Annotated in this window: 56 protein-coding genes (2 of these 56 cut by a window edge); 30 read left to right on the plus strand and 26 right to left on the minus strand. The window is 68.1% G+C overall.

Translation table 11 applies throughout. The annotated features are described in order from the left end of the window. On the minus strand, positions 1-444 hold the 5' portion of the coding sequence (locus ACFWUU_RS24035; protein ID WP_380178396.1) for a GNAT family N-acetyltransferase. It extends 102 nt beyond the left edge of the window; 444 of the gene's 546 nt are visible here — the first part of the coding sequence; the start codon lies at positions 442-444; its stop codon lies beyond the left edge, outside the window. A gap of 64 nt (positions 445-508) precedes the next feature. On the opposite strand from ACFWUU_RS24035, the gene glgC reads away from it, so the two are divergent. Genes glgC through ACFWUU_RS24075 form a run of 8 tightly spaced genes read left to right on the plus strand, consistent with a single transcriptional unit; the run spans position 509 to position 8,445 of the window. Next, positions 509-1,771: a glucose-1-phosphate adenylyltransferase gene (glgC, locus tag ACFWUU_RS24040; protein ID WP_137258290.1), complete on the plus strand. Its 1,263-nt coding sequence runs from the start codon at positions 509-511 to the stop codon at positions 1,769-1,771. Then, entirely contained in the window at positions 1,768-3,009 is a 1,242-nt protein-coding gene (gene kynU, locus ACFWUU_RS24045; RefSeq protein ID WP_380178398.1) for a kynureninase, read from the plus strand. Before glgC ends, kynU begins: the two co-directional genes overlap by 4 nt. Next, positions 3,006-4,307 (plus strand): NAD(P)/FAD-dependent oxidoreductase, encoded by a 1,302-nt coding sequence (locus ACFWUU_RS24050; protein WP_137258288.1) that lies wholly within the window; start codon positions 3,006-3,008, stop codon positions 4,305-4,307. The genes kynU and ACFWUU_RS24050 overlap by 4 nt, the downstream gene beginning before the upstream one ends. Beyond that, positions 4,304-5,809 (plus strand): 2-hydroxymuconic semialdehyde dehydrogenase, encoded by a 1,506-nt coding sequence (locus ACFWUU_RS24055; protein WP_380178400.1) that lies wholly within the window; start codon positions 4,304-4,306, stop codon positions 5,807-5,809. Before ACFWUU_RS24050 ends, ACFWUU_RS24055 begins: the two co-directional genes overlap by 4 nt. Then, on the plus strand, positions 5,806-6,216 hold the full coding sequence (locus tag ACFWUU_RS24060; RefSeq protein ID WP_380178403.1) for a RidA family protein: 411 nt from the start codon (positions 5,806-5,808) through the stop codon (positions 6,214-6,216). The genes ACFWUU_RS24055 and ACFWUU_RS24060 overlap by 4 nt, the downstream gene beginning before the upstream one ends. 2 nt (positions 6,217-6,218) lie before the next feature. Continuing rightward, positions 6,219-6,734 carry a 3-hydroxyanthranilate 3,4-dioxygenase gene (locus tag ACFWUU_RS24065; RefSeq protein WP_137258285.1) on the plus strand — a complete coding sequence of 172 codons (516 nt, stop codon included), beginning with the start codon at positions 6,219-6,221 and terminating at the stop codon, positions 6,732-6,734. Beyond that, on the plus strand, positions 6,731-7,726 hold the full coding sequence (locus ACFWUU_RS24070; protein ID WP_380178406.1) for an amidohydrolase family protein: 996 nt from the start codon (positions 6,731-6,733) through the stop codon (positions 7,724-7,726). The genes ACFWUU_RS24065 and ACFWUU_RS24070 overlap by 4 nt, the downstream gene beginning before the upstream one ends. Continuing rightward, positions 7,723-8,445, plus strand: a complete 723-nt coding sequence (locus ACFWUU_RS24075; protein WP_380178408.1) for an alpha/beta hydrolase family protein — start codon at positions 7,723-7,725, stop codon at positions 8,443-8,445. The genes ACFWUU_RS24070 and ACFWUU_RS24075 overlap by 4 nt, the downstream gene beginning before the upstream one ends. A gap of 1 nt (position 8,446) precedes the next feature. Here ACFWUU_RS24075 and ACFWUU_RS24080 read toward each other — a convergent pair whose 3' ends face one another. Together ACFWUU_RS24080 and ACFWUU_RS24085 are read right to left on the minus strand one after the other, a co-directional pair. After that, a complete protein-coding gene (locus tag ACFWUU_RS24080; protein ID WP_137258282.1) occupies positions 8,447-9,136 on the minus strand; it encodes an O-methyltransferase in 690 nt (229 codons plus the stop codon). A gap of 139 nt (positions 9,137-9,275) precedes the next feature. Continuing rightward, complete coding sequence (locus ACFWUU_RS24085) at positions 9,276-10,058, minus strand: DeoR/GlpR family DNA-binding transcription regulator (RefSeq protein WP_134108530.1); 783 nt, start codon at positions 10,056-10,058, stop codon at positions 9,276-9,278. Positions 10,059-10,177: 119 nt separating this feature from the next. Here ACFWUU_RS24085 and ACFWUU_RS24090 point away from each other — a divergent pair, with 119 nt between their 5' ends. Then, positions 10,178-11,038 carry an SIS domain-containing protein gene (locus ACFWUU_RS24090; protein ID WP_380178410.1) on the plus strand — a complete coding sequence of 287 codons (861 nt, stop codon included), beginning with the start codon at positions 10,178-10,180 and terminating at the stop codon, positions 11,036-11,038. Between the two features lies 1 nt (position 11,039). Here ACFWUU_RS24090 and ACFWUU_RS24095 read toward each other — a convergent pair whose 3' ends face one another. Next, positions 11,040-12,206 carry an MFS transporter gene (locus tag ACFWUU_RS24095; RefSeq protein ID WP_380178412.1) on the minus strand — a complete coding sequence of 389 codons (1,167 nt, stop codon included), beginning with the start codon at positions 12,204-12,206 and terminating at the stop codon, positions 11,040-11,042. Positions 12,207-12,276: 70 nt separating this feature from the next. Between ACFWUU_RS24095 and ACFWUU_RS24100 the strand changes: the two genes are divergently transcribed. The 5 genes from ACFWUU_RS24100 (at position 12,277) to ACFWUU_RS24120 (ending at position 16,882) form a co-directional block, all read left to right on the plus strand. Continuing rightward, positions 12,277-12,798, plus strand: a complete 522-nt coding sequence (locus ACFWUU_RS24100; protein WP_380178414.1) for a CGNR zinc finger domain-containing protein — start codon at positions 12,277-12,279, stop codon at positions 12,796-12,798. A gap of 104 nt (positions 12,799-12,902) precedes the next feature. Further along, the gene (locus tag ACFWUU_RS24105; protein ID WP_380178416.1) at positions 12,903-14,264 is read left to right on the plus strand and encodes an extracellular solute-binding protein; all 1,362 of its coding nucleotides are present in this window, start codon (positions 12,903-12,905) and stop codon (positions 14,262-14,264) included. Positions 14,265-14,298: 34 nt separating this feature from the next. Further along, the gene (locus ACFWUU_RS24110) at positions 14,299-15,141 is read left to right on the plus strand and encodes a carbohydrate ABC transporter permease (protein ID WP_233715094.1); all 843 of its coding nucleotides are present in this window, start codon (positions 14,299-14,301) and stop codon (positions 15,139-15,141) included. Next, a complete protein-coding gene (locus tag ACFWUU_RS24115) occupies positions 15,138-16,022 on the plus strand; it encodes a carbohydrate ABC transporter permease (protein ID WP_202877970.1) in 885 nt (294 codons plus the stop codon). The genes ACFWUU_RS24110 and ACFWUU_RS24115 overlap by 4 nt, the downstream gene beginning before the upstream one ends. Further along, positions 16,019-16,882, plus strand: a complete 864-nt coding sequence (locus ACFWUU_RS24120; RefSeq protein WP_380178418.1) for an NAD-dependent epimerase/dehydratase family protein — start codon at positions 16,019-16,021, stop codon at positions 16,880-16,882. Before ACFWUU_RS24115 ends, ACFWUU_RS24120 begins: the two co-directional genes overlap by 4 nt. On the opposite strand, the gene ACFWUU_RS24125 is transcribed toward ACFWUU_RS24120, so the two are convergent. Then, positions 16,855-17,853 (minus strand): LacI family DNA-binding transcriptional regulator, encoded by a 999-nt coding sequence (locus tag ACFWUU_RS24125; RefSeq protein ID WP_380178420.1) that lies wholly within the window; start codon positions 17,851-17,853, stop codon positions 16,855-16,857. The two genes, ACFWUU_RS24120 and ACFWUU_RS24125, sit on opposite strands and share 28 nt — an antisense overlap. 100 nt (positions 17,854-17,953) lie before the next feature. Between ACFWUU_RS24125 and ACFWUU_RS24130 the strand changes: the two genes are divergently transcribed. From ACFWUU_RS24130 to ACFWUU_RS24160, 7 genes are all read left to right on the plus strand, one after another. Next, entirely contained in the window at positions 17,954-20,719 is a 2,766-nt protein-coding gene (locus ACFWUU_RS24130; protein WP_380178422.1) for a sugar-binding protein, read from the plus strand. 110 nt (positions 20,720-20,829) lie between these two features. Then, positions 20,830-21,051 carry a biotin/lipoyl-binding carrier protein gene (locus tag ACFWUU_RS24135; protein WP_380178425.1) on the plus strand — a complete coding sequence of 74 codons (222 nt, stop codon included), beginning with the start codon at positions 20,830-20,832 and terminating at the stop codon, positions 21,049-21,051. A gap of 150 nt (positions 21,052-21,201) precedes the next feature. Next, positions 21,202-21,870 (plus strand): RNA polymerase sigma factor SigE, encoded by a 669-nt coding sequence (sigE, locus tag ACFWUU_RS24140; RefSeq protein ID WP_380178427.1) that lies wholly within the window; start codon positions 21,202-21,204, stop codon positions 21,868-21,870. Next, positions 21,867-22,478 carry an anti-sigma factor gene (locus ACFWUU_RS24145; protein ID WP_137258271.1) on the plus strand — a complete coding sequence of 204 codons (612 nt, stop codon included), beginning with the start codon at positions 21,867-21,869 and terminating at the stop codon, positions 22,476-22,478. The genes sigE and ACFWUU_RS24145 overlap by 4 nt, the downstream gene beginning before the upstream one ends. Before the next feature lie 3 nt (positions 22,479-22,481). Beyond that, positions 22,482-23,537 (plus strand): sigma-E factor regulatory protein RseB domain-containing protein, encoded by a 1,056-nt coding sequence (locus ACFWUU_RS24150; protein WP_137258270.1) that lies wholly within the window; start codon positions 22,482-22,484, stop codon positions 23,535-23,537. Between the two features lie 78 nt (positions 23,538-23,615). Continuing rightward, positions 23,616-25,160, plus strand: coding sequence for a trypsin-like peptidase domain-containing protein (locus ACFWUU_RS24155; RefSeq protein ID WP_380178429.1), 1,545 nt, complete (start codon positions 23,616-23,618; stop codon positions 25,158-25,160). A 62-nt stretch (positions 25,161-25,222) separates the two neighbouring features. Next, positions 25,223-25,558: a sec-independent translocase gene (locus tag ACFWUU_RS24160; protein WP_137258269.1), complete on the plus strand. Its 336-nt coding sequence runs from the start codon at positions 25,223-25,225 to the stop codon at positions 25,556-25,558. A 3-nt stretch (positions 25,559-25,561) separates the two neighbouring features. On the opposite strand, the gene ACFWUU_RS24165 is transcribed toward ACFWUU_RS24160, so the two are convergent. Further along, complete coding sequence (locus ACFWUU_RS24165; protein ID WP_137258268.1) at positions 25,562-25,981, minus strand: hypothetical protein; 420 nt, start codon at positions 25,979-25,981, stop codon at positions 25,562-25,564. A gap of 51 nt (positions 25,982-26,032) precedes the next feature. Between ACFWUU_RS24165 and ACFWUU_RS24170 the strand changes: the two genes are divergently transcribed. Beyond that, positions 26,033-26,623 carry a TetR/AcrR family transcriptional regulator gene (locus ACFWUU_RS24170; RefSeq protein ID WP_380178431.1) on the plus strand — a complete coding sequence of 197 codons (591 nt, stop codon included), beginning with the start codon at positions 26,033-26,035 and terminating at the stop codon, positions 26,621-26,623. Here the strand turns inward: ACFWUU_RS24170 and ACFWUU_RS24175 are convergent. Next, positions 26,602-27,555, minus strand: a complete 954-nt coding sequence (locus ACFWUU_RS24175) for a YafY family protein (protein ID WP_137258266.1) — start codon at positions 27,553-27,555, stop codon at positions 26,602-26,604. The two genes, ACFWUU_RS24170 and ACFWUU_RS24175, sit on opposite strands and share 22 nt — an antisense overlap. A 62-nt stretch (positions 27,556-27,617) precedes the next feature. On the opposite strand from ACFWUU_RS24175, the gene ACFWUU_RS24180 reads away from it, so the two are divergent. Continuing rightward, entirely contained in the window at positions 27,618-28,799 is a 1,182-nt protein-coding gene (locus tag ACFWUU_RS24180; RefSeq protein ID WP_380178433.1) for an epoxide hydrolase family protein, read from the plus strand. On the opposite strand, the gene ACFWUU_RS24185 is transcribed toward ACFWUU_RS24180, so the two are convergent. The 6 genes from ACFWUU_RS24185 to ACFWUU_RS24210 all read right to left on the minus strand — a co-directional run bounded on the left by ACFWUU_RS24185 (position 28,790) and on the right by ACFWUU_RS24210 (position 34,502). After that, positions 28,790-29,875 carry a GNAT family N-acetyltransferase gene (locus tag ACFWUU_RS24185; protein WP_380178435.1) on the minus strand — a complete coding sequence of 362 codons (1,086 nt, stop codon included), beginning with the start codon at positions 29,873-29,875 and terminating at the stop codon, positions 28,790-28,792. The genes ACFWUU_RS24180 and ACFWUU_RS24185 overlap by 10 nt on opposite strands. Before the next feature lie 54 nt (positions 29,876-29,929). Continuing rightward, the gene (locus tag ACFWUU_RS24190; protein ID WP_380178437.1) at positions 29,930-31,075 is read right to left on the minus strand and encodes an Mrp/NBP35 family ATP-binding protein; all 1,146 of its coding nucleotides are present in this window, start codon (positions 31,073-31,075) and stop codon (positions 29,930-29,932) included. Between the two features lie 77 nt (positions 31,076-31,152). After that, on the minus strand, positions 31,153-31,716 hold the full coding sequence (locus tag ACFWUU_RS24195) for a hypothetical protein (protein ID WP_380178439.1): 564 nt from the start codon (positions 31,714-31,716) through the stop codon (positions 31,153-31,155). A 4-nt stretch (positions 31,717-31,720) separates the two neighbouring features. After that, on the minus strand, positions 31,721-32,623 hold the full coding sequence (htpX, locus tag ACFWUU_RS24200; RefSeq protein ID WP_137258262.1) for a zinc metalloprotease HtpX: 903 nt from the start codon (positions 32,621-32,623) through the stop codon (positions 31,721-31,723). 42 nt (positions 32,624-32,665) lie between these two features. Beyond that, a complete protein-coding gene (locus tag ACFWUU_RS24205; protein ID WP_137258261.1) occupies positions 32,666-33,235 on the minus strand; it encodes a DUF1003 domain-containing protein in 570 nt (189 codons plus the stop codon). Continuing rightward, positions 33,225-34,502, minus strand: a complete 1,278-nt coding sequence (locus ACFWUU_RS24210) for a magnesium transporter MgtE N-terminal domain-containing protein (protein ID WP_380178441.1) — start codon at positions 34,500-34,502, stop codon at positions 33,225-33,227. Before ACFWUU_RS24210 ends, ACFWUU_RS24205 begins: the two co-directional genes overlap by 11 nt. A gap of 88 nt (positions 34,503-34,590) precedes the next feature. Between ACFWUU_RS24210 and ACFWUU_RS24215 the strand changes: the two genes are divergently transcribed. Beyond that, positions 34,591-35,559: a helix-turn-helix domain-containing protein gene (locus ACFWUU_RS24215; RefSeq protein ID WP_380178443.1), complete on the plus strand. Its 969-nt coding sequence runs from the start codon at positions 34,591-34,593 to the stop codon at positions 35,557-35,559. On the opposite strand, the gene ACFWUU_RS24220 is transcribed toward ACFWUU_RS24215, so the two are convergent. Beyond that, complete coding sequence (locus ACFWUU_RS24220) at positions 35,560-36,087, minus strand: hypothetical protein (protein WP_137258258.1); 528 nt, start codon at positions 36,085-36,087, stop codon at positions 35,560-35,562. A gap of 96 nt (positions 36,088-36,183) precedes the next feature. On the opposite strand from ACFWUU_RS24220, the gene ACFWUU_RS24225 reads away from it, so the two are divergent. Next, positions 36,184-37,146 carry an HpcH/HpaI aldolase/citrate lyase family protein gene (locus tag ACFWUU_RS24225; RefSeq protein ID WP_380178445.1) on the plus strand — a complete coding sequence of 321 codons (963 nt, stop codon included), beginning with the start codon at positions 36,184-36,186 and terminating at the stop codon, positions 37,144-37,146. Here the strand turns inward: ACFWUU_RS24225 and ACFWUU_RS24230 are convergent. Both ACFWUU_RS24230 and ACFWUU_RS24235 read right to left on the minus strand, forming a co-directional pair. Next, positions 37,143-37,751: a VOC family protein gene (locus ACFWUU_RS24230; protein ID WP_137258256.1), complete on the minus strand. Its 609-nt coding sequence runs from the start codon at positions 37,749-37,751 to the stop codon at positions 37,143-37,145. The genes ACFWUU_RS24225 and ACFWUU_RS24230 overlap by 4 nt on opposite strands. A gap of 41 nt (positions 37,752-37,792) precedes the next feature. Continuing rightward, positions 37,793-38,449, minus strand: a complete 657-nt coding sequence (locus ACFWUU_RS24235; RefSeq protein ID WP_380178447.1) for a peptidylprolyl isomerase — start codon at positions 38,447-38,449, stop codon at positions 37,793-37,795. 131 nt (positions 38,450-38,580) lie between these two features. Between ACFWUU_RS24235 and ACFWUU_RS24240 the strand changes: the two genes are divergently transcribed. Together ACFWUU_RS24240 and ACFWUU_RS24245 are read left to right on the plus strand one after the other, a co-directional pair. Continuing rightward, positions 38,581-40,029: a serine/threonine-protein kinase gene (locus tag ACFWUU_RS24240; RefSeq protein ID WP_380178449.1), complete on the plus strand. Its 1,449-nt coding sequence runs from the start codon at positions 38,581-38,583 to the stop codon at positions 40,027-40,029. A gap of 106 nt (positions 40,030-40,135) precedes the next feature. Beyond that, positions 40,136-41,326, plus strand: coding sequence for an acyl-CoA dehydrogenase family protein (locus ACFWUU_RS24245; protein WP_380178451.1), 1,191 nt, complete (start codon positions 40,136-40,138; stop codon positions 41,324-41,326). Between the two features lie 79 nt (positions 41,327-41,405). Here ACFWUU_RS24245 and ACFWUU_RS24250 read toward each other — a convergent pair whose 3' ends face one another. Both ACFWUU_RS24250 and ACFWUU_RS24255 read right to left on the minus strand, forming a co-directional pair. Further along, positions 41,406-42,422, minus strand: coding sequence for an ArsR/SmtB family transcription factor (locus ACFWUU_RS24250; protein ID WP_380178453.1), 1,017 nt, complete (start codon positions 42,420-42,422; stop codon positions 41,406-41,408). A 175-nt stretch (positions 42,423-42,597) separates the two neighbouring features. Beyond that, positions 42,598-43,704 (minus strand): magnesium and cobalt transport protein CorA, encoded by a 1,107-nt coding sequence (locus ACFWUU_RS24255; RefSeq protein ID WP_233715090.1) that lies wholly within the window; start codon positions 43,702-43,704, stop codon positions 42,598-42,600. A gap of 75 nt (positions 43,705-43,779) precedes the next feature. On the opposite strand from ACFWUU_RS24255, the gene ACFWUU_RS24260 reads away from it, so the two are divergent. Both ACFWUU_RS24260 and ACFWUU_RS24265 read left to right on the plus strand, forming a co-directional pair. Further along, the gene (locus tag ACFWUU_RS24260) at positions 43,780-44,310 is read left to right on the plus strand and encodes a general stress protein (RefSeq protein ID WP_137258252.1); all 531 of its coding nucleotides are present in this window, start codon (positions 43,780-43,782) and stop codon (positions 44,308-44,310) included. Between the two features lie 57 nt (positions 44,311-44,367). Beyond that, positions 44,368-44,922: a MaoC family dehydratase gene (locus ACFWUU_RS24265; protein WP_325053128.1), complete on the plus strand. Its 555-nt coding sequence runs from the start codon at positions 44,368-44,370 to the stop codon at positions 44,920-44,922. Between the two features lie 146 nt (positions 44,923-45,068). Here ACFWUU_RS24265 and ACFWUU_RS24270 read toward each other — a convergent pair whose 3' ends face one another. Genes ACFWUU_RS24270 through ACFWUU_RS24285 form a run of 4 tightly spaced genes read right to left on the minus strand, consistent with a single transcriptional unit; the run spans position 45,069 to position 49,446 of the window. After that, positions 45,069-46,376 carry an alpha-L-fucosidase gene (locus tag ACFWUU_RS24270; RefSeq protein WP_380178455.1) on the minus strand — a complete coding sequence of 436 codons (1,308 nt, stop codon included), beginning with the start codon at positions 46,374-46,376 and terminating at the stop codon, positions 45,069-45,071. A gap of 16 nt (positions 46,377-46,392) precedes the next feature. Continuing rightward, positions 46,393-47,241 carry a carbohydrate ABC transporter permease gene (locus ACFWUU_RS24275; RefSeq protein WP_137258249.1) on the minus strand — a complete coding sequence of 283 codons (849 nt, stop codon included), beginning with the start codon at positions 47,239-47,241 and terminating at the stop codon, positions 46,393-46,395. Continuing rightward, positions 47,231-48,175 carry a carbohydrate ABC transporter permease gene (locus ACFWUU_RS24280; RefSeq protein ID WP_380178457.1) on the minus strand — a complete coding sequence of 315 codons (945 nt, stop codon included), beginning with the start codon at positions 48,173-48,175 and terminating at the stop codon, positions 47,231-47,233. Before ACFWUU_RS24280 ends, ACFWUU_RS24275 begins: the two co-directional genes overlap by 11 nt. Beyond that, on the minus strand, positions 48,175-49,446 hold the full coding sequence (locus ACFWUU_RS24285; protein ID WP_380178459.1) for an ABC transporter substrate-binding protein: 1,272 nt from the start codon (positions 49,444-49,446) through the stop codon (positions 48,175-48,177). Before ACFWUU_RS24285 ends, ACFWUU_RS24280 begins: the two co-directional genes overlap by 1 nt. Positions 49,447-49,614: 168 nt before the next feature. Here ACFWUU_RS24285 and ACFWUU_RS24290 point away from each other — a divergent pair, with 168 nt between their 5' ends. Continuing rightward, entirely contained in the window at positions 49,615-50,376 is a 762-nt protein-coding gene (locus ACFWUU_RS24290) for a FadR/GntR family transcriptional regulator (protein WP_380178461.1), read from the plus strand. Here ACFWUU_RS24290 and ACFWUU_RS24295 read toward each other — a convergent pair. The 4 genes in view from ACFWUU_RS24295 to ACFWUU_RS24310 are tightly spaced (at most 11 nt apart) and all read right to left on the minus strand, a layout consistent with a single transcriptional unit that may run on beyond the window. Then, positions 50,282-52,096 (minus strand): xylan 1,4-beta-xylosidase, encoded by a 1,815-nt coding sequence (locus tag ACFWUU_RS24295; RefSeq protein ID WP_380178463.1) that lies wholly within the window; start codon positions 52,094-52,096, stop codon positions 50,282-50,284. The two genes, ACFWUU_RS24290 and ACFWUU_RS24295, sit on opposite strands and share 95 nt — an antisense overlap. An 11-nt stretch (positions 52,097-52,107) precedes the next feature. After that, positions 52,108-53,682, minus strand: coding sequence for a glucoamylase family protein (locus tag ACFWUU_RS24300; RefSeq protein WP_380178465.1), 1,575 nt, complete (start codon positions 53,680-53,682; stop codon positions 52,108-52,110). 10 nt (positions 53,683-53,692) lie between these two features. Further along, a complete protein-coding gene (locus tag ACFWUU_RS24305; protein WP_380178467.1) occupies positions 53,693-54,505 on the minus strand; it encodes a carbohydrate ABC transporter permease in 813 nt (270 codons plus the stop codon). Continuing rightward, positions 54,505-55,422, minus strand: the 3' portion of a protein-coding gene (locus ACFWUU_RS24310) for a carbohydrate ABC transporter permease (RefSeq protein WP_233715088.1). It continues 81 nt past the right edge of the window; only the last 918 of its 999 coding nucleotides appear in the window; its start codon lies off the right edge, out of view; the stop codon is at positions 54,505-54,507. Before ACFWUU_RS24310 ends, ACFWUU_RS24305 begins: the two co-directional genes overlap by 1 nt.

Below are 55,422 nucleotides of genomic sequence, written 5' to 3' on the forward strand. Positions count from 1 at the left end.
GGTGTCGCAGGTGACCAGGGCCGGCTCGATGTCGAGGGCGGCCGCGATCGGGAGCGACTGGGTCAGCATCTGGGTCGCGTACCCGTGCCGGCGCGCGGACGGGCGGACGCAGTACCCGATGTGCCCGGCCACCTCGAGCAGGGCCGGGGTGAGCCAGTGCCGGATCGACAGCCGGCCGAGGAACTCGATCCCGTCGACGAACCACAGCACGGTCTGGTGCACGAGCCCCGGCGGCAGCTCGGTCGCGGGATCCGCCTCGGCCCTGATCGCCTCGACCAGCCGGTGGAACTCCGCCGGGTCGGCCGCCTGCTGCCGGCTCCACTCCTCGTCGTCGGCCGCGATCGACTTCGCACCCATCCAGCGCTCATGATCCGGACCGAGCTCGTCCCAGGCCGCGAGAAACGATCGGTGAACGGCAGTGGTCGGTACGACGAGGATCGGCATCTTTACAGTGTCGCGACACTCGCAAGCGCTTATGCCCTGGGGTATCCGGAGCTAAGGTGCGGACATGGCAAAGGCGCCCAGAGTTCTCGGAATCGTGCTGGCCGGTGGTGAGGGCAAGCGGTTGATGCCGCTGACGGCGGACCGGGCCAAACCGGCCGTGCCGTTCGGCGGGAGTTATCGCCTGATCGACTTCGTGCTTTCGAATTTGGTCAATGCCGGCTATCGAAATCTCTGTGTGCTCACCCAGTACAAATCGCATTCGCTCGACCGGCACGTCACGCTGACCTGGCGGATGTCGACGCTGCTCGGCAACTACGTGACCTGCGTCCCGGCCCAGCAGCGGCTCGGCCCGCAGTGGTACCAGGGCAGCGCGGACGCGATCTACCAGTCGATGAACCTGATCAAGGACGCGGACCCGGAGTACATCGTGGTCTTCGGCGCCGACCACGTGTACCGGATGGACGCGTCGCAGATGGTCGCCGCGCATATCGAGCGCGGGAACGGCGTGACCGTGGCCGGGATCCGGGTGCCGCGGGCCGAGGCCACCGAGTTCGGCGTGATCAAGACCGGTGCGGACGGGCACGCGATCGACGAGTTCCTGGAGAAGCCGGCCGATCCGCCCGGGCTGCCCGACTCGCCGGACGAGACCTTTGCCTCGATGGGCAACTACGTATTCAGCCGGGACGTCCTGGTCGAGGCGCTGCGCAAGGACGCCGCCAATCCGGCCTCCCGGCACGACATGGGCGGCGACATCGTCCCGATGCTCGTTGCCGAGGGCAAGGCAGGTGTGTACGACTTCCAGGAGAACGACGTACCGGGCGCCCTCGACCGCGACCGGTCGTACTGGCGCGACGTCGGGTCGCTGGACTCGTACCACGAGGCGCATATGGACCTGGTCTCGATCCAGCCGGTGTTCAACCTGTACAACTCCGACTGGCCGATCTTCACCTCGCACCCGCAGCTGCCGGGTGCGAAGTTCACCGACGACGCGACCGTCGGCGAGTCGATCGTCTGCCAGGGCTCGATCGTGTCCGGCGCGCATGTCGACCACTCGGTGCTCGGCTCGAACGTGATCGTCAGCTCGGGTGCGGATATCCAGCGCTGCGTGATCATGGACAACTGCAAGATCGGCAAGGACGTCGTCTTGAAGAACGTCATCCTGGACAAGAACATCGTGGTCCCGGACGGGGTCGAGATCGGCGTCGACCCGGACTACGACCGGGAGCGTGGGTTCATCGTGTCCAAGGGCGGCGTGACCGTGCTCGGCAAGGGCCAGGTGATCGAGGCGCCGAAGGCCGCCGCTGTCGACGAGGTTGCCGAGGGGTGACGGTCGAGACCGAGGCGCTTTCCCTCGATGCCACCGACGCAGGGCACCGGGACCTGTTCGACGTGCCACCGGCGCAGGGCGGTGACTACCCGGAGGTGGCGTACTTCGCCGGCAACTCGCTCGGCTTGCGGCCGAAGGCGACCCATGCCGAGCTGCTCGAGGATCTGGACGCGTGGGCCGCGCTCGGGGTCGAGGGCCATCTGGACGCGGCCAGACCATGGTTGCCGTACCACGAGCTGCTGACCGGTCCCGCGTCTCGTTTGGTCGGAGCGTTGCCGAGCGAGACCGTGGTGATGAACTCGCTGACGGTGAACCTGCATCTGCTGATGGTGTCGTTCTACCGGCCGACGCCTTCGCGGCACCGGATCGTGATCGAGGACGCAGCGTTTCCCTCGGACAGTTACGCCGTACGGTCGCAGGTCGCCTTCCACGGGTACGACGCCGAGGACGCGGTCATCCGGCTGCGTCCGCGACCGGGCGAGGACAGCCTGCGTACGGCGGATGTCGTCGAGCAGCTCGGCGGCGACGTCGCGCTCGTACTGCTCGGCGGCGTGAACTACCTGACCGGCGAGTTGATGGACATCCCCACGATCACCAAGGCCGGTCATGCGGCCGGTGCGGTCGTCGGGTGGGATCTCGCGCATGCGGCCGGGAATGTGCCGTTGGCCTTGCACGACTGGGATGTGGACTTCGCGGCGTGGTGCTCGTACAAGTACCTGAACTCGGGGCCGGGCGCGCTGGCCGGGGTGTTCGTCCATGAACGTCACCTCGGCACGGACCTGCCGCGGTTCGAGGGCTGGTGGAGCACGGAGGCGGCGACGCGGTTCGAGATGACACCGGAGTCGCGGCCGCCCGCGAGCGCCGACGCGTGGCAGGTGTCGAACCCACCGATCTTCTCGATGAGTCCGGTCCGGACGTCGCTGGAGATCTTCGACAAGATCGGCATCGAAGTACTGCGGGAGCGGAGTGTGCGATTGACGGCGTACCTGGAGAAGCTGCTGGCATCTGTGCCGTTGCAGGTGATCACGCCGGCGGATCCCGCGCGGCGGGGCGCCCAGTTGTCGTTGCGGGTCACGGGGATGCGGGCCGGTGAGCTGTCGCGGCGCCTGCGGTTCGAGTACGGCGTGATCGCGGACGCGCGGGAGCCCGACGTACTGCGGTTGGCGCCGGTGCCGCTGTACTCGACGTACCACGACTGCTGGCGGGCGGCGACGGCGTTGGCTGAGGTGATGGGATGAAGGTCGCGATCGTCGGCGCCGGGCTGACGGGGTCGTTGCTCGCGTGCTTCCTGGCGCGGCGTGGATTGACGGTGACGCTGTACGAGCGGCGGCCGGACCCGCGGGTTGCGCAGGTCGAGCGTGGGCGGTCGATCAACCTGGCGATCTCCGAGCGCGGGCTGAACGCGCTGCGGAAGATCGGGCTGGTCGACGAGGTGATGGCGGATGCGCTGCCGATGAAGGGCCGGATGATTCATCCGGTCACTGGGGCGCTGGACTTCCAGGCGTACTCGGCGTCGGGGGATCGGGCGATCAACTCGATCAGCCGGGGTGCGTTGAACAACGCGCTGCTGACGGCGGCGGTCGCTGCTGATGGTGTGTCGGTGGAGTTCGAACATCGGTTGGTGGAGCTGGATTCCGCCGTCGGGCGGATGGTGTTCGCTACGCCGGCCGGGAAGGTGTCGGTTGAGGCCGACGTCGTACTCGGGGCCGATGGCGCCGGGTCGGCGGTGCGGGAGCAGTTGCTTGCCGAGGGCATCGTTGCGGAGAACGTCGACTTCCTCGACTACGGCTACAAGGAGCTGTCGATCCCGGCGGTTGACGGCGAGTTCGCGCTGGATCCGGGTGCGTTGCACATCTGGCCGCGCGGTACGTCGATGATGATCGCGCTGCCGAACCCGGACAAGTCGTTCACCTGCACGTTGTTCTGGCCGGCCGGTTCGTTCGACGCGCTCACGTCGGCGTCGGGGATCGAGGACCATTTCCGGATCAACTACCCGGATCTGTTGCCGCTGGCACCGAACTTGGTCGACGACTATCTGAACAATCCCGTCGGCGTGCTCGGCACGGTCCACACGCTGCCGTGGCAGGCCCACGGTCGTACTGCGTTGCTCGGCGATGCGGCACACGCGATCGTGCCGTTCTACGGGCAGGGTGCGAACTGCGCGTTCGAGGACGTGGTCGAGCTGGACCGCTGCCTGGACGACACCGGCGGCTCGTGGGCCCGCGCGCTACCCCTCTTCGAAGCCCGCCGCCGCGAGAACACCGAAGCAATCGCCGAGATGGCGTTAGCCAACTTCGTCGAAATGCGGGACAAGGTCGCCTCCCCGGTCTTCCGCCTGCAAAAACAGATAGAACACACCCTCGAACGCCTCCTCCCCGGCACCTACGTCTCCCGCTACGAACTCGTCTCCTTCTCCACCACCCCGTACGCCGAAGTCCAACACCGAGTCCACCGCCAACACCAGCTGCTCGGCGCCGCAGCCGTGGCGGCCGCGGGCGTGCTGTTCGCTGTCACCCGATCACGAGCCCGCCGATGAACGACCTCTGGTCCTCCGAGTTGCTGACGGGACAGCCCTCGTTGGTGGGGTTGTTGCGGCACTTCGTTGGTGGGGAGTTCGTGGAGAGTGCATCGCGGTTTGCGAAGGTTTCGCCGGTGACGGGGGAGCAGATCTTCGACGTGTGTGAGGCGGATGAGCCCACGGTTGACGCGGCGGTTGCTGCTGCTCGGGCCGCGTTGCGGGGGCCGTGGGGGCGGATGAGTGAGCAGGAGCGGGCCGTCGTGCTGCGGCGGGTTGCGGACGAGTTGGAGCGGCGGTTCGAGGACCTGGTTGCAGCGGAGGTGGGCGACACCGGGAAGTCGATCAGCCAAGCCCGGACGCTCGACATCCCGCGCGGCGCGGCCAACTTCCGCGCCTTCGCCGACTTCGCGACGACGATCCCGACCGAGTCGTACACAACCGTCCTCCCCGACGGACGCCGAGCGCTGAACTACGCCGTACGCAAACCCGTCGGCGTCGTCGCGATCGTCGTGCCGTGGAACCTTCCGCTGCTCCTCCTGACCTGGAAGGTCGCACCGGCGCTTGCCTGTGGCAACGCCGTGGTCGTGAAACCGTCCGAGGAGACGCCCTCATCGGCGACCGTGCTGGCCGAGGTGATGGCCGACGCCGGCGTACCTCCCGGAGTCTTCAACCTGGTCCACGGCTTCGGCCCGTCATCCGCGGGGGAGTACCTGACCCGCCACCCCGGAGTGGACGCGATCACTTTCACCGGCGAGTCCGCCACCGGTACGTCGATTGCCAAGGTCGCCGCCGACCGGGTGAAGGCAGTGTCCTTCGAGCTCGGTGGGAAGAACGCCGGCCTGATCTTCGCCGACTGCGACCTCGACGCGGCCGTCGAGGGATCGGTCCGCTCGGTCTTCACCAACGGCGGCCAGGTGTGTCTCTGCACCGAACGCCTGTACGTCGAACGCCCGATCTTCAACGAGTTCACTGAGCGACTGGCTGCCCGCGCCGCCGAGCTGACCTACGGCTGGCCTGCCGACGAGGCCACGATGAACATGCCCCTCATCTCCAAACAACACCGCGACAAGGTCCTCTCGTACTACGCCCTCGCCCGGACCGAAGGCGCCGAGGTCCTCACCGGCGGCGGCGTACCCACCTTCGGCGACGCCCGCGACGGCGGTTGCTACGTACAACCAACCGTGGTCACCGGCCTCCCGCCTGACGCGCGCACCAATCGCGAGGAAATCTTCGGCCCGATCTGCCACGTCGCACCCTTCGACACCGACGAGGAAGCGTTCGCCCTCGCCAACGACAGCGACTACGGGCTCGCGGCAACCGTCTGGACCCGCGACGTGGGTCGCGCCCACCGCTCCGGCGCCGCCCTCGACGTGGGCCTGTGCTGGGTCAACACCTGGTTCCTCCGCGACCTCCGCACGCCCTTCGGCGGAGTCAAGTTGTCAGGCGTCGGCCGCGAGGGCGGCCGGCATTCGGTGGACTTCTACACCGAGACGACGAACGTCTGCGTGGAGCTGTCATGACCGTCGTCCCCGGGAAAGCCACGCCCCGCGGCCGCTTCCCGCACGTGAAGGTGTCCAACGGATTCGCGTTCGTGTCCGGTACGTCGAGCCGGCGGCCGGACAACTCGATCGCCGGGGCCTCGGTGGACCCGATGGGGACCGTCTCGTTGGACATCAAGGTGCAGACGCGGGCGGTGCTGGAGAACATCCGCGACGTGCTCGCCGCCGTCGGGGCCGGGCTCGAGGATCTGGTCAGCGTGACGACGTACCTGGTGTCGATGAACGACTTCGGCGGGTACAACGAGGTCTATGGTGAGTTCTTCGACGAGTCCGGGCCGGCTCGGACGACTGTCGCAGTACATCAGCTGCCGCATCCCCAGCTGCTGATCGAAATTCAGGCCGTAGCGGCGATCCCGCAAAGGAGCTAGTGATGGCGAACTTGGAGTCGACGAACTTTCCGGAGTGGATCGAGGAGAACAAGCATCTGCTGAAGCCGCCGGTCGGCAACAAGCAGATGTTCCCGACCGGGGACGACTTCATCACGATGGTCGTCGGCGGCCCGAACCAGCGCACCGACTTCCACGTCGACCCGTACGAGGAGTTCTTCTACCAGATCAAGGGCACGATGCACGTCGACGTGATGACGGACGACGGCCCGGGCCGAGTGGACATCAACGAAGGTGAGATGTGGGTGCTGCCGCGCAGCATGCCGCACTCGCCGCAGCGCGACGCGGATTCGATCGGCCTGGTGATCGAGCGGGTCCGGGAGCCCGGCACGCTGGAGAAGTTCCGCTGGTACTGCGCCAACTGCAACGGGGTCGTGCACGAGGTCGAGCTGCAGGTGACCGATATCGTCGCCGACCTGCCGCCGGTGTTCAAGGCGTTCTACGAGAGCGAGGACGCGCGCACCTGCCCGAACTGCGGCACGCTGCACCCCGGTAAATGACGGTCGACGTCCACACCCATCTGGTCCCGCACGGGTGGCCGGATCTCGCGGTGGCGTGTGGCGGCGACGGCTGGCCGTGGTTGCGGATCGATTCCGAGCGGGCCGCGATGATCATGATCGGCTCGTCGGAGTTCCGGCCGATCGGACCGCAGGCTTGGGATCCCGGCACACGCGCAGAGGATATGGATGCCGACGGCATCGATCTCCAGGTGGTCTCGCCGACGCCGGTGTTCTTCGGGTACGAGCGACCGGCCGCGCAGGCCGTCAAGCTGGCCGAGATCTTCAACGACCTCACTCTGGAGATGCTGGCGGGCGACGAGCGGTTCGTGCCGTTCTGCCAGGTGCCGTTGCAGGATCCGGACCTGGCGTGCGCCGAGCTGGACCGCGCCCGCGCGGCCGGTCACGTCGGGGTGGAGATCGGGAACCACGTCGGCGACAAGGACCTCGACGACGCCGGGATCGTTGCCTTTCTCAACCATTGCGCCGAGACCGGTACGCCGGTGCTGGTGCATCCGTGGGACATGCCGGGCGGCCCGCGGCTGGACCGGTGGATGGCGCGCTGGCTGACCGGGATGCCCGCCGAGACGCATCTGTCGTTGCTGGCGATGATCCTGGGCGGGGCGTTCGACCGGTTGCCGCCGTACCTGAAGATCTGTTTCGCCCACGGGGGTGGCAGTTTCGCGTTCTGGCTCGGTCGGTTGGAGAACGCCTGGCACCGGCGCGGCGACATCGTCCGTGGTTGCTCGGAGCATCCACCGTCGATGTATCTGGACCGCATCCTGGTCGACACGGTCGTGTTCGAATCAGCGCCTTTACGGCTACTTGTCGATACCTTGGGGGAAGACCGCGTTCTGGTCGGCAGTGACTATCCCTATCCACTGGGTGAACGGCCGGTCGGGGAGGTGGTACGGAAGTCCGGCTTCCTGACCGCGGAGCAGCAGCACAAGCTGCTGACGGCGAACGCCCATCGCTATCTCGGGAGGTCGGAATGACCGAGGACCGATCCGTACTGACTCGCGAAGCCCGCGAGCCGGACGAACAGCTGCGGTACGGCGACCACGCGGACCAGGTGATCGACTACTGGCACGCGAAGGAGTACCGCCCGCTGATCGTCTTCATCCACGGCGGTTTCTGGCGCCCCGACTACGACCGCAAACACGCGCGCCCCCTCGGTGAAGCCCTCTCCGACATGGGCTGGCCGGTCGTCTCACTCGAGTACCGCCGCGTCCCGGGGGACCCCGACGCGACCACCTCAGACATCCGTGCGGCGTTGGACGCCCTCCCGGACCTGGTCGACGTACACGCCGGCTACATCCTCATAGGCCACTCAGCCGGCGGCCAACTGGCACTCTGGCTGGCCGCCACCACCAACCCGGTCCGCCTCCGCGGCCTGATCGCTCTGGCCCCCGTAGCCGACCTCTTGATGGCAGACCGCCTCAACCTCGATGAGGGCGCCGTACAAGCCTTCATAGGCAGCGGCGTCCGTAACGACCTGGACCCGGTCCACCTCCCGGCCCCCATCGCCCCAGTAACCCTCATCCACGGCACAGACGACTCCCGAGTCCCCCTCAGCATCACCGAGTCCTACTTCGCCGCCCACCCCACCGCCCGCCTGGTCCGCGTCCAGCACTGCGGCCACTACGAACTGATAGACCCGCTCTCCACCGCCTGGCACGAAATAACCACCGAACTAACCCGCTTGAACGGCTAAGTCAGCTGATGCGTTTGGCGGCGGTGAGGAGGCCTTCGGAGGTGGGGAGGAGGGCTGAGACGAGGTCGTCGTCGTCGCGGACGGCTCGGATCAGGTCTCGGAGGGCCATGGTGTCGGGGTCGCGGTGGGCGGGGTCGGCTACCCGGCCGCCGGTGAGGACGCCCGCGAACGCGACGACGCCGCCGGGGCGGAGCAGGCGGAGGGCTTCGTGCAGGTACGCCGTGTTCTCGCGCCGGTCCGCGTCGCAGAAGACCAGGTCGTAGTGCCCGTCGGTGAGGCGGGTGACTACGTCCAGCCCGGCGCCGGCGATCAGCCGGAAACGGTTGGAGGCGACACCGGCGTCCAGGAAGGTCTTGCGGGCCAGCCGCTGGTTCTCCGCGTCGATGTCGACCGTGGTGAGCGTGCCGTCCGCGCGCATCCCGCGCAGCAGGGCGAGGCCGGAGACGCCGGTCCCAGTGCCGATCTCGACGACCGCCTTCGCACCCGCGCCGGCGGCGAGCATGCTGAGCGCGGCCGCGGCGCCAGGGCCGATCGGGGCGACACCGCTGTCCGCGGCGCTCGCCCGTGCACCGGTGACGACTTCGTCCTCGCCGGTGTAGTCCTCGGCGTACGCCCAGGACGTCGGGTCGATGCCGGTGGCGATGGCGTCCTCCCAGTGGTCGGCGGAGTGTTCTGCGGCTGCGGTACCCATGCTGAACCAGAGCCTAGCGGTTGGAAGTCCGCTTTCCGTGCTGCACGCGCGGAGGTTGCGCACTCTTGCTCATAACAACCGGCCCCCAATCAGATATGATCGTCCTCTGGAGACGTGAGGGAGGTGGTGAGGAGTGCGGTCAGGCGCGAATGACGTCGATACCGGCTTCCTTGAAGACGGTCAGCTGGCTCTCGTCGGCCTGGGCGTCGGTGACCAGGGTGTCGATCTCGCTCAGCTCGCAGATCCGGGCGAAGGCGCGCTGCCCGAGCTTGGACGAGTCGGCCACCACGACCACCTTCGCGGCCCGGCTGACGATCAGCTGGTTGATGTTCGCCTCACCCTCGTGATGAGCGGTGGCGCCGGTCTCGTCGATCCCGTCGACGCCGATGAAGGCGATGTCCAGCGACAGGTCGGACAGGATCCGGTGCGACAGCGGGCCGATCATCTCGTAGGACTGCGGCCGGGCCACACCGCCGGTCAGCACCATCTTCACGTGCGGCCGGACGATCAGCTCGTTGGCGATGTTCAGCGCGTTGGTGACGAGCGTGAACGCGGGCTCGCCGTGCTCCGCGGACAGCTCCGGCCGGGTCGCCAGCGTGCGCGCCACCTCGGAGATCGTCGTGCCGCCGTTCATCCCGATCACCATGCCGCGGCGCACCAATGTGGCCGCCGCTTGCGCGATCCGCTGCTTCTCGGACGCGAAACGCGCAGTCTTGTAGCGCAGCGGCAGGTCGTACGACACCGCGTTGGCCACCGCGCCGCCGCGGGTCCGGGTGAGGAGCTGCTGCTTGCCGAGATGGTCCAGGTCGCGCCTGATCGTGGCCGCCGAGACGTGCAACTGCTCGGCGAGCTCGTCGACGTCGATGGCGCCCTTCTCGGCGAGCGACTCGAGCAAGGTGTTCAGGCGTTCATAACGCTTCACCCGGGGCTCCTCCTTCACACAATCGGTCAGCCGGGTGGCGGCTGGTTGGCACCATTCGATCACGTTCGAGCAGTTTCGACCATGACAAGCGCGGAGACGACATGACGCAGACGCCTTTTGTGAGCACTGAGATCGCCACTCAGCCAGACCTCTGGCGACAGGTCGCGGACGGTTTCGCGCAGTACGGCGGTGCACTTCCGACGGCCGGTCAGCGGGTCGCCGCGGTCGGCTGCGGCACCTCCTGGTTCATGGCGATGGCGTACGCCGCGCTGCGCGAGGACCTCGGCCAGGGCGAGACCGACGCGTTCGCCGGCTCCGAGTTCCCGGCCGGCCGCGCGTACGACGCGGTCGTGGTGATCAGCCGCTCCGGTACGACGACCGAGGTGCTCGACCTGATCCGGGAGACCGACTTGCCGACGATCGCGATCACCGCGACGCCCGGCTCGCCGATCGTCGAGCTGGCCGATCACACGATCATGCTGGACTTCGCGGATGAGCAGTCCGTTGTGCAGACCCGGTTCGCCACCACGACGCTGGCGTTGCTGCGCGCATCGCTCGGTCAGGATCTGACCCAGGCCGCTGCGGACGCTCAGACCGCACTGACCATCGACGTGGACGACCTGGCCAAGCTCGAGCAGGTCACGTACCTCGGCACCCGCTGGACGGTCGGACTCGCGCACGAGGCCGCGCTCAAGCAGCGTGAGGCCGCCTCGGCGTGGACCGAGGCGTACCCGGCGATGGACTACCGGCACGGTCCGATCGCGATCGCGCAGCCCGGGCGTGGCGTGTGGATCTTCGGCCAGCCGCCGGCGGGTCTGCTCGACGACGTGGCCGCGACCGGCGCCACCGTCGTACACCACGACCTGGACCCGCTCGCTTCGCTGATCGTGGCCCAGCGGGTCGCAGTGGCCAAGTCCCTCGCCCTCGGCCTCAACCCCGACCAGCCTCGCAGCCTCTCCCGCTCGGTCATCCTCGGCTGACCTACGCCGCGCGGCCTGGGCGTGCGGTGAGGGCGAGGCGGCCGAGAGCGGCCGCTGCCAGCAGGCCCAGGGCGGTAGTGGTGAGGGCGGCGGCGGTGCCGAGGTGTGGGACGAGGATGCCGCCGGTGGCTTGGCCAACGGCGGAGGCGCCGACGCGGAGACTCGCGGCGCTGGTGCTCACCCGGCCCTGGAGCTCCGGCGGGCTGTACTGCTGCCGGGCCGCGAACATGGCCGGCAGCGCAGGTCCCTCGGCCAGCCCGGCCGCGACCGCCAGCAGCAGGAGTACGGCGAACGTCGCGGCCAGCGACCAGGTGGCCAGCATCAGGCCATAGGCGGCGACCGACACCATCACGACGTACTCCGGACGCCAGCGCGACTGCAGCCGGCTCAGTAGCAGTGCCGTGGTGACGCTGCCGATCTCGACTGCGGTCCACAGATAGCCCGCCGCGGACTTCGGCATGCCGAGTGAAGGCATGTGCAGCGGCAGGGCGATCAGCAGGATGCCGGTGAAGCCCATCAGCAGTGTTGTGGTGACAGTCGAAGCCCGCAGTCGCGGCGTACGTGCCAGGTGAACCAGGCCGCCGACGACCGAGCTGAAGAACGGCTCGCCGCCCGCGCCGACCGGTGGGAGCGCTGGAAGGCGGCTGATCGCCACGATGCTCAGCGCCGCCGCGATCACGATCACCACCGCAGCTGCATCGACAGAGACCACGGCTGCGACGGTTGCTGCGGTCGATGGTCCGGCGATGGTGGCACTGCTGAAGCTGACCGACTCGAACGCATTAGCCCGCGCCAGCCGCTCCGGCCGGAACAGACTCGGCAGCATGCTCGTGAACCCGCCACTCACCATCGGCAACGTCGCACCGGCGACCGCCGCGAGTACGGGCGGCACCCAGCTCGGACTGTGTCCGACGACGAGCAGCAGCCCGACCATGACCGCTCCGAGGGTCGCCTGGTTGATCGCGAGCGCGCTGCGCCGGTACGCCGTCCGGTCGAGCCACGCTCCGAGCAACGGGCCGGTGACGATGGCCGGGAGTGCGTAGGCGGCACCGGTGATGCCGGCGAGCGTCGGGCTGTCGGTCCGGTCCAGCACCAGCAGTACGAGCGTGAACGCCACCATCTCGTCGGCGAACCGCGCCAGCGTCGCCGCGAGGTAGTAGCTGGGCACGCCGGACCTCCTGTAACGCGATTTAGTCTGTTACGCGTTACGCTAACAAACGCGTTACGGGAGGAGTCCAGTGGAAATCCAGTCCCCGGATCGACTGATCCGGCTCGCGGTCGACCTGGTGAACACGCGAACGCGTGAGCCCGAGCAGTTGACCTCGCCGGCTGCGCTGCGCGAGTTCCTGCTCGAACATGGTGAGTCCGACCCGATCGAGCTGACCGATGACGACCTGGCCGCGGTCCGGGCTGTTCGCGAGCGGGTGCGGCCGGTCTTCCACGCCGGTGGGGCCGAGGTGATCAACGGGCTGCTCGCGGAGTACGCCGTCCGCCCGTATCTCTCGGACCACGATGGCTCGCCGTGGCATCTGCATGTCGCGGAGCCGGATGCGTCGTGGGCCGAGTGGCTGGCGGCGACGACCGCGCTGGGGCTGGCGACGTTCGCGGCCGGCCACGGCTTCGAGGCGCTGGGTGTCTGCGCCGCCGTGGACTGTGAGCGCGTCTTCGCGAACCCGGCGGAGCGGCGGCCGCGGCGATTCTGTACGCCGAAATGCTCGACCCGGACCCGCGTCGCGTCGTACCGGGCTCGGCAGAGCTAACAGCTGCGAAACCACTTTCGCTGAGGTCTAGTATTTGCGAAAGCGCTTGCGCTACTCTGCGGAACGGTCGGCTCGCCGATCGCCATCCCCGCAGAGGAGCTTCGATGAACAGATTCGCAATCCGTTGTGCGGCAGGGCTTTCAGTGCCGTTCTTGCTGGTGGCCTGCTCCAGTGCGCCGTCCGCGACCGGTGATTCCGGCTCCGGTGGACAGGTGACGATCACGGTCGGTGACCGTCCCACCAGCTCCGATCCCGCCAACCGGGCGTCGTACGACAAGCGGGTCGCCGACTTCGAGAAGGCGAACCCGGACATCAAGCTGAACCCGGTCGAGACGCTCTGGGACCCGACCACCTTCCAGGCGCAGGCGGCCGGCGGTCAGCTGCCGGACGTGCTCAACGTGCCTTTCACCGAGCCGCAGGGCCTGATCGCCCGCAAGCAGGTCGCCGACCTGACCAAGGTGCTCAAGGACGACGGCCTGATGAGCCAGCTGAACCCGAACGTGCTCAAGATCGCCCAGGACCAGTCCGGCAACGTGTTCGCGGTCCCGACCGCGGCGTACTCCGTCGGGCTCGTCTACAACCGTGAGCTGTTCACCAAGGCCGGGCTTGACCCGGACAAGCCGCCGACGACCTGGGACGAGCTCCGGCAGGACGCGAAGCAGATCGCGCAGAAGACCGGGCAGGCCGGCTACGCGCAGATGACCACGAACAACACCGGCGGCTGGATGTTCACCACCCAGAGCTACGCGTTCGGCGGTTCGATCGAGAACGAGGACGGCAGCCAGGCCTCGTTCGACGACGCGCCGTCCAAGGCCGCGCTGCAGCTGCTGCACGACATGAAGTGGGTCGACAAGTCCATGGGGCAGGCCGTGCTCTACGACATCGACGGCATCTCGAAGGCGTTCGCGGCCGGCAAGATCGGCATGTTCATGTCCGCGCCGGACGCGTACCGCACGCTGGTCAACGTCAACGGCCTGAAGTCGTCGGCCTTCGGTATCGGCCCGATGCCGCAGCAGGGCGGCGACCACGGCACGCTCAGCGGTGGCAGCGTCCAGATCGTCAGCCCGAACGCGACCGACGCCGAGAAGACGGCCGCGATCAAGTGGATCAAGTTCAACTACCTGAACAAGTACGTCAACCAGGACGCCGCGGTGACGGCCGCCAAGGCCGGCGTGGCCGGGAAGCTGCCGGTCGGAACCCCGGGTCTTCCGGTGGTCGCGGCGGACCAGTGGGCGACGTACCAGAGCTGGATCAAGCCGTACGTCAACGTGCCGCTGGACCAGTTCGCGCCGTACACCAAGGTGGCGGCGGACCAGAAGATCATCCCTGAGCCGCCGGTGAAGGCTCAGGAGGTGTACGCCGCGCTCGACCCGGTCGTGCAGACCGTGCTGGGTAACGCGAAGGCCGACATCCCGGCGCTGCTGACCAAGGCGGCCGGCACTGTGAATGCCAAGCTCGGGCGCTGACTTGCTCCGCCGCCTGCGCAACGGAGTACCGGCAGTGCTGTTCGCGCTGCCGGTGCTCCTGGTCTTCGTGGTGTTCTCGTGGGGCCCGATCGTCAAGGGCCTGGTGATGAGCGTCCAGCAGACCAACCTGATCGATCCGGTCAAGTGGGTCGGGCTGGAGAACTTCCGCTACGTGTTGTCCGACCCTGGTGTCGGGCAGGCGGCGCTGAACACGCTCTGGTTCACCTTGCTGGCTTTGCTGTTCGGCTTCCCCGTGCCGGTGCTGCTGGCGATGTTCCTGTCCGAGTTGCGGGGCAAGTCCTGGCTGTACTCGACACTGGCGTACCTGCCGGTGATCACGCCGCCGGTGGTCGCCATCCTGCTCTGGCGGTTCTTCTACGACCCGTCGCCGAGCGGGATGTTCAACACCATCCTCGGCACTGTTGGGCTCGGACCGTACCCCTGGCTGGACAGTCCGTCGTCCGCGATGCCGTCGATCGTGCTGGAGGCGACCTGGGCCGGTGCGGGCAACGCAGTGATCATCTATCTGGCCGCGCTGACCTCCGTACGCGCGGACCTGTACGAGGCGGCCGAGCTGGACGGCGCAGGCGTCGTACGGCGGGTGTGGCACGTGATGCTGCCGCACCTGCGCGGCGTACTGCTGCTGATGCTGCTTCTGCAGGTGATCGGCACGATGCAACTGTTCACCGAGCCGCTGCTGTTCACGGGCGGCGGACCGCAGGGGTCGACCATGACGATTCTGCTGCTCATCTACAACTACGCCTTCGTCAACGGTGACTACGGCGCTGCTACGGCGCTGAGCGTGCTGCTGGCGCTGGCCCTCGCCGTACTGTCGGCCGTCTTCCAGTTGGCGACGCGTGGCTGGAGTACGGAGTGAGCGGCGATCGGGGTGCGCTGTCGGATTCGGACCGGCAGCAGACCCGGGTTCGAGTGCCGTTCGTCATCGGACAGGTCGTCGTACTGATCGGACTGCTGATCGCCGGGCTCGGTCCGCTGCTTTGGTTGCTCAAGGCAGCGATCTCGCCGACGCAGGACAGCATCCGCTCACCACTGGCCTGGTTCCCGTCCGGCCAGGTGCAGTGGGGCAACCTCGCGACAGCCTGGCAACAGGGCCACATCGGCTACTACCTCGGCAACACCGCCATGATCGCGGCCGGTACGGCGTTTGCGTCACTGATCGTCTGTACGACGGCCGGCTACGTACTGAGCGTGCTCCGGCCGCGGTGGGGTGCAGTGCTGTCCGCAGGCATCCTGGCCACGCTGTTCGTGCCGCACATCGTCTCGCTGGTTCCGCTGTACCTGACCGTGCTGAAAGTGCCTGTGGTGCACGCGAATCTGACCAACACGTTCTGGGCGGTCTGGCTGCCACCTGCGGCCAGTGCGTTCAACGTGCTGATCGTGAAGCGGTTCTTCGACGGCATCCCACGCGAGTACTTCGAAGCGGCCCGTATCGACGGCGCCGGGTCGATCCGCGTGTTCACCTCGCTCGTGCTCCCGCTGTCGCGGCCGATCCTCGGTGTGGTCGTGCTGCTCAGCATCATCTCCTCCTGGAAGGACTACCTGTGGCCTCTGCTGGTGCTGACGAATCCGGATCTGCAGCCGGTCTCGGTGGCGTTGCCCAAGATCGCCAAGGTGACGGAGCTCAACATCCAGTTGGCGGGTCTGTTCCTGGCCCTGCTGATCCCGGTGCTGCTGTTCCTGGTTTTCCAGCGAGCATTTCTACGTGGTGTGGGCCTGTCTGGGGGAATCAAGGCGTGAAACGGGTTCTGGTCACCGGTGCGGACGGATCGATCGGCCGGGCCGCGGTCGACGGTCTGCAAGCCGCCGGGTACGACGTGACCGGTCTGTCGCTGCGCTACGACCACAGCAGTACGGCGGACCGTCCGATCGTCGGCGATGCGCGGTCGGCCGAGGACGTTACCGCAGCACTCGACGGCGTGGACGCCGTACTGCACCTGGCTGCGATCCCGCATCCCAGTCTGGGTACGCCGGAGGAGGTGTTCGAGAACAACGTTGCCGCGACGTTCAACGTGCTCGCGCAAGCCGGGCAGCAGCGGATCGAGCGGGTGGTGATTGCCAGCAGCATCAACGCGTTCGGCGTACCGATGAACGTGAACGACGTGGAGCCGGCGTACTACCCGCTGGACGAGGAGGTGGAGGCGGATATCGCCGATGCGTACTCGTTGTCCAAAAGTGTGGACGAGCAGAGCGCACGGATGGCCTGGCGTCGTTGGGGAATCAACGTGATCGCACTGCGCTTCCCGCTGGTGAAGAATCGCCAGGAGCTGTTCAAGTTCGCGGCGCGGGCGGAGAACGACCCGTCCGTGATGGCTCGCGAAGGTTGGGCGTACCTCGACCTGCGGGACGGTGTGCGGGCGATCATCGCTGCGCTCGAGTCAACGGCTGCTGGTGCGCACGTGCTCGGTCTTGCGGCCGATGACATCCTCATCGACCGGAAGACCGACGAACTGCTCCGCGAGTACGCGCCGACCGTCCCGCTGCGGCGAGCTGTCCAAGGACGTGACTCGTTGGTCGACACCACGCGGGCGCGAGAACTGCTGGGCTTCCGGCCGCGGTACTCGATCCACGATCAGGCGGTGTCGGCGATCACCACGTGAGGCTCGACGTACTCGACGCCGGGCCGGAGGTCGCCCTCGAGGAGGCGGTTGGCGACCACGCGACCGATCTCCTCGAGACCGACGTCGATCGTGGTCAAGTGCCGGGTGCCGCGCTGGTCGTGCATCAGGCTCTCCCAGTTGTCGACGCCGATCAGTGCGACGTCGCCGGGCACCTGCCGGCCGGTGGCCCGGACGACCCGCTCCACGCCACGGCCGATCGCGTCGCTGCCGCAGAAGATCGCGTCGATGTCGGGCGCCTCGGTGAGCAACTCGGTCGCGGCCTGCTCGCCCCACTCCTCGCGCCAGCGGCCGAAGCGGACCGGTGCCGCCCAATCGAGCCCGGCCTCGGCGAGGAGCTGACCGGCGCCCTCGGCCCGTCGTTGCGCTGCCATGTCGTGAGGCTCCGCGGTGAGGTGCGCGATCCGGCGCCGACCGATCGACAGCAGGTGGCTGATCGCGAGCCGCCCGATCGCGTAGTCGTCGGCGGTGATCGTGGTGTCCTCCGGATCCTCGGGGACCGTGAACGCATTGATCACCGGGACGTCGAACCGGCCGGTGAACGACGGGGTCCGGAACGACGTGCTGGTGCCGATCACGATCACGCCGTCGATCCGGCGGGCCCGGAGCTGCAGGACGCTCTCGGTCACGTCGTGCTGCTCGTCCATCCGGGCGTCGTAGAGCAGGATGGCCTGCTCCTTGGCGCCGAGCTCGGTGGCGGCGGTGGCCAGCACCACGCGGGTGAACGGGTTCGACGCGCGGTGCGTGAGTACGCCGATGGTCTGGCTGCGGCCGCGGGCGAACGAGCGGGCCAGTGCGTTGTGGCGGAAGCCCAGCCGGTCCGCCGTGACGCGGACGTGTTCCCGGGTGGCTTCGGAGATCCGGTCGGTGCCGTTCAGCGCCTTGGAGGCCGTCGAGAGCGACACCCCAGCCGCGGCGGCCACATCGGACAGGGTGATCACTGAATCGGCCATGTGCACATCGTAGTCAGCTTCGAGCCGTTGACAGTCGCGTCGCGGCGTATGAAGGTGTGATTTGCGAAACCGCTTTCGCTTCCCCTGGGAGGAGCACTCCATGACCCGTCGCCGCTCCGGCGCAGTCAGTCTTCTCACGGCCGGTTTGCTGCTGGCCGCCGTACTCCAGTCACCTGCGCACGCGGCGACCACCGCTGCGCCGACCCTGACCATCACGCCGACCACGGTCGGCAACACCTTCACCGTCGGGCAGCAGGTGAAGCTGGGCTTCAGTACCGACGCCACCACCGTCAACTGGACGGTCCGCGACGCCGGCGGCACCGAAGTCGCCAAGGGCTCCGCATCGGCCGCCTCGCTCAACGGGCAGCTCCCGCTGTCGATCAGTACGCCGGGCTGGTACCAGACGGACCTCACAGCGGTCGGATCCGACGGCACGACCACGCTGGGCGGCACGGACTTCGCCGTACTGACTCCGCATGACTTCTCCGCCTCCACGGACACCCGGATCGGCGTCGCGGGCGCACTGGGATTCAGCAGCGCGAGCAATCCGGGTCTGGAAGCCGTGCCGCTGATGGCTCAGGGCGGAATCTCCACCGATCGGGACGAGGCCTTCTGGGCCGCGGCGGAGACCACCAAGGGCGTCATCCAGTTCCCGCAGAAGGTCAAGGACTACAAGGCCGCGCTGGACGCCAACCACGTGGACTTCCTGAACATCCTCGACTACGGCAACACTCTGTACTACCCGGACGAGGCACCGTCGACCGACGAGCAGCGCGCAGCGTTCACGCGGTACGCCGTTGCGGCGGTCGACGAGTTCGGCACCGAGCACACGACGTACGAGCTGTGGAACGAGTGGAACCTGCGCGACCCGAACGGCGCCGCGAAGGCCAGCCCGGAGAACTACGTCGCACTGCTCAAGATGGTGAGCGCGGCGGTCCGGGCGAAGCACCCGGACGTGAAGCTGACCGGTCCGTCGCTGGCGGTCATCAACGACTGGCAGGGCTGGTTCACCAAGTTCGCCGACCTCGGCGGGCTGGACTACGTGGACGCGGTGACGATCCACCCGTACGTGCAGCCGTTGGACCCGGAGGCCTCGGTCACCTACGTCAACACCATCCGCAGCATCATGGCGGCGCACGGGTCGACCAAGCCGATCTACATCAGCGAGCAGGGCTGGGCCACCGGTACCAACCCCAGCGCGGTGTCGGAGCCGGCTCAGGCGCGGGACCTGGTGCGCGGCAACCTGCTTGCCTACGGCAACGGCGTGGCGCGGTACAGCTCGTACAACTTCATGGACTCGGGCACCGACCCGTCGAACGTCGAGAACCGGTTCGGCCTGGTGCGCAACCGGCTCGACACCCGCGGCGCGCTGGTACCCAAGCCGTCGTACGTCGCCACCGCCGTCCTGGCGCGCCAGATCGACCAGCTTCCGCTGACCGGCCAGACCCGCTTCGGCACCAACGGGTACGACGTCGCATTCGACGCCGGTGGTGGGCAATCGGTGCACGCGGTCTGGTCGACCACACCAGGAGTCGTCGCGGCTACCGCGCCTGCGGGGTCGACCGTCCAGGTCACGAACATGTACGGCGTTACGACCGACCTGACCGCGGATGCCGGCGGGCACGTGTGGGTGACTGCTGGGCCGGACCCGGTGTACCTGCGTGGTGCGATCGGTGGGGCGATGCTTCCGTCGAGCCGGTTCGCGCTGTCGGTGGCACCGGAGATCGCGGGCGACCCGGCTACGGGCACGCTGACATTCACGAACCCGGACGCGGTCAGTCACGCGTACACCGTGTCGGCAGGCGGTGCTGACACCACCGGCTCCGTGGCCGCGGGTGCTACCGCAACCACTGCGGTCAGCTACCCGGCGCAGGACTCGACTGGAGCGCGTACCTACTCGGCCAAGGTCACTGTGGACGGTCAAGCGATCGCACTCGTGTCAGCTACTGGCACCGCGACCCCACCGCTGTCCGTGACCGGCTCGCACGTGGTCAACGGAAGCGGGAAGGACCTGCTGCGCTTCCGCATCGCCAACGCGTCGTCGCACGCGCAGACCGTGGCGGGACTGGACTGGGTGTCTGGCAGCAAGTCCGGAACCCTCCTTGCAGGCTGCACCGTCGCCGCTCACTCCACACGTGAGGTGGACGTGCCTCTGACCCTCACAGCAGCTTCCACGTGGTCCGCGAGCCTTCGGAGAACGGGGGAGGCGAACATCACCGCCTCAGGCACGCTGGTGCCGGTTGCCGCGCCGACCATTGCCAAGCGGCACACGGTGAAGCTGGACGGCGTGATCGATCCGGTGGTGGCGAAGCAGCCGGCGATCGCGCTGGAAGGGACCGGTACGCCGCCGGTGACCGGGTGGGGTGGGCCGAGTGACCTGTCCGGTTCGCTGTGGCTCACGCACGACGACCAGAACCTGTATCTGTCTGCCAAGGTCACCGACGACGTGTTCTCGCAGCCGAACCGGGCCGGCAACATCTGGGGCGGTGACGGTCTGCAGCTCGGGATGACCGCAGGTGCGCCGGGCGAGACCACTCAGACGCAGGAGATCGGTGCTGCGCTGACCGATGCCGGTCCGGTGGACACCTGGCGCTGGACGCCGACGACCCAGGCCGGTGTGCCGCCGGGCGTACAGGCCAAGGTGGTGCGCGACGAGACGGCGCACACCACGACGTACGAGATCGCGATCCCGTGGAGCACGCTCGGGTTCAAGGCCTTGGACCGGCTGTTGTCAACGACTGTCGTGATCAACGAGAACGACGGCACCGGGCGGCGCGGCTGGCTGACCTGGGGCAAGGGCGTCGCGGAGACGAAGAACCCGGCGCTGTTCAACGCGGTCCGGCTCGCACCGGAGGCTGCGCACTAGCGGCCCACTGAGCGGCCCAGTAGCCGCTAACTGACTCGGCGTAGGTGCCCTGGTCTGCTGCCCGAGGGGCACCTACGCCGAACCCTTGCGCCCCGCCTAGGATCGGGGGCATGAGTCACACCGTGCTGGCCGAGCTGGTGGCCAACGTGCTGAAGGTCACTGCCAAGGCCGGGGACACGGTGGGTCCGGATGACACCCTGGTCATCCTGGAGTCGATGAAGATGGAGATCCCGGTGCTCGCCGAGGTGGCCGGGACCATCACCGAGCTGAAGGTCACCGAGGGCGAGGTCGTCCGCGACGGCGACCCGATCGCCGTGATCGAGGAGAACTGATTCAACCGAAATGGCCGTCTGCGCGTCTTTACCGGTGAGGGCACCGGCCGGGAACTTCCGGCCGGAGCGCCGCGTTGAGCCGTCGTACGAACAAACCAGGGTCCGGCCCGGGTTTTCCCGACGTGCGCAGAGGACGGTGACCGCGGCACCATGGCCTTCACGCTTATTGCCGAGAGGACCCAGGGAGGCGTCGCGGTGAAGCCCGCCGACACCAGGACCGCACCCGCGCCGGTGGCGCCCGAGGTGCTGCCCTCGTGGGACGAGATCGTGCGCACCCACTCCGCCCGCGTCTACCGGCTCGCCTACCGCCTGACCGGTAACAAGCACGACGCCGAGGACCTGACCCAGGAAGTGTTCGTCCGGGTCTTCCGCTCGCTGTCGTCGTACACGCCGGGCACCTTTGAGGGCTGGCTGTACCGGATCACCACGAACCTGTTCCTCGACGGCGCCCGCCGCAAGCAGCGGATCCGCTTCGACGGCCTGCCCGAGGACGCCCACGACCGGTTGCCGGCCAACGGCGAGGGCCCGGCCGAGAAGCTGGACTCCGACCTGTTCGACCACGACGTGCAGGACGCGCTCGACGCGCTGCCCGAGGACTTCCGCGCCGCCGTCGTGCTCTGCGACATCGAGGGCATGACGTACGACGAGATCGCGGACGTCCTGGACGTCAAGCTCGGCACCGTCCGCAGCCGCATCCACCGCGGCCGGTCGATGCTGCGCAAGCACCTGGAGCACCGGGCCCCGCGGTCCGGCCAGACCCGGGTCGGCGGTCCACCGGCAGACGGTGGCCTGTTCAGCGACGGAGGCGACCTCCGATGAGCCTGCAACACCCGCTCGACAAGCTGAGCGCCGTGGTCGACGGAGAGCTCGACCACGACTCCCGCGACAAGGTCCTGAGCCACCTGGTCGGCTGCGACACCTGCCGCGCCGAGGTGGACGCGCAGCGCCGGCTGAAGGCGCGGATGGCCGGCCTGGACTCGCAGGACCCGTCCACCGACCTCATGCAGCGCCTGATGGGCGTCTCGTCGTTCTCGACCGAGCCACGCGAAGAGGTCCGCCCGGTGCTCACGCCGGCCGTCAGCCTGTTCCCGCAGCGCTCTGCATTCCCGGCTGGCCGCACAGGTGGCACCCGTCCGGGCTCCGCCCGCGGCACCAGGTCCCGCCGCCGCACCGGCGTGCTGGGCGCAGCCGGCTCGGCCGCCGCCGTCGCCTCCCTGCTCGGTACTGCGTTCGTCGTCGGCGACCCGTCCCGGTCGGAGCAGCCGCCCGCGTTGCAGCCGCCGGTCGCGAGCTTCACGTCCGATCACGCGACCACGAGCGGCGGAGCGCCGTTCGCCGACCCGGTCGCCGTGCTCAACTCCTACAACGGTTCTGGGTACGCCGGGCTGACCTCGACGCTCCAGCCGGTGGCCCTGACCGGGCGCTGACCGGTGAGCCTGTCACGGCTCGCCGTCCTGGTCAGCACAGCACTGATCGGTTTCGGCCTGCCCACGTCCGCGGCCGCCGTACCGGCGCTCTCGAAGGCGGACTCGCCGACCGCGGTCAGCTGGCTGCAGCGCGCAGCCGCCGCACCGAACCGGGTCTCGTACCACGGCACGCAGATCATCACCGCCTGGGGACCGCAGGGCGCCAGTTCGGCGATGTTCGACATCACCCACGCGGCGTCGCAGGGCTCCGAGATCAGCGTGCTCGGTTCGTCGTCCGCTCCGGGCGCGAAGGCGTTCGTGCAGCGTGCCACGACCACGGACGCCGCGATCGACGGCGGACCGCTGTCGCTGCTGCAGGCGACGTACCAGCTGGTCGACAAGTGCTGCACGGACCTCATCGGACGGACCGCAGTGCTCGTGGAGGCGCTCCGGGACGACAAGACACTGGCTGCCCGATTCTGGATCGACAAGGCGACCGGACTGCTCCTGCAGCGTCAGCTGTTCAGCGAGGACGGCAAGACGATGGTCCGGGCCACAGTGTTCACCGAGCTGGAGATCGAGAACTCCGAGTTCCTCGGCCACCTGCCGCCGATGCTGCCCAGCGGTGTAGAAGCGGTCGGCATGGGCAAGGTCGACAACCTGCGCTCCCAAGGCTGGGTGTGCGCCCCGGAGCTGCCCGCGTCGCTCAAGCTGTACGACGTCCACCGGGACACCGCCAACGGCTCGCTGCAGTTCTCGTACTCCGACGGGCTGTTCAACGTCTCGGTGTTCGAGCAGCGCGGCACGCTGGACCCGGCCGCGGTCGCAGGCTTCAGCAGCACCGACAGCCCGGGCGTCTACCAGCGGTACGGAATGCCGTCGTACGTCGTCTGGTCGTCCGGCGGGATCGTCTACACGCTGATCGGGGACCTGCCCCCGGACCAGCTCGGACAGGTGGTCCGGGCGTTCGGGCACGACGTCCCGATCAAGCTGACGGCGATCGAGCGGCTCGGCACCGGGCTGGCCAAAATCGCGACCTGGCTCACTCCGATGGGTGCACTCTCGCCGAAGCTGGGATAATCGAATCTGGAAGGGCCTCCGGTTACCCCCGGAGGGGCTTCCGACCGACGACCACGACGACGACGTGAGGCGGGGACCGTGACAAGCGACGACGCCGAGCCGACAGTTCCGAATCCGGCGACCGCGGATCCCAGCGCGGCCACGCCCACCACCTCCGAGCCGTCCGCCGGTCCTCCTCCAGCCTCAGCTTCGCCCCAGCCGTCGCCCGTCGGTTCGTCGCCGTTGAGCGGGTTGACCCCGCCGCCGCTCGGCGCCGGGGCGATGCCGCTACGGACCCCCGGCTCCGACGCGGCCTACCGGCAGACGAACGGCGGCCGCCCGACCAACGGTGGCCCGCTGACCAACGGTGGCCCACCGACCAACGGCCGGTCCACCACCCAGCGCAGCTTCGGGCAGCCCGAGCCGCAGGATCCCCGGTTCAAGCCGCTGTACCCGGGCCAGGCCTGGCCGACCGAGCAGCCGCAGTACCGGCCGACGTACGTCCCGCCGCCACCGGCCGACTGGCATGTGCAGCAGGCCCGCTCGTACACGGCCGAGCCGCCGAAGGTGAACCGCATCGTCGCGATCGCGGGTCTGATCGCGCTGATCATCGGCGTCATCGCCGGAGCCGGGGCGGCCACGGCCGTGGTCGCGCTCGGCAACCGCGGCAGCGCCCCGATCGCCGATCAGCCCAACCCGCCGGTCGGCACCGGCACCGACCCGAAGATCCGCACCGGCTCGGTCTCGGCCGTTGCCGCGACCCTGCTGCCGAGTGTCGTCCAGCTGAAGGTCGACGGCTCGGACAACTCCGAGGCGACCGGATCCGGCTTCGTGATCGACAACGTCGGGCACATCCTGACCAACAACCACGTGGTGGCGGCCGCGGCCAACGGCGGCTCGATCCAGGTCTCGACGAACGGCAACAAGACCGCGACCGCGCGGCTCGTCGGCCGCTCCCCGGCGTACGACCTGGCTGTCGTGCAGGTGGTCGGTCTGGACGCGCCGTCGGTGCAGTTCGGCCAGTCGGACCAGGCGGTCGTCGGGCAGGACGTGGTCGCGATCGGCTCGCCGCTCGGCCTGGCCGGCACGGTCACCTCGGGCATCATCTCGGCCAAGAACCGGCCGGTGACGACGGGCGACGACACCGGCCAGGCGTCGTCGTACATCAGCGCGTTGCAGACCGACGCGGCGATCAACCCGGGCAACTCCGGCGGTCCGCTCGTCGACATGAACGCGCGGGTGATCGGCGTGAACTCCGCGATCGCGACCGTTCCGGGCTCCGGCGAGGGGCAGAGCGGGAGCATCGGGCTCGGGTTCGCGATCCCGATCGACCAGGCCCGGCGTACCGCCCAGCAGCTGATCGCGAACGGCAAGGCGTCGTACCCCGTGATCGGGGCGAGCGTGGACATGTCGTTCGAGGGCGGCGGCCGGGTCAGCGCGGTGACCGCCAACTCGCCGGCCGCGCGGGCCGGGTTGCGGGTCGGTGACGTGATCACCGCGATCAACAACGAGCCCGTGGACAGCGCCGAGGTGCTGATCGTCGCGATCCGCACCCACCAGCCGGGGGAGAGCGTGCTGCTCGCGTACGAGCGTGGCGGACGGTCCCGCACGGTCAACCTGAAGCTCGCCCAGCAGATCGGCTGACAACCCATGACCGGACCCGATATAGGCTGGTCGACGTCCGTGGACAGAAGTGAGGTGGGGACATGTTCGGCATCGGGCCACTCGAGCTGGTCGTGATCGCGATCGTCGCCGTGCTCGTCTTCGGACCGGATCGGTTGCCGGAGTTCGCGCGGACGGCGGGACGCCTGCTGCGGCAGGTCCGTCAGATGGTGAACAACGCGCAGAACGACCTGCGCAGCGAGCTCGGCCCGGAGTTCGCCGACCTCGAACTCCAGGACCTGAACCCGAAGAACTTCGTCCGCAAGCACCTGCTCGACCCGATGGACGAGGACGAGAAGCCGGTCACCGACTTCACCGACTCCGTCCCGGAGCGCCTCCCGGCCGGCCAGCGCCCGCCGTACGACCCCGAATCCACCTGAGGGTTACTTCCGCCGGAAGAGCAGGGCGGTCGCGACGGCTCCGGCTGCCGCCGGCAGTAGCGCGAGCACTCCCCAGAGCGGCGTGTACGGGTGTACGCCGTACTCCGACGCGAGCATGAGCGTCAGGCCGAGGGACGCCGTCAGCAGCGTGACGACGACGCCCAGGACGGCCGCGGCCAGGCGGTGTGAGCGGGCCAGGCCGGCGACCGCCAGCCAGAGCAGGACATCGAGGACGGCAACGCCGTACAGCAGGCCGTAGAGCGCCCCTTCGGACGCTTCCTTGCCGTGCGCGGCGTACGCCGACGTGGCGTGGTCGAACAGGCTGCGGCTGCCCGCCTGGTCGACGATCGCGATCACCGCGAGCAGGACCGAAAGTCCGACCGCGATCAGCGCTGTGCGTTTTTCAGAAAGTGACTGTCTCATGCGAGTGACTGTATCAGACAGTGACTTGCTGAAGCGTGTTACTGTCTCACCATGGCTACCGGTCTGCGGGAACGATGGCGCGTCAAGGCGCGACGGACGATCCAGGAGCGCGCGCTCGACCTGTTCGACGAGCGCGGGTTCGACGCGGTCACGATCGAGGAGATCGCCGCCGCGGCCGAGGTCTCGCCCTCGTCGGTCTATCGGTACTTCGGCACCAAGGAAGGGCTGATCGTCGCCGACGAGTTCGACACGATGAGCCAGGAGGCGCTGGAGGAGCTCCTCGATCTCGACGACCCGGTCGGCAGCATGGTCCAGATCGTCCGCAGCTACGAGACGGCGCCGGAGGGCTCCGAGCCGATCCCGTGGCGGCGGATCCGGTACTTCTTCAAAGAGCCGTCGGTCCGGACGGCGTTCTGCGCCTCACTCGACCGCGCCAGCCAGCGCATCGCCCCGATGATGGCCGGTGGACACCTCACCGAGACCCAGTCCCGCGTCGCCGCGAACGCCCTGGTCTTCGGCTACTTCTCCGCGCTCGAGCAGTGGTACCTCGACGGCGGCGAGCGCCCGATCGCGCAGTACGTCGAGGAAGGCCTCAAGCCGCTCCGCCCGATCTGGTCGACTCACTCCAGCGCGCGGGCGTAGCGGGCGGCCAGTTTGCGTACCTCGTCCACGAGTTCCGGCGCCTCGGCGACGGAGAAGTCGAGGTCGAGCATGCTCAGGTACCGCAGCAACATCCCGGGGTCGTCGGAGCCGGCGTCGAGGTAGCAGGAGGTCTCGTCGATCTCGGTCAGCACACCCGCCGTCGCCGGCAGCCGGGCCGCCACGACCGACAGCGGCGCGAACACCCGGATCCGCGCGCGAAACTCCCACATCGCCGTCGAAACACCCTGATCGACGTACGACGCGACGCCCTCCGGCGGCAACTCCCGCGGCACGAAGCGCGGCCCGGTCGGGATCCTGGGCGTCAGTCGGTCGACCCGGAACGTCCGCCAGTCGGCGCGGTGCAGATCGAAGGCGACCAGGTACCAGCGTCCCCGCAGGTAGGCGAGGCGGTACGGCTCGACCTCCCGGACCGACGACGTACCCGAATGTGAGTTGTAGTCGAAGCGCAGTCGCTCGTGGTCGCGGCAGACGGCCGCCAACGTCGCCAGCACCGACGGATCCACCACCGGACCTGAACCCGGCACTGGCACGGTGTAGCTGTGCAGCGTGTTGACTCGACGCCGTAACCGGGACGGCAGCACCTGCTCCAGCTTGGCCAACGCCCGTACGGACGTCTCTTCCATGCCCGCGACCGAGCCGCTGGCTGCTGTCCGCAGGCCGACCGCCACAGCCACGGCCTCCTCGTCGTCGAGCAGCAGTGGAGGCAGTGCGGCACCGGCGCCCAGCCGATAGCCGCCGGCGACTCCGGGAGTCGCGTCGACCGGGTAGCCGAGGGATCGCAGGCGTTCGACGTCGTTGCGTACAGTCCGCGTCGTCACACCCAGTCGCGTGGCCAGCTCCGGGCCGCTCCAGTGCCGATGCAGCTGCAGCAAGGAGAGCAGTCGCAGCAATCGCGCCGAGGTTTCCAACATATCTTCAGCATCCTCTCGAACGCGGAACCGTCCTTTCCGCAATCGTTCCTAGTGTCGTACTCATGACGACCAACGAGATTCACCCCTTCCGCATCGAGGTTCCGCAGGCCGAGCTCGACGACCTGCACGCACGGCTCGCGAACACCCGGTGGCCGCGGGAGCTCCCCGGTCTCGGCTGGACCCGCGGAGTCCCGACCAGCTACTTGCGGCGGATCGCGGAGTACTGGCAGAACACCTACGACTGGCGTAGGGCCGAGGCCGAGCTGAACGAGCTGCCGCAGTTCGTCACCGAGGTCGACGGCCAGCCGATCCACTTCGTCCACATCCGGTCGAACGAGCCGGCTGCCCGGCCGATGCTGATGGTCCACGGCTGGCCGAGCTCGTTCACCGAGTTCCTACAAGTCATCGGCCCGCTGACCGACCCCGTGGCCCACGGCGGTAAGGCGGAGGACGCCGTACATCTGGTGCTGCCGTCGATCCCCGGTTACGGCTTCTCGCCGGTTGCCGAGCCCGGTTGGGGCAACCTGTTCCGGGTCGCAAGCGCGTTCGCCGAGATCATGACCCGGCTCGGGTACGACCGGTTCCTTGCCCAAGGCACCGATGTCGGCTCCGGTGTCGTCGGGATGCTCGGCATGGTCGCGGCCGATCGCGTGATCGCCGCGCACATCAACGGTCCGGCGCCGTTCCCGTTCGGTCCGGAGCTGTCGCTGGACGGGCTCGAGGGAAGCCAGCGCGAGCGGGCCGAGCGGTTCAATGCGTGGCGCGAGGACGGCATCGGCTATCTGTCGATCCAGGCGACACGTCCGCAGACCCTCGCCTATGGACTCACGGACTCGCCGGTGGCTCAGCTCGCGTGGATCGTGGAGAAGTTCAAGGAGTGGACGGACGCTGACCGTGAGCTGCCGGAGGACGCCGTCGATCTCGATCAGTTGCTGACGAACGTGAGCATCTACTGGTTCACCGAGGGCGGGGCGTCGGCTGCCCACTCGGTGTACGAAGGTATGCAGGCCTACCGCGAGTTCGCCACCAAGTCGGCGGAGCCGGCCGAGGGCTGGGAGGCCCCGACTCCGCCGCCGGTCGCCGTGGCGGTGTTCGCCACCGACATGTCGGTCCGGCGCGAGGTCGACCCGTACGGCATGTACACCTCATGGAACGAGTACGACGCAGGCGGTCACTTCCCGGCGATGGAGGTGCCGGAGCTGCTCGTCGGCGACATCCGGACCTTCTTCCGCGGTTACAAGTAGTCGGTGGCGAGAAGGTCGTAGGTGACCTTGTCGTCAACGTGGCTGGAGATGTGGAAGGCGGCGCGTTCGGTGCCGACGTGGCGGAAGCCGGCCTTCTCGGCGGTACGGCGGGCTGAGGTGTTGGTGCCCGCCGTACGGATGAAGAGCCGGCGGCCGCCGAAGCCCTCGTCGTCGAAGTACCACTGGGCGACTCGCTGGATCGCCTCGGCCATCACGCCACGGCCCTGCGCGTCGGGGTGCATCCAATAGCCGAGCTCGGCATCGCGGACCTCGCCGTGATGGATGCCGAACATGGTGAGATTCCCCAGCCCCTGGTCGGTCTCGGCATCCGCGACGCACCAGTTGAACCGCCGTCCGGCGGCGGCCTGCTCGGCCATGTCCTTCAGCCAGAAGCGGGCGTCCTCCGCCGTGAACGGCTGCGGGATGAACGGCAGGAAGTGCGCGGTCGTCTGGTTGGTCCGGGCCGTCGTGATCCGCGGGATCTCGTCCTCGCGCCACGTCCGCAGGCGCAACCGCGGCGTCTCCAGGATCGGGTGCTCGAACCACGGGTACCGCGGCGCCCGCTTGTCGTCCGGCCCGATCCACCCGGTCCACGCGTCGACCCGCTCGCCGCCTTCTTCCGCCATGTCCGGGATCGTCTCACCCAGCCGGAATCCAGTGGCCCACGCGACCCGCCGCGACGGCCAGTTCCCGACCCGGGCCCACCAGCGGATCACGTGGAAACCGCAGGTGGTGAAGCCGAATTCCAGGATCAGCCGCACCGCGCGGCTCATCACCCCGGCACCGCGAGCCCACGCCGAGAGGCCGTAGTGCACACGGGCGTTGTCGTCCACATCGGGCTCCAGGGCGACGGTTCCGGCGTACCGGCCCTGGTACTCGACCACGAACATCAGCCGCTCGCGTTGCTTCCATGCGTCGGTGATGCCGAAGGTGATCCAGCGCCGGGCGTGCTCGGCCGTGCGGTACCGGCCGCCTTCGGCGTTGCGCTCGGCCTGGCCTTCGATGTCGTCGAGTCGGGGCGCGCGAAGCGTCACCACCCCGTCGGTCAGGACCGGATGCTCAGCAGGAATCGGCACCCGGCCAAGTCAACACCAACCGACGGCCACCTTCAGCCGGAATTACCGCGCGGGCTATCGTCCCGCGGGGGAGAGGCCCAGCTGACGGCCGAGCAACCCGCGGGGCTTGCCGCCGAGGGTGCCGGCGATCTTGTCGAGGACCTGGGCGGCCGCGGTCTCGGGGTCGGCCGCGACGAGCGGCTGGCCGAGGTCGCCGCCGGCGCGGAGGCGCTCGTCCAGCGGGATCTCGCCGAGGAGCGGGATGTTGTACCCGAGCCGGGCCGACAGCGTCTCGGCGACGCGGGTACCGCCGCCGGAGCCGAAGATCTCGATGCGGTGCTCAGGACCGCAGTGCGGGCAGGGCAGGTACGACATGTTCTCGACCACGCCGGCGACCCGCTGGTGGACCATCTGCGCCATCGTCCCGGCGCGCTCGGCGACCTCCGCGGCAGCTTCCTGCGGCGTCGTCACCACGATGACCTCGGCGCTGGTCAGCCGCTGGCCGACCGAGATCGCGATGTCACCGGTGCCGGGCGGGAGGTCCAGAAGCAGTACGTCGAGGTCGCCCCAGTACACGTCGGCCAGCATCTGCACGAGCGCCCGGTCCAGGATCGGACCGCGCCACGCGACCACCTGATCGCGCTTCGGCTTCAGCATGCCGATCGAGATCACCTTCACGCCGTGTGCGGGCACCGGCATGATCATGTCGTCCACCGCGGTCGGCCGCTCGTCCGCGACGCCGAGCATCGCCGGCACCGAGTGCCCGTAGATGTCCGCGTCCAGTACGCCGACCGACAGGCCCTGCCGCGCCATCGCGACCGCCAGGTTGACCGTCACCGACGACTTGCCGACGCCGCCCTTGCCGGACGCGATCGCGAACACCTTGGTCAGCGAGTCGGGCCGCGAGAACGGGATCTCCTTCTCGGCCACACCACCGCGCAGTTGCGTCTGCAGAGCCGCCCGCTGCTCAGCCGACATCACACCCAGGTCGATCTCGACCCCGGCGACGCCGTCGAGTTTGCCCACCGCGGCGGTGATGTCGCGGCGCAGCGTGTCCTTCATCGGACAGCCGGCGACGGTCAGCAGAATGCGTACGGCGACCACGCCGTCCTCACGGACGACGACGGACTCGACCATGCCCAGGTCCGTGATCGGTTTCTTGATCTCCGGATCCAGCACGCCACCGAGCGCCGCGGTCACCTGATCAGCAGTGGGAGCCATGCCCCAAGGCTACGTGCTCACCCACAACCGACCGACCACGGTCCATGTGACGTAGGCCCGGCAAGGTAACCCTTAGTTCACAGGCCGGGTGCGCCGTAGATCGGGAACCAGCGGGAGAGGTCCGGCTCGAAGTTGAGGTCGGCGCCGATGACGGACTTGATCTGGAGTTCGGTGGCGTTGTCGCGGCGGTCGGTGCCGGCCGGGACGAACGGGTACCAGGTGCCGCGTTTGTACAGGTACACCAGGCCGACCGACTGTGTCCCGTTGCTGAACGCGACCAACGTGCACAGCAGCGAAGAGCCGAAGCCGGCGTCCACGAGTGACGAGTTGACGGCGTGCAGGTCGGTGACCAGGGTCTCCAGGTCGTCGGGAGCCGTCTGCCGGACCAGCCAGGTGAAGCCGTACGAGTCCGTCGTGCTGGTGAACTTGCCGTTGTCGAGCGCGAGCAGCTTGTCGACCTCGTCGCGCAGCGTGGAGAACCCGCCGCCTTCGGCTGCCTTGAAGCAGACCGAGCCACTGCCGGTCGGACGGTAGCCGGCCGCGGTCTCCAAGGTGATTGCGGCCGACGGAACGGAGAACAGCTGGTCGAGGTTCGGCGGGACGGCTTTGCTCCGGCCGAGCAAGATATCGAGAAGACCCATGTGCCTAAGCTTGCTCGCCCAGCTCGCGGGACAGCACACCGAGGCGGTCGAGGCGCTTCTCGAGCGACGGGTGGGTCGAGAACAGCGACGACAGGCTGGCGCCGGCCTTGCCGGAGATCGCCGGGGCGAAGAAGAACGCGTTGAACGCCTCCGCCTGGCGCAGGTCGCGCGACGGTATCCGCGCGATATCCCCGCTGATCTTCGTCAACGCGGACGCGAGTGCGGACGGTCTGCCGGTCAGCATCGCGCCGGCACGGTCGGCCGCCAGTTCGCGGTACCGCGAGAGCGCGCGGGTCAGCAGGAACGAGATCGCGTACACGGCGATCGATACCGCGATGATCGTGAGCACGATGACCGCGGTGTTCTGGTCACGGTTGCGGCCCAGTCCGCCGTACAGCCCGAAGCGGGTGATGAGGCCGGCCAGTACGCCGAGGAACGACGCGATCGTCATCACGGCGACGTCGCGGTGTGCGACGTGGGACAGCTCGTGCGACAGCACGCCCTCGAGCTCGTCCTGGTCCAGGCGGCGCATGATGCCGGTGGTCACGCAGACCACCGCGTTCTTCGGGTTGCGGCCGGTCGCGAACGCGTTCGGCAGGTCGACGTCGGCGATCGCGACCCGCGGCTTCGGCATGTCGGCCAGCGCGCACAGCCGGTCGATCGTGCCGTGCAGCTCGGGAGCCTGCTCCGGCGTGACGATCCGCCCGTGCATCGCGTACAACGCGATCTTGTCGGAGAACCAGTACTGCACGAACAGCGCACCGCCCGCGATGACGACCGCCAGCACGGCGCTCTTCGTCAGCGCGATCAGCAGTGCGACGAAACCGACGTACAGCAGACCGAGCAGGAAACTGGTGATCAGCATCCGGCTGGAAAGCCCTCGGTCAGGCGCAAATCGAGTCTTCATCCCACGTCCTTTTCCTCACCTGATAGTGAGGGTAGCTCGGGGTCAAACCCGGTCGTCCTCGCGGCTCTTCAGGTCCAGGTCGGCGAGCAGCGAGCGCAGCTCGGAGCGGAGGAAGTCGCGGGTCGCGACCTCGCCGACGGCCATCCGCAGCGACGCCATCTCGCGGGCCAGGAACTCCATGTCCGCACGGGTCCGGGCGTCGACGTCGCGGTCGCGCTCGTACTGCACCCGGTCGCGGGCCTCCTGCCGGTTCTGCGCGAGCAGGATCAGCGGAGCGGCGTACGACGCCTGCAGGCTGAGCGCCAGGGTGAGGAAGATGAACGGGTACTGGTCGAAGCGCAGGCTCTCCGGCGCGAAGATGTTCCAGCCGACCCAGAACAGGATCGTCGCGGTCATGTAGACCAGGAACTGCCCGGTGCCGAGGAAGCGCGCGATCCGCTCGGACAGCCGCCCGAACGCGTCCGCGTCGTACGCCGAGCGCAGTGCGATCGTCCGGCGCAGCTCGCGCGGGATGTCCAGCCGGTTGGTGCTGCGCATCAGCCGGCGTTCCTCGGCCGCGCTGCTGCTGCCGCGCTGGCGACGATCGTCGGTCTTGCGGTCGTCACGAGGCATCGTGGTCCCCCTCCTGGGCCGGGTGCTCCGTGTGATCGTGTTCCCGCCAGTCCTCCGGCAGCAGGTGATCCAGTACGTCGTCAACGGTCACCGCACCGAGCAGTCTGCCGTCGTCGTCGAGCACGGGCGCCGCGACCAGGTTGTACGTCGCCAGGTACTTGCTGACCGTCTGCAGACTGTCGTCCGGCCGCAGCCCGTCCAGGTCCGTGTCCAGTACGGCGGACACCAGCTCGGACGGTCGCTCGCGCAACAGCCGCTGGATGTGGCCGATCCCGATGAACCGTCCGGTCGGCGTCTCCAGCGGCGGACGGCAGACGTAGATCATCGCGGCGAGTGCCGGACTGAGATCGGCATTGCGTACCTGGGCCAGCGCATCGGCCACCGTGGCGTCCACCGGCAGGATGACCGGCTCGGACGTCATCAGACCGCCGGCAGTGTGCTCCTCGTACGTCAGCAGCCGCCGTACGTCCTCTGCCTCTTCCGGCTCCATCAGCGTCAGCAGGCGCTCGGCTGTGTCCGTCGGCAGCTCGGCGATCAGGTCGGCCGCGTCGTCCGGGGACATCTCCTCCAGTACGTCGGCGGCCCGCTCGGTGTCCAGACCGGCGAGGATCTCGACCTGGATATCCTCCGGCAGCTCCTCGAGCACATCGGCCAGTCGCTCGTCGTCCAGTGCGACTGCTATCTCCTTGCGGCGCTTGGGCGACAGATCATGCAGTACGCCGGCCAGGTCCGCGGCACGCATCGACTCGAACGCGGCCAGGATGTGTGTGGCGCCCTGACCCTCCTCGTCCTGGGTGAACCCGGTCACGTCGCTCCAGTCGAGCACATGCGTCTGTCCGCGCCGCCGGAACCGTCTCGAGCCCTCCCGGACCGCCACCTTGGTCAGCACCCAGTCCCTGGTCCGCCACTGCTCCATCGCCATGTCGAACACCACTGCGGACGTACCCGTGTCCGTGATCGTGACAGTGCGGTCCAGCAGCTCGCCCAGCACGAGTACTTCGGTCGGGCGCTGCTCGAAACGCCGCATGTTGAGCAGACCGGTCGTGACCACGTGGCCGACGTCGACAGAGGTGACCCGGGTCATCGGCAGGAAGATGCGGCGCCGGGTGAACACCTCGACGACCAAGCCGAGCACCCGGGGCGGCTGGTTGCCCTGGCGCATCATGGCGACCACGTCGCGGACCTTGCCGACCTGGTCCCCGTTCGGGTCGTACACCGGCAATCCCGCCAACCGGGCGACGTACACGCGCGACGGTGATCCGGTCATGTCCGAAGGCTAACCCGCGGAGCCGGAGTCTCAGCTGAGGACGCTTCGTAGACTTCTTACCTCGGGCGACGGCGAAGTGGGGACTGACATGCAGGGATCGACCGGGCTCGGAGCCGAGAACGAGGCCGCGTACCTGGACCTGATCCGGTGGGGCGCTGCGTCACTGGCGGATCTGGCCGCGCGGCTCGGCCGGCCGGTGGAGGAGGTGCAGCGAGCGGTCGACGTACTGCAGGCCGAAGGGTTCGTGCACCGTACGCCGGCGCCGGGCGAGCTGATCGTCCCCGTGCCGCCGGAGCTTGCCGTGGAGCAGCTCGTGCAGCGGCAGGAGGAGGAGTTCGAGCGGATCCGTAAGGCGGCGTACCGGCTGGCTGCCGAGGCGACCAGGCAGGGCGGTGCCCGGCGGACCGAGGAGCTCATCGAGATCGTCACCGGGGAGACTGCCGTCGGTATGGCGTTCGACCGTGTGCAGCGGACGGCTCGGGTCGAGATGCGTGAGCTGGTCGCCCCGCCGTACGTCGCGTCGGCCGAGGTGAACAGCACGCAGCTGGCGCGGCAGGGCGCTGGTGTGGCGTATCGGGTGGTCTACGACAGCTCAGCGCTCGGAGATGCCGTACTCGCGGCCAGCGCGGTCAGTCACGTCCGGGCGGGGGAGCAGGCACGCATCGCGGACCTCCTGCCGACCAAGCTCGCCGTAGCGGACCGGGAGCTCGCGTTGCTTCCGTTGGACTGGGCTACGCCGGCGCAGGACGCGGCTCTGCTCGTCCATCCGTGCAGTCTGCTCGACGCACTCGTCGCACTGTTCGAGACCGTGTGGCATCGGGCCAGCCCGCTCTCGGTGACCGAGTCGAACAGTCTGGAGGCCGAGGAGGCGATGTCCGCCGAGGACAGGCACCTACTGTCACTCCTGGTCGCTGGACTGACCGACGACGCGGCCGGTGCTCGGCTCGGGATCAGTCGCCGTACCGTGGCGCGCCGCGTGCAGCAGCTGATGGAGCAGACGCACTCCCGCTCGCGCCTGCAGCTCGGCTGGCACGCGCGCGATCGCGGTTGGCTGTAGTCAGCTCAGCTTGGGGCGGCGGCGGATCGCGCGGTGCAGGGTGATGGGTGCCTTGCCTCGCGTGGTCGCACCGGTCGGGATCGGGGCCTCGGCGCGCGGAGTGGCGTCGTAGCGTCCCGGTGTCTCGGTGATCTCGCCGGTCGGCTCCAGGACGAGGATGTCGGCCTCGGTCTGCCAGCGGTCGAGCTGCGTGTCCAGTCCGGCCGCGTTGAGGCGCTCGGTCCGCAGTACCTGGGCGGCTGCCGTCCACTCGTCGGTCCCGGGCTCCAGCCGCCGTACCGTCGCCGTCCAGCTGGCCAGCCGGTTGGTTGCCGGTTTGGCCGGTACGACGACCTGTGCCGCGCCCGCCGTGGCGAGTCCGGGAAGCGGCTGCTCGGCGCTGTCGCGGGCGTCAGCGAGTACGACGTACTGCCCGTCGACGGTCGCGAACCATGCCGGGGCCGGGCGTCCGCCGTTCCAGGACAGCCAGACGAGGCCGGCCTTCTTCATCACGCCGGCGATCTCCGTCACAGCGTCGTCGATCTCCACGGGCCAAGAGTGTCACAGTGAGCGATGTCACCGGGCAGGTCGCGTGCGTTTCGCCGTACGCTGCCGGTGACCGGTGGGTAACCGAGTGGAGGTCACATGTCGGAACAGGTTTTGCGCAGTCGGCGGTCTTGTCTGGCCACCCCGGGGTCGAACCCGCGGTTCCTGGCCAAGGCGAAGGGGCTGGACGCGGACCAGGTGTTCCTGGACCTCGAGGACTCGGTCGCGCCGATCGCGAAGGCCGACGCCCGGAAGAACATCGTCGCCGCGCTGAACGAGGGCGGCTGGGGTACGAAGCTCCGCGTCGTCCGGGTGAACGACTGGACCACCGAGTGGACGTACGCCGACGTGATCGAGGTCGTCGCCGGCGCCGGGGCGAACCTGGACTGCATCATGCTGCCGAAGGTGCAGACCGCCGAGCAGGTGGTCGCACTCGACCTGCTGCTCACCCAACTGGAGAAGGTGCACGGGTACGAGCCGGGCCGGATCGGCATCGAGGCGCAGATCGAGAACGCCCTCGGCCTGACCAACGTGAACGCGATCGCGCAGGCCTCGCTGCGGGTCGAGACGATCATCTTCGGTCCGGCCGATTTCATGGCGTCGATCAACATGAAGTCGCTGGTGGTCGGCGAGCAGCCGCCCGGGTACGACGTCGGCGACGCGTACCACTACATCCTGATGCAGATCCTGATGGCCGCGCGGGCGCACGGGAAGCAGGCGATCGACGGCCCGTACCTGCAGATCAAGGACGTCGACGACTTCCGCCGCGTCGCGGGCCGCTCGGCCGCGCTCGGCTTCGACGGCAAGTGGGTCCTGCACCCCGACCAGATCGCCGCCGCGAACGAGGTCTACTCGCCCCGCCAGGACGACTACGACCACGCCGAGAACATCCTCGACGCCTACGACCACTACACCTCGGCGGCCGGTGGCGCCCGCGGTGCGGTCATGCTCGGCGACGAGATGATCGACGAGGCGTCCCGCAAGATGGCACTGGTCATCTCCGCCAAGGGCCGCGCCGCCGGCCTGACCCGCACCGACATCTGGCAACCGCCGGCGGACTAAGGCCCGACCTGGGCCATGATCGCCAGCAGGTGACCGTCCGGGTCGGGGAAGAACGCCATCCATTCCTCGACGCCGTCGTCGTGCTTGTGGATGAGGTGCGGCGCCTGCTCGAATTCCACCCCGCGGGCGCGGAGTTCGTCGTACGCCGTCTGGATGTCGTCGACGCGGAAGTACAGGATCGAAGGCTCGGCCGGCTCGTCGGTGGCGCTCAGGAACAACCGCGTGCCGCCGCAGTCGAAGAAGGCGAGATCGCCGAACGTGTAGAGGTGCGGGAGGCCCAGCACCTTCCCGTAGAAGTCGACCGCGGTCGCGATATCGCTGACCGGGCGGGCGATCTGTCCGATGTCACCTAGCTCCATGGCCTGGGCTCCTTGTCCTCGTAGCGCGCTGTCCGCGGGCACGCCGCGCCAGGTGCGAAGCTCGGCCCGGCGATCCAGGCCGAGCTTCAGCAAGGCGTTCGCGACGTGGAACTTGACCGCGTCGACGCTGACTCCGCGGCGTTGTGCGATCTCGCGGTTCGACAGGCCGTGCCGCACCAGGTGCACCACCCGCCACTCGGCAGGTGTCAGTACGTCGGGATGTCTCGGTCGTCCGCGGGTGCCCACGTCGCCACGGTAAGGCCGGGAGGTGGGGAATTACCCTCCCCTCAGAAGCTCCAGACCTTGTAGATGCGGATCGGCTTCACCGGCGGGCCGTCCTGGTCGGGGTCGGCGATACCGGCGGCGACCATCCGGTCGAAGGTGGACATACCGGCGATGACGTGGCCGAGGACGGTGTAGTTCGGCGCGATGTTCGCGAACGAGTGGACGACGAAGAACTCGCTGCCGTTGGTGCCCGGACCCTGGTTGCCGTAGGCAACGGTGCCGCGCGGGTAGGTCTCCTTGCCGGTCACCTCGTCAGGGAACTTGTACCCCGGTCCGCCCTCTTCCTGGCGGTAGATGTCGCCGCACTGCAGTACGCCGAGCCGGGCCGAGTTCGTCAGCCGGAAGCACTGCGTCGAGTCGTAGAACCGGCTCTGCACCAGATGGACGAAGTTGTGCACCCCGCACGGTGCGTTGGCGCGGTCCATCCGGACGACGAACGGGCCGTAGTTCGTCAGGAAGAACACGTCGACCGTGCCCTTCGCCCGCGCGGTCGCGGACGGGATCCGCACCGGCTTGGCGGCCGGATTCTCGGGCGTCGGCGTGAACTCGCATTTGACGACGGGTTTCGGGCGGTGCGCCGGGGCGGCGGACGCAGTACCGGTGGTCAGCGTCGCGGCGACGAGGGTGGCCGCGATCAGGGCGGGAATCGATCGCTTCATGCGACACACCGTAGTACTCCGATCGCAGTCTGCAGAGGTTCCGGAAGGCTTTCTGAAGGATTCCACCGCGGACTCGATCCTCGGCTGCATCCCGCCTAAGGTGTTGCGGTCCACTGCGGAAGGTGTGGTTTGTGAACGGCGAGGTACTGGCAGGTCGGTACCGGTTGGTGTCCCTGCTCGGCAGGGGCGGTGCAGGTGAGGTGTGGCAGGCCGAGGACACCGTCCTCGCCCGGCAGGTAGCGGTCAAACTCCTCAGGAGTCTCGACGGCGACCCCATGGACGCGGTCCAGCGGTTCCAGGCGGAGGCGCAGGCCGCAGCCCGGCTGACCCATCCGAACGTCGTCGCGACGTACGACGTCGGCGCTGCTGGCGACCATGTCTTCCTGGTGATGGAACTCGTCCAGGGCCCCGACCTCCAGAAGCTCATGCGTACTGCGGGCCTCCCGGCGGCCGAGCTGGTCACGGACATCGCCATCCAGGGCGCCCGCGCGCTGGACGCCGCACATGAGGCCGGGATCGTCCACCGCGACGTGAAGCCCGGCAACCTGCTGCTGGCCCCTGACGGCACGCTCAAGATGACGGACTTCGGCATCGCCAAGCGGGCCGGCAACGAGACGACCGGACTGGGCGTTCTGCTCGGTACGGCGTCGTACGTGTCGCCGGAGCAGGTCCGTGGCGAACCGGCCACGCCCGCGAGTGACTGGTACTCGTTCGGCTGCGTCCTGCACGAGCTCCTGACCGGTACGCCGCCGTTCACGGGTCCGACCGTCGACGTGGTGATGCGCCAACACCTCGACGTACCGCCGCCGCCGATCACGCGCACCGACGTACCGCCGGAGCTGTCGAACCTCGTCACGCACCTGCTGGCGAAGAACCCGGCAGACCGCCCGTCGTCGTCCGCTGACGTGGCCGCACTCCTCACACCGGCCAGCCAGACCCAGGTGCTGGCTTTCACCCCACCTGCCGCCGCCGCGGAGGTCCTTGGCGTCGGGAAGTGGGAAGAGGACGACGCGGAGACCAGCAGCGGGCACCGGGCGCCGCGACGTGCACTCCCACTGGCAAAGATCGGTGTAGCGGCTGCTGTCGTCGTAGCCGGCGTGGTAGGCGCTCTACTGCTCCGGTCCGGTGTGACGACCGATCCGCCGGCCCAGGCTGGCGGTACGCCGTCTGCGCCGGTGGTGAAGGCGACCAGCGCTCCCAAGGCGACACCGAAGCCGACGCCTTCGAAGACTCCGTCGAAGAAGCCCACGCCCAAGCCGACTCCGACCAAGGAGACCCCGCAGAACCCGCAGGCTGCCCTGGTGCAGAACCTGAGGACGCTGGCCGCACAGGTCCGCGCGACGCAGCAGGGCAGCCGCAGCAAGGCGCCACGCGACGCCGCGCAGCAGCTGGACCGGGCTGCCGAGGCGCTCGACCATGGCGACCTGGGCTCGGCGGCGCGGAACTTCTACGCCGCCCGGCAGCGTCTGTTCGAGGCACAGCAGCACCACCGCTGGCAGGCGACGCCGCAGATCGCCGCGCTGTTCCAGACGATCGGCCAGGCACTGCCGCGCCAGGACCACAACAACAACGACGAGTGAGCCACGCGACCTCCGTCAGGTGGTCGATGTCACAGCGGGTGTCACCCTCCTACCGGGATGCTGAAAGCCGAGATACTCGCGGGTAAGCCGACCGAAGGAGCCGAGGATGAGCAGGCTGCAGCAGACCGACGGGCTGACCGACATCCAGGAGGAGATCCTGAAGACGGTGCGCGCGTTCGTCGAGGCGGAGATCCTTCCGGTCGCCACCGAGCTCGAGCACCGCGACGAGTACCCGACCGAGATCGTCGAGGGCCTCAAGGAACTCGGCCTGTTCGGCCTGATGATCCCCGAGGAGTACGGCGGCCTGGGCGAATCGCTGCTCACCTACGCGCTGTGTGTCGAGGAGATCGCCCGCGGCTGGATGAGCGTCTCCGGCATCATCAACACGCATTTCATCGTCGCGTACATGCTGCTCCAGCACGGCACCGACGAGCAGAAGCAGAAGTACCTGCCCCGGATGGCGACCGGTGAGGTCCGCGGCGCGTTCTCGATGTCCGAGCCGGGCTGCGGTTCCGACGTCGCCGCGATCAAGACCAAGGCTGTCAAGGACGGCGAGAGCTACGTCGTCAACGGGCAGAAGATGTGGCTGACCAACGGCGGCTCGTCGAACCTGGTCGCCGTCCTCGTGAAGACCGACGAGGGACAGGACTCGGTCTACAAGAACATGACCACGTTCCTGGTCGAGAAGGAGCCCGGGTTCGGCGAGGTCGACAAGGGCCTCACGATTCCCGGCAAGATCGAGAAGATGGGCTACAAGGGCGTCGACACCACCGAGCTGGTGTTCGACGGCTACCGGATCGACGGCGCCCAGATCCTCGGCGGCGTCCCGGGCAAGGGTTTCTACCAGATGATGGACGGCGTCGAGGTCGGCCGGGTGAACGTCGCGGCGCGCGGGTGCGGTGTCGCGCGGCGGGCGTTCGAGCTGGGCATCTCGTACGCGCAGCAGCGGGAGACGTTCGGCAAGAAGATCGCCGAGCACCAGGCGGTGCTGTTCCGGCTGGCCGACATGGCGGTCAAGGTCGAGGCGGCGCACGAGCTGATGGTGAAGGCGGCCCGGAAGAAGGACAGCGGCTCCCGCAACGACTTCGAGGCCGGCGTGGCGAAGTACCTGGCCAGTGAGTACTGCTCGCAGGTGGTGGAGGACTCGTTCCGCATCCACGGCGGGTACGGGTTCTCCAAGGAGTACGAGATCGAGCGTCTCTACCGCGAGGCGCCGATGCTCCTGATCGGCGAAGGCACGGCCGACATCCAGCGCATGATCATCGGCCGTCGCCTGCTTGAGGACTACAAGCTCTGACGAACCGGCCGGCACGCTGGGTCGACAGGCGGGGCGGTGCCGGTCGGCCCAGCGTGTGGCGGGGCAGGGGAGTGGGGGGCTAGACGGGTGCCTGCGCCGGCGGACGGGTGTGGCCGGAGCCGTAGCCGGACAGCAGCCAGATGCCGAGCTGGGTGATTTCGTGGCGCACCGACGCGCCGGCCCGGCGGGTGGTGATCAGGCCGGCCTCCCGCAGTACCGTCGCCTGGTGGCTGGCGGCGGCCGGGGAGATGTTGCAGCGTTTCGCCAGCTCCGTCGTCGTACAGCCGCTGACGGTCGCCTCCAGCGCGGCCGCGCGGGTCGAGCCGAGCAGTGAGCTCAGCGGATCACTCGAGAGCGCAGGTTCCGCCGACGCCTGCCGCAGGATCCCCGGCGCGTGCTGGATCGGGTACACCAGGATCGGTTTGAGGTCCGGGTCCCGCAGCTTCGTCGGTACCTGCCAGCAGAACGCCGACGGCTGCAACTCGATTCCCCTGCCATCGAGATACAGATCGCGGTCGTTCATGTCCAGCACCTGCAGGACCGGTGCCACCCACCGGACCCGCGGATGCAGCGACGACAGCAGCCGGTCCACCCCGTGACGGGCCAACGCCTCCCCACGATGGGCGTGGTCCGCGGACACATGCGTGCCGATCGACTTCCAGTACGGCGCGATCGCCGCGTCGTGGTACGTCCGGATGGCCCGGCCGAGCTTGTGCATCGACGTCCGGCCGCCCTGCGCCAGCTCCCGCGTCCACGGCGACGCCGGACGGTACGTCGCGAGCAGATCGAGCTGGCTGCGGAGCTGCTGCCGCGGTGTGGCCAGCGTCTGCTCCAGCGCGGAGTCGAAATCCGGTGCGGACTCCGCCGGCGTCAGGAAATCGGGGGAGTAACCCTTCGAGGGCGTCAGCTCCAGCAGCAGCCGCATCTGGTCCGGTGCGACCCTGGCCCGCACCTGACGGCGCCAGTCCTCGAAGATCAGCCGACCGTCCGAGTGCTGCAGCATGTGGAGGCTGAGCAGCACCTCCCACAGCGGCGCCGGCTGGGTCGCGACGGTGACGCGGGCAAGGTCCCGCGGCGTGAAGTGGATTCGAAGCACAGCTGGTCCCTCCCCTTGGTCGCAGAACGTGCTCGATTCCTGACCGAACGCGACGGCAGAATTCAATCAAGGCAGCGGATCGGTCCACAACCGTTTGAACATTCCAATCCGCAAGGACTCCCGGCCATGGCAAAAGGTTGCCAAGTCGTGTTTCAGACGGTAGAGAACACCCGGGTCACAGCCAGTGGTTCCGCTTGAACAACCGGTAAAGGACGAAACACGCGGACGCCATCACGCCGAGTACGACGAAGTACGCGTACTTCAGCCGCAGTTCGGGCATGTAGTCGAAGTTCATGCCGTAGATGCCGGCGATCATCGTCGGCACCGCGAGGATGGCCACCCAGGCCGAGATCCGCCGCATGTCCTCGTTCTCGGCCACCTGGACCTGGGCCAGCCCGGCCTGCAGGATCGAGCTGAGCAGCTCGTCGAACGAGATCACCTGCTCCTTCACTCGTTGCAGGTGATCGTCGACGTCGCGGAAGTAGTTCCTGGTCTCGTCGGCGATCAGCGGGTTCCGCAGGGTCGACAGTGCGCGCATCGGCCCGGTCAGCGGCGCCACGGCCCGCTTCAGCTCCAGCACCTCGCGCTTGAGCTGGTAGACCTTGTCGATGTTCCGCCAGCCACGCGGTGTGAACATGCCGGTCTCGATCGAGTCGATGTCGGCCTGTACGGCGTCCGCGACCTCCAGGTACCGGTCTACGACGTGGTCGGCGATCGCATGCAGTACTGCGCCCGGACCGGTGGCCAGCCTCTTCGGCTCCTTCTCCAGCTCCTGGCGCAGTCCGGTCAGCTCACTGTGTTCACCGTGCCGGACTGTGACGACGAATCCGGGTCCGCAGAAGACCATGACCTCACCGGTCGCCACCACCTCACTGGTGGCGGTCAGGTCCCGGTGCGGGACGTACGTGACTGTTTTGAAGACAGCGAACAGGGTGTCGGCGTACCGCTCGAGTTTGGGGCGCTGGTGTGCCTCCGAGGCGTCCTCGAGCGCCAGCGGGTGCAGACCGAACTCGTGGCCGATGATGGCGAGCTGGTGGTCGGTCGGCTCGAACAGGCCGATCCAGACGAACCCCTGACCGCGCCGGGCCCTGGCCAGCGCGTCGGTGTACGAATTGACCCGCTGGTCGCGCACGCCGTCCCGGTAGAGACCCCAGTCGATCAGCGCGCCCTCGAGCTTGCCGGTGACCACGTCGTCCGGCGGACGGCCGTCAGCACCGCCGCGGCGGGCGAAGAACCCTCCAACTCGGCGTGTCGCGCCCATGTCCCACCGTCGCCCGGCCATCACGGCGAGGCTATCAAGACGCGGTAACCAGCTGTCGGCAATGATGGGGGTGGACGCACGTGGAGAGGAACGACGATGACCACGCAGGGCATGCCCTCGATGGACCCCAGACCGACCGGCCTGACGATCGGGACGTACGACACCTACCGGGAGGCGCAGCGAGCTGTCGACTATCTCTCGGACGAGAAGTTCCCGGTGGAGCACACGACCATCGTCGGCAACAACCTGCGCCAGGTCGAGAAGATCACCGGCCGGCTCACCTGGGGCCGCGCGCTGACCGCGGGTCTGGCCAGCGGCGCGTGGTTCGGTCTGTTCGTCGGTCTGCTGCTGGGGCTGTTCACCACGGGCAACTGGCTCGCGGCGCTGCTCACCGGTGTGGTGCTCGGTGCGTTCTTCGGTCTGGTGTTCGGTGGTCTGAGCTACGCGCAGTCCGCCGGCCGGCGTGACTTCACCTCGCGGACCGCGGTGGTGGCGACGACGTACGACGTACTGTGCGACTTCAAGTTCGCTGAAGAGGCGCGGAATCACCTGGCCAAGCTGGCACTCAAGGGCGAGGTCCACCCGCGGATGCCGGACCACACGGTGCAGCAGCCCACCCAGGACTGAGCACGACTGGTCGGGTGATGTATCTCTCGCGCTGGTGAGAGCCAGACCACGGTCCGGATGCGCCTGGACCCGGCAGCATGGGGAATCCAGGACCGAGGAGGAACCGCGATGCAGTTCGGGCGCAGCTACGAGGAGTTCGAGGTCGGTGCCGTCTACAAGCACTGGCCCGGCAAGACGGTGACGGAGTACGACGACCACCTGTTCTGCCTGCTGACGATGAACCATCATCCGCTGCACCTGGACGCGCACTACGCCGAAGAGACCACCCAGTTCGGCAAGAACGTTGTGGTGGGCAACTACATCTACTCGATCCTGCTCGGCATGTCGGTACCCGACGTGAGCGGCAAGGCGATCGCGAACCTGGAGATCGAGTCGCTCCGCCACGTCGCGCCGACGTTCCACGGCGACACCATCTACGGCGAGACCGTGGTCCTGGACAAATGGGAGTCGAAGTCGAAGGACGACCGCGGCATAGTCCACGTAGAAACCAAGGGCTACAAACAGGACGGCACCGTCGTCTGCCTCTTCCGCCGCAAGGTCATGGTCCCGAAAAACAGCTACCTGGAAGCCAGAGGCGGAGAGCAGCCAGGCCGTCCGACCCCCACGTCCTAGCACCTCGCCCGGCCGGCTCCGCCGGCCGGGCGAGGTGGAAAAGCAGCCTGCGGCGCTGGATTCTCAGGCCTCGCGCCTGTACATCACCCGCCCGCCGGCCGGCGTAGCCGGCTGGCGGGCGGGCGGGCGGGCGGGCGGGTTGTTCGTCAGCTTAGGAACAGTTCGATGACCGGGACCTCGACGTTCGGCCTCTGAATCGGCAGCTTGAGGGTGAGGGTGTCGGGGGAGACGCCGCCCATGCGGGTGTTCTGGGCGGTTTGGTTGGGGTCGTTGGGGACGCGCTTGATCTCGGAGGCGTCGTTCAGGAGTTGGGCGTACTTGACCTTCCCGCCGAGGCCGGGGAGGTGGACGTGGCCCATCGGCCAGGAGAACAGGTGCAGGTAGAGGCGGTCGCCCTTCTGCGTGTAGCGAGCATCGGTCGGCGGCGTGTACTCCGACGGACGCGCCCCGCGGATGGAGCGCTCGTGCAGCCGCATCCACTCACCGATCGACGCCAGCGTCGCCAGCGCCCGCGGGTCGAACTCGCCGCGCCCGGTCGGACCGACGTTGAGCAGCAGGTTGCCGTCCTTGGAGACCGAGTCGACCAGCATCTTCACCAGCGTCTCCGGTGACTTCCAGTCGAGGTTGTCCCGGTCGTACCCCCAGCTGCCGTTCAGCGTCTGGCACGCCTCCCACAGCACCGGTACGCCGTCGCGCTCCATCGGCCCGTCCGGCTGGTACTGCTCCGGCGTCACGAAATCGCCGGGGATGTCCAGCCGGTCGTTGATCAGGATGTCCGGCTGCAGCTCCCGGACCATCGCCATCAGCTCGACGGACCGCCACTCGTCCTTCCCCTTGCCGTTGCCCGGCCCGGGCAGCCCGTCCTCCCGGTTCCGGTTCGGGTACGAGAAGTCGAACCACATGATGTCGATCGGCCCGTAGTTCGTCAGCAGCTCACGCGTCTGCGCGTGCAGGTAGTCGGCGTACACCTGGACGTCGCGCCCGGCCGCCTTCGCCTGCGCCTCCTCGTCGTACCGCTGCGGGTGGACGACATCGATCGGGAACTCCGGGTGGTGCCAGTCGATGAGCGAGTGGTAGAACCCGACCCCGAGCCCCTCGGCCCGGCAGGCGTCGACGAACTGGCGGACGAGATCCTTGTCCTTGCCCCAGGCCGTGTGCGCGACCGTGTAGTCGGACACCTCCGAGTCCCACAGGCAGAAGCCCTCGTGGTGCTTGGTCGTGAGTACGGCGTACTTCATGCCGGCTCCACGGGCCGCGCGGGCCCACTTGACCGGGTCGTACAGGTCGGGCTCGAAGTGGTCGAAGTACGGCTGGTAGTCCTCGTCGGTGAGCCGTTCGCGGTTCTTCACCCACTCGTGCCGGGCCGGCAGCGAGTACAGGCCCCAGTGGACGAACAGGCCGAACCGCCAGTCGCGGAACTTCTCGACAGAATGCGCGGGAGGCGCGTCGGTCATACAACTCTCCTTAGAATTAGCGGCCGCCCAGACCGGTCACGAGTAGGCCGCGGACAAGGTGCTTCTGCAGCAGCACGACAAGAAGAACGGTCGGGATCATCGCCATGATCGAGGCCGCCATCATCAGGTTCCATTGCGTGCCCTGCTGGCCGACGAACTGCGCCAGGCCCAGCGGCACGGTGCCCTTGTCCTCGACGCTGTTGATGATGATCAACGGCCACAGGAAGCTGCCCCAGAAACTGATGAACGTGAAGACGGTGAGTACGGCGATGGCCGGCCGCGCCAGCGGCAGCATGATCCGCAGGAACGACCGGAACGGGCCACAGCCGTCCACCCGGGCCGCTTCCTCGAGCTCGGCCGGCACGGTGAGGAAGAACTGTCTGAGCAGGAACGTGCCGAACGCGGTGAAGGCCCACGGCAGGATCAGCGCCCAGTAGCTGTCCACCCAGCCGAGCGACTGCATCAGCCAGTACATCGGCACGATCAGCACTTCCTGCGGCACCATCAGCGTGCCCAGGAACAGCACGAACAGTTGCTCACGGCCCCTGAATTTCAACCGCGCGAAGGCGTACGCCGACATGCTCGAGGCGACGACCACCACCAGGGTGCCCGCGACCGCGACGAACAGGCTGTTCAGGAAGTACCGGTCGAACGGCGCGAACGTGAACGCGTCCGCGTAGTTCTTCCAGCGGATCTCGGAGCCGAACAGGTGCGGCGTCGGGGTGAACACCTCGTCGGCGGGCTTCAGCGACGTCGAAACGGCGTACACCAACGGAGCGAGGAAGACGATCGCCACGACGACCAGCAGGGTGTGCGAGACACCGCTGCGGACCTTGCGGGCGGTGCTGTTGGTCTCAGACGTCATAGTTCACCCACCGCTTCTGCCCGACGAACTGGATCGCGGTGATGCCCATGATGATCACGAACAGCACCCAGCCGGCCGCGGACGCCAGTCCCATCTGGAGGAACTGCCAGCCCTGGTTGTAGACGTACATGACGATGGTCTGGGTGGCCACGCCCGGACCGCCCTGGGTCAGGATGAACGGCTGCGCGAACACCTGGAACGAGGTGATCAGCGTCAGGGTGGTGGCGAAGAACATCGACGGGGTGATCATCGGCCAGGTGATGTAGCGGAACCGCTGCAGCGGCCCGGCACCGTCGATCTGCGCCGACTCCAGCTGCGACTGCGGCACCTGGTCGATCGCGGCCGAGAAGACCAGGAAGTTGTACCCGAACCCCTGCCAGATCGACATCGCCACGATCGCCGGCATCGCCCAGTTCGACGAGCCGAGGAAGTTCGGCGCGTCGATGCCGAACCAGCTCTGCAGGCCCCCGTCGATCAGCCCACCGGGCTGGAACAACAGCCGCCAGACCATCACGTTGGCGACCATCGGCGTCATCACCGGGATGAAGAACAGCACCCGGAACACCTGGCGGCCCCTGATCTGCGGGCCGAGCCAGACCGCGAGCCCGAGCGAGACGACGACGTTCAGCGGGACGTACAGCACCACGAACAGCACGGTGTTGAGCACCACCCGGCGGAACACCGGGTCGTGCAGCAGGTGCGAGTAGTTGTCGAAGCCGAGGAACGAGCGATCGCCGAACACCGGCCAGTCGAACAGGCTGATGCCCAGCGCCATCGCGGTCGGGAACAACGTGAACAGGGCCAGCCCGACGAGGCTCGGCGCCAGGAAGACCGACGCGTACCGACCGTCCCGGCGCAACGCGGGCCGACGCCCCGCCCGGGCGGCACCCGAAGGTGCGCCCGGGGGAGCGACGGTTGTCGTGTCGGTTGCCATTACGACCCAGCGCCTGCCTGGTCCTGGATGGTCTTCAGCGCCTGGTCGGGCGGGATCTCGCCGTTCAGCGCCTGCGTCCCGAACCGGTTGAGCAGGTCGGCGACCTGGACCCAGTTCTTCGAGGTCACCAGCGGGATCGAGTTCTCGGAGGCGTAGTCGATGGTCTCCTTCGCGCCGTCGATACCGGCGGCGGTGAACCAGGCCGGGTGCGCCACGGTACGGGCCGGGTACGCGCGGCCGGCCTGCGCCAGCACGGTCAGCGGCTTCTCACTCGTCATCGACATGATCGCCTGGAAGGCCGCGTCGGGCGTCTTGCAGGACCGGGAGATACCGAAGCCCGAACCGGCGGTGTAGGTCTTCGATCCGTCCGCACCGGCCGGGATCGGCGCGATCCCGAGGTCGAACTTGACCTTGCCCTTGGTGTCGATCAGCGACCACGGACCGTTCAGCTGCATCGCCGCCTTGCCGCCGGTGAACTGCTGGGTCTCGAAGTCCGGGTTACCGCCCGGCACCTGCGGGGCGATCTTGTCGGTCTTGACGAAGTCGGCGTACTGCGAGAAGCCCTGCTCGAACTTCGAGTCGGTCAGGTTGAGCTTGCCGTCGGACAGCGGCTCCGCGCCGGTCATCGTCCGTACCCAGGACATCGTGCCGAGGTCGCCGGGGGTCGTCACCAGGCCGGTCTTGCCGGCGGCCGTCAGCTTCTTCGCGGCAGCCTTGAACTCGTCCATCGTCCAGCCCGGCTTCGGGTCCGGTACGCCGGCGGCCTTGAACATGTCCTTGTTGTAGAAGATCACCATCGGGCCGGAGTCGTACGGGATCGCGATCTGCTTCCCGTCCGCCTTCAGGCCGTCCATGATCGGCTTGTCGAAGTCCTCGACCTTCAGGCCGTACTTCTTCATCAGGTCGTCCAGCGGCAGCATCGCGCTGGCGTACGACGCCATCCGCAGGCTCTGCATGCCGATGATGCACGGTGCCTTACCGCCGGCCAGCGTGGTCCCGATCTTCGACCAGTAGCTGTCCCAGGGAGCCCCTTGGAGCTTGACGGTGATCCCGGCGTGATCGGTGTGGGCCTGGTCGGCGACCTTCTGCCAGGCGGCCTGGTCCTCGCTGCCGGCAATCCAGAACGACCAGGTCAGGTCTGCCTTGTCGGCCGATCCCGAACTACTACCGCTACTGCCGTTGTTGCCCCCGCAGGCGGCCACGGCGGTCAGGGCCAGAACCGACAGAGCGGCGGTGACCCAGCGGCGTGTCCGCGCCGGTGATGCTTTCATCGCTGACCTCCAGGGGATGTGCTAGTCATCCGATCTATAGTCGGAAGCATTCGGCGCAGTCAACACCTCGGAGCCATAATTCACGACCTGAACCGGCCATTCAGCCCTAGACATCCGATGTATCGTGCAGGAACATCGGATGTCTCAGCAGATTCAGGAGGTGAGGCGATGCGCGTCACCGACGAAGCCATCGATCGGATCAAGCAGATGATCGTGGCCGGGGAACTGCGGCCCGGCGATCGCCTGCCGCGGGAGGCCGACCTGGCCGCCCGCCTCGGCCTGTCGCGGAACTCGTTACGCGAAGCGGTGAAGGCGCTTGCGCTGATCCGGGTGCTCGAGGTCCGGCAGGGCGACGGCACGTTCGTGACCAGTCTCGATCCGTCGCTGCTGATGGAGACGATGGGTTTCGTCCTCGACCTGCATCAGGACGCGTCGGTCCTGGAGTTCTTCGAGGTACGGCGGATTCTCGAGCCGGCCGCGGCCGCCCGGGCGGCGCTTCGGATGGCGGACGACGACATTGCCGCGCTGCGCAAGATGCTCGACGAGCTGGGTCCGGAGCCGTCGGTCGAGGATCTGCTGACCAGCGACGTCGAGTTCCACAAGGTGGTGGCGCTGGGGAGCGGCAATCGAGCCCTGGCCTCGATCATCGACAGTCTGCGGCAACCGACGTACCGGGCGCGGATCTGGCGGGGGCTGACGCAGAACGACGCCGTCGCCCGGACGCTGGCCGAGCATCGCGCCATCCTCGACGCGATCGAGGGGCGCGAGCCGGAGGTGGCCAGGTCCTGGGCGACGGTGCACATCGCAGGGGTGGAGCGGTGGATCCAGGAGGCCGTCAACCTCGACGAGGACGAAGCTCCACGAGAACTGCGCTCGGCATCGGGAGGGACAGTTCGACCTCTCCGTCGTGCAACTCCAGTGGAGTACTGACGAGCTTGCTCCGCACGGCGAGGTCGGCAAGCTCCTCGTCCGTCGGCCAGTCGGGCAGACCTTCGGCAGCCGCGGCGATGTCACCGGAGCCGATCGCCAGGGTGGTTGCGGTCGCCTCCCAGGCTGGGTCGACGCCCGGTAGCTGCAGACGAATGTTGCGGGTCAGCTCAGGTGCGCCGTCCGCCTTCGTCTGATCGAGGGTGAGATTCCACAGCAGTACCGCGATCCGGTCGCGGTCCCGCGACGCCCACGCCTCGACCAGGCTGTCTGCGCCGTCGCCGTCGAGGGTGACGGGGAGCTCGACCGGGCCGAGCCGGCTCAGCAGCGTCATCGCGTGGAAGCGCGGTTTCGCCAACCCACCAACGGTTTGCAGGCCGAAGCCGCCGTGCAGCAACCGTGGCGGCCGCCCGAGCTCTTCGAAGTGGTCCGACGCGACCCAGTACGAGAGCGCGTCGATCCGCCCGGCGGCCGACTTCATGCCGCGGAGCAGGAACACCCCGGAGAAGACCGAGTCGTTGATCGGGTTGAAATGCGTCGGCGTCACGCCCCATTCGGTCCACAGCACCCGCGCGTCCCCGAACCCGTGCCGTTCCAGCGACGCCCGTACGTCGAGCGGCGGCGAACCGTACGTATGCGTCGACACGAAGTCCACCGGCGAGCCGTTCGCCGCTGCGTGTACGAGCAGATCGTCGACCCAGCCGGCCGCGGCGGACGACGGCCCGCCGACCGCGAGGCGCGGATCCACGGACTTCACAGCCGCGGCGGATACGTCGTACAGCTGCATCCACTCGGCCTTGGTGCCGGACCAGAAGACCTCGAGGTTGGCTTCGTTCCACACCTCGAAGTCCCAGGTCAGCACCTCGTCGAGGCCGTAGCGGTCGACCAGGTGCTGCACCAGCGCGCGCACCAGGTCGTGCCACGCCTGGTACGACGCCGGCGGCGAGATGATCGCGCCGTACTCGAAGACCTTCTTCGACGGATCACTGGCCAGCTCGCGCGGCATGAAGCCGAGCTCGACCACCGGCCGCAGCCCGATCGAGAGCAGCTTGTCGTAGATCGTGTCCACGACGGAGAAGTCGTAGCCGGACTCGGTGATCACGTGCGTGTCGTCGTGGAAGATCGCATGCGCCCGAACCGTGCGTACGCCGATCTCGTCGTGCATCCGGCGCAGCGCGTCCTCGAGCTCGACGCCGATCTCGTGCCCGCCGGTGCGGTCCGTGCAGAGCAACTGGCTGAGTCGTTCGCTGCCGACCATCGGCACCCACGGCTTGGCCAACTCGGTGCCCTCAGCAACCACATCCACCGTCACCTCGACGGCCGGAACGGTGCCATCAGCAACCAGCGGTACGGCGCCGGCCATCGCGCTCGCCCGTCCGTTCGTCGCGGTCACCTCCGGCACGCTCACCACCGCATAGCGGTACGGCGTGCCGGGCGTGCAGGTCGTGTCGACGTACGGAGGGGCCGGGATCGACAGGATGTCCCGGCTGTGATGATCGACCGGCTCCAGCGGGCCGTGCTCGCCGGCGCCGCGCAGGATCAGGTACCCGGCGGCGCCGTCGACCGGCGACCAGTCGATCGTCACCTGACCGACACCGCCGACCGCGCTGACCTCCTTGGGCGGATCGAGGTCCGGGAAGGCGAACTCGCGCTCCTCGTCACTGCGGAGCGCGATCCGCTCGTCCCAGTCGGTCTGGGCCGATCTCTGGGCGTCGTTCTGCATGAAAGAGTCTCCTACTCGAGGCCGGATTCGAACTTCTCCATCGCGATCAGCGGCCGGATCCGGCTCTCCACCGTCCGGCTGCCGAAGCTGCGCCGGATCAGGTCGTTGCCGAACACGTTGCCGATGGCACCCATCACCATGGCCTGGTCGAGGGACAGGTACCGCTTCGCGATCAGCCCGGACTTCACCGCGACCGAGTCGTAGAAACCGCCGCCGCCGTACGCGTGCAGGTTCTTCTCGATCTTGCTCAGGTTGTCGATCGCCTGCCGCGGTGCGTACGCCATCGCGAGGAAGGCCGCGTGCGGGGTGACGACGCCGTCGCCGTACGTCGGGTTCGGGCTGGTGCCCTCGCGACAGCCCTCGAAGCCGCCGTCGTAGTTTGTGCCCTCGAGGTCGGACGGGTAGCCGGTCGGATCCATGCCGAGCGCCTCGACGCCGTAGACGGAGTACCCGCCCTTCGGGTTCGACGCGGGGGAGAAGCCCCAATAGCCGTACTTCGCGTCGTCGAGACCGTGCTCGATATGCGCGCGGACCGTGAGCGGGTGGTTGATACCCCAGCTCCGCGGCGCCCAGGTGGCTTCCGGGATGAACAGGTCCGGCATCAGCGACTCGAACATGTCGCCGCCCCACGACGGCACGATCCGCATACCGCGGTACGAGTAGGTGCCTTCGAAGACGTCGAGCCCGAGGTACGTCCGGTGCACGCCCTTCGGCTTCTGCTCCACCCACGACCAGTCGCAGGTGTCCGGGAAGGTGCGGTACGTCGCGAAGTACTGCGTGTGTGGGACCTGACCGAGCGCGAAGCCCATGTAGCCGGCGATGCGCGCCTCGGTGTTGCAGGTGTCGTAGTGGAACTTGCGGTAGTACACGTCCGGGCCGACGCCGGCGTGATTGCCCTTGTCGGTCTCCTCGTCCGGCGGCGGCGTTTCGAAGAATCCGCCGCGCATCAGACCGCCTGGGCGGGCGTCGGGGTTGTAGTAGAACTTGAAGTTCATCCGGCCGAGCACGGAGTCGGCCAGGGCGCGAGCGCGCGGCTCGGCGTTCCGGACGACCATCAGCGCGCAGGCGAACCAGGCGTTGTCGACACTCGACACGAACGGCGTGATCGGCTTGGTGCCGTCCGGGTCGACGGTCCGGACCGCGCCGGTGGCTTCGTCGTACCAGTTGAAGTACATCCCGCTCGGCTCGTGATGTACGGCGTTCTTCATCGTCGTCAGCGTCTGCGTGATCCGCCGCAAGGACTCCTGCGGCGAGATGATCCCGAGGTGCTTGGCGACGACCGTGCTCCACAGGTAGCCGCCGATGTTGGTGGGGGACGTGTAGTTGCTCCGCACCGGGTTCGTCACCGACTCCCCGATGTTGTCCGCGGGCAGTCCGGTGTGCTCATCGGTCATGGCGACCAAGCTGCGCCACGTGTCCCGAGCCCACCTCCCCACCAACGCCTTGTCGGACCGGCTGGGAGTCCAACCCTCTTTCAATGTCTGGGCGGGCGAGAGTGATCCGCCATAGGCGGGTGCGGTGGCGCCGGCGAGCGCGAGGGCGCCGGTGGAAGCAAGTAAGGTACGGCGACTGATGAAGGCGGTCATCAAAGGTCTCCTATTTCAGTCCGGTAATTGCGATGCCCTTGGTGACGTGGCGCTGGAAGGCCAGGAACATCACCAGCACCGGAAGGACGACCACGACCGCGCCGGCCATCAGCAGGCCGTAGTTCTGCGCGTTCTGTCCGGTCGAGTACAGCGCCAGGGCGACGGGAAGGGTGTACTTGTCCTCGGTCTGGGCGATCACCAGCGGCCAGAGGAAGTTGTTCCAGGAGCCGAGGAAGGTGAGGATGCCGAGCGTGGCCAGCGCGGGCCTGGTCAGCGGCAGCATGATCCGGGCGAAGATGCCCAGCTCACCGCTGCCGTCGACGCGGCCGGCGTCCATCAGGTCGTCGGGCAGCCCGAGGAAGAACTGCCGCATCAGGAACACGCCGAACGGCGAGACCAGGAACGGCAGGATCAGGCCGGGGTAGCTGTTCGCCAGCCCGGCGTTGGTGACGAGCACGAACAGCGGGACGAACGTGACCATGCCCGGGATCATCAGCGTGGCCATCACCACGACGAACAGGGCGTTGCGGCCCTTGAACCGGAGCTTGGCCAGCGCGTACCCGATCATCGAGCAGAACGTCAGGTTCCCGGCCGTCACGACCAGCGCGACCAGGGTCGAGTTGACCAAGTAGCGCGGGAAGTTCGCCTTGTTGAACAGGTCGTCGTAGTTCTGCGTGGTCGCGTCCTGCGGCCACCACGTCGGCGGGACGCGGAGCAGTTCGCCCTGCGTCTTGAAGCTGCCGAGCACCATCCAGAGGAACGGCGCGGCCACGGCCACCAGGCCGAGCACTCCGATCAGGTAGATCCACCAGGTGCGGCGCATCACTTCTCCCTCAGCAGCCGGAACTGGATGAACGTGATCACCGCGATGACGACGAACAGGATGTAGGCCATCGCCGTGGCCAGTCCGTAGTTGCCGAAGCCGAACTGGTTGTAGGTGTACATCGAGACCGAGATCGTGCTGTTCAGCGGACCGCCCTGGGTCATCACGAACGGCTCCTCGAAGAACTGCAGGTAGCCGATACCGGTGGTCACGCTGGTGAACAGGATCGTCGGCCTGAGCAACGGCAGGATCAGGTACCGGAATCGTTGCCAGGAGCCCGCACCGTCGATCTGACCGGCCTCCTCGACCGACTGCGGGATGCCCTGCAGGCCGGCCAGGAAGATGATCATCGCGGAGCCGAAGTTCCGCCAGACCGCCATCGCGATCAGCGACGGCATCGCCCAGGTCTTCGACCCCAGCCAGTTGGGCCCGTCGATCCCGACCCAGCCGAGCACGGTGTTCAGCAGACCGGAGTCGGGCGCCAGCACGAACCGCCAGATCACCGCGATCGCGACGATCGAGGTCACCACGGGCAGGTAGTACCCGACCTTGAACAACGCCTGGAACCGCTTGACGCCGCGGTCCAGCAGCACGGCCGCCCCCAGCGCGACCACCAACGTCAGCGGCACACCGATCACGACGAAGTACGCCGTGTTGAACGCCGCCTTGCGGAAGGTCTCGTCCTGGAACGCCTTCACGTAGTTCCCGAACCCGACCCCGTTCACCGAGAACGGCGTCCGCAGATCCCGCTGCTTGATATCGGTGAAACTCATCCCCAACGAGCCCAGCACCGGCCCGGCCGTGAACGCGAGGAACAACAGAACGAACGGCAGGACGAGAATCCACGCCGCTGCGCTCTCACGGGTGAGGCGACGCCGGGGCGCGCCGGCGCCGCGCATCCGCGCCGGATCGCTGGT

Origin of the sequence: Kribbella sp. NPDC058693 (assembly GCF_042715335.1) — a bacterium.
GTDB lineage: Bacteria > Actinomycetota > Actinomycetes > Propionibacteriales > Kribbellaceae > Kribbella > Kribbella jiaozuonensis.

Bases quoted from the DNA above. Each gene is read 5' to 3' on its own strand.
- ACFWUU_RS24260 (WP_137258252.1), top strand. From the start codon at position 43,780: ATGACCACGCAGGGCATGCCCTCGATGGACCCCAGACCGACCGGCCTG.
- ACFWUU_RS24070 (WP_380178406.1), top strand. From the start codon at position 6,731: ATGACGGTCGACGTCCACACCCATCTGGTCCCGCACGGGTGGCCGGAT.
- ACFWUU_RS24130 (WP_380178422.1), top strand. From the start codon at position 17,954: ATGACCCGTCGCCGCTCCGGCGCAGTCAGTCTTCTCACGGCCGGTTTG.
- ACFWUU_RS24165 (WP_137258268.1), bottom strand. From the start codon at position 25,981: ATGAGACAGTCACTTTCTGAAAAACGCACAGCGCTGATCGCGGTCGGA.
- ACFWUU_RS24175 (WP_137258266.1), bottom strand. From the start codon at position 27,555: ATGTTGGAAACCTCGGCGCGATTGCTGCGACTGCTCTCCTTGCTGCAG.
- ACFWUU_RS24180 (WP_380178433.1), top strand. From the start codon at position 27,618: ATGACGACCAACGAGATTCACCCCTTCCGCATCGAGGTTCCGCAGGCC.
- htpX (WP_137258262.1), bottom strand. From the start codon at position 32,623: ATGAAGACTCGATTTGCGCCTGACCGAGGGCTTTCCAGCCGGATGCTG.
- ACFWUU_RS24265 (WP_325053128.1), top strand. From the start codon at position 44,368: ATGCGCCTGGACCCGGCAGCATGGGGAATCCAGGACCGAGGAGGAACC.
- ACFWUU_RS24215 (WP_380178443.1), top strand. From the start codon at position 34,591: ATGCAGGGATCGACCGGGCTCGGAGCCGAGAACGAGGCCGCGTACCTG.
- ACFWUU_RS24285 (WP_380178459.1), bottom strand. From the start codon at position 49,446: ATGAAAGCATCACCGGCGCGGACACGCCGCTGGGTCACCGCCGCTCTG.
- ACFWUU_RS24305 (WP_380178467.1), bottom strand. From the start codon at position 54,505: ATGCGCCGCACCTGGTGGATCTACCTGATCGGAGTGCTCGGCCTGGTG.
- ACFWUU_RS24160 (WP_137258269.1), top strand. From the start codon at position 25,223: ATGTTCGGCATCGGGCCACTCGAGCTGGTCGTGATCGCGATCGTCGCC.
- ACFWUU_RS24210 (WP_380178441.1), bottom strand. From the start codon at position 34,502: ATGACCGGATCACCGTCGCGCGTGTACGTCGCCCGGTTGGCGGGATTG.
- ACFWUU_RS24105 (WP_380178416.1), top strand. From the start codon at position 12,903: ATGAACAGATTCGCAATCCGTTGTGCGGCAGGGCTTTCAGTGCCGTTC.
- ACFWUU_RS24295 (WP_380178463.1), bottom strand. From the start codon at position 52,096: ATGCAGAACGACGCCCAGAGATCGGCCCAGACCGACTGGGACGAGCGG.
- ACFWUU_RS24135 (WP_380178425.1), top strand. From the start codon at position 20,830: ATGAGTCACACCGTGCTGGCCGAGCTGGTGGCCAACGTGCTGAAGGTC.
- ACFWUU_RS24125 (WP_380178420.1), bottom strand. From the start codon at position 17,853: ATGGCCGATTCAGTGATCACCCTGTCCGATGTGGCCGCCGCGGCTGGG.
- ACFWUU_RS24300 (WP_380178465.1), bottom strand. From the start codon at position 53,682: ATGACCGCCTTCATCAGTCGCCGTACCTTACTTGCTTCCACCGGCGCC.
- ACFWUU_RS24075 (WP_380178408.1), top strand. From the start codon at position 7,723: ATGACCGAGGACCGATCCGTACTGACTCGCGAAGCCCGCGAGCCGGAC.
- ACFWUU_RS24270 (WP_380178455.1), bottom strand. From the start codon at position 46,376: ATGACCGACGCGCCTCCCGCGCATTCTGTCGAGAAGTTCCGCGACTGG.
- ACFWUU_RS24190 (WP_380178437.1), bottom strand. From the start codon at position 31,075: ATGGCTCCCACTGCTGATCAGGTGACCGCGGCGCTCGGTGGCGTGCTG.
- ACFWUU_RS24225 (WP_380178445.1), top strand. From the start codon at position 36,184: ATGTCGGAACAGGTTTTGCGCAGTCGGCGGTCTTGTCTGGCCACCCCG.
- ACFWUU_RS24255 (WP_233715090.1), bottom strand. From the start codon at position 43,704: ATGGCCGGGCGACGGTGGGACATGGGCGCGACACGCCGAGTTGGAGGG.
- ACFWUU_RS24280 (WP_380178457.1), bottom strand. From the start codon at position 48,175: ATGGCAACCGACACGACAACCGTCGCTCCCCCGGGCGCACCTTCGGGT.
- ACFWUU_RS24145 (WP_137258271.1), top strand. From the start codon at position 21,867: ATGAGCCTGCAACACCCGCTCGACAAGCTGAGCGCCGTGGTCGACGGA.
- ACFWUU_RS24235 (WP_380178447.1), bottom strand. From the start codon at position 38,449: ATGAAGCGATCGATTCCCGCCCTGATCGCGGCCACCCTCGTCGCCGCG.
- ACFWUU_RS24065 (WP_137258285.1), top strand. From the start codon at position 6,219: ATGGCGAACTTGGAGTCGACGAACTTTCCGGAGTGGATCGAGGAGAAC.
- ACFWUU_RS24290 (WP_380178461.1), top strand. From the start codon at position 49,615: ATGCGCGTCACCGACGAAGCCATCGATCGGATCAAGCAGATGATCGTG.
- ACFWUU_RS24205 (WP_137258261.1), bottom strand. From the start codon at position 33,235: ATGCCTCGTGACGACCGCAAGACCGACGATCGTCGCCAGCGCGGCAGC.
- ACFWUU_RS24195 (WP_380178439.1), bottom strand. From the start codon at position 31,716: ATGGGTCTTCTCGATATCTTGCTCGGCCGGAGCAAAGCCGTCCCGCCG.
- ACFWUU_RS24055 (WP_380178400.1), top strand. From the start codon at position 4,304: ATGAACGACCTCTGGTCCTCCGAGTTGCTGACGGGACAGCCCTCGTTG.
- ACFWUU_RS24080 (WP_137258282.1), bottom strand. From the start codon at position 9,136: ATGGGTACCGCAGCCGCAGAACACTCCGCCGACCACTGGGAGGACGCC.
- ACFWUU_RS24060 (WP_380178403.1), top strand. From the start codon at position 5,806: ATGACCGTCGTCCCCGGGAAAGCCACGCCCCGCGGCCGCTTCCCGCAC.
- ACFWUU_RS24245 (WP_380178451.1), top strand. From the start codon at position 40,136: ATGAGCAGGCTGCAGCAGACCGACGGGCTGACCGACATCCAGGAGGAG.
- sigE (WP_380178427.1), top strand. From the start codon at position 21,202: ATGGCCTTCACGCTTATTGCCGAGAGGACCCAGGGAGGCGTCGCGGTG.
- glgC (WP_137258290.1), top strand. From the start codon at position 509: ATGGCAAAGGCGCCCAGAGTTCTCGGAATCGTGCTGGCCGGTGGTGAG.
- ACFWUU_RS24050 (WP_137258288.1), top strand. From the start codon at position 3,006: ATGAAGGTCGCGATCGTCGGCGCCGGGCTGACGGGGTCGTTGCTCGCG.
- ACFWUU_RS24275 (WP_137258249.1), bottom strand. From the start codon at position 47,241: ATGACGTCTGAGACCAACAGCACCGCCCGCAAGGTCCGCAGCGGTGTC.
- ACFWUU_RS24170 (WP_380178431.1), top strand. From the start codon at position 26,033: ATGGCTACCGGTCTGCGGGAACGATGGCGCGTCAAGGCGCGACGGACG.